51 protein-coding genes, 1 tRNA gene and 1 pseudogene (1 of these 53 cut by a window edge) are annotated in these 55,709 nt (G+C 69.8%); 21 read left to right on the forward strand and 32 right to left on the reverse strand.

From position 1 onward, the window contains the following. Positions 1-207: 207 nt before the first annotated feature. From K343_RS0118390 to K343_RS0118400, 3 genes are all read right to left on the reverse strand, one after another. Positions 208-2,088: an ABC transporter ATP-binding protein gene (locus K343_RS0118390; protein ID WP_028009301.1), complete on the reverse strand. Its 1,881-nt coding sequence runs from the start codon at positions 2,086-2,088 to the stop codon at positions 208-210. Then, complete coding sequence (locus K343_RS0118395; RefSeq protein ID WP_161628923.1) at positions 2,085-3,920, reverse strand: ABC transporter ATP-binding protein; 1,836 nt, start codon at positions 3,918-3,920, stop codon at positions 2,085-2,087. The genes K343_RS0118390 and K343_RS0118395 overlap by 4 nt, the downstream gene beginning before the upstream one ends. 210 nt (positions 3,921-4,130) lie before the next feature. Next, on the reverse strand, positions 4,131-5,465 hold the full coding sequence (locus K343_RS0118400) for a ferredoxin reductase family protein (RefSeq protein ID WP_028009303.1): 1,335 nt from the start codon (positions 5,463-5,465) through the stop codon (positions 4,131-4,133). A gap of 340 nt (positions 5,466-5,805) precedes the next feature. On the opposite strand from K343_RS0118400, the gene K343_RS0118405 reads away from it, so the two are divergent. Further along, on the forward strand, positions 5,806-8,043 hold the full coding sequence (locus K343_RS0118405; RefSeq protein ID WP_028009304.1) for an NADP-dependent isocitrate dehydrogenase: 2,238 nt from the start codon (positions 5,806-5,808) through the stop codon (positions 8,041-8,043). A 223-nt stretch (positions 8,044-8,266) separates the two neighbouring features. Here the strand turns inward: K343_RS0118405 and K343_RS22840 are convergent, their stop codons facing one another. Then, positions 8,267-10,042, reverse strand: a complete 1,776-nt coding sequence (locus tag K343_RS22840; RefSeq protein ID WP_084615991.1) for a cholesterol oxidase substrate-binding domain-containing protein — start codon at positions 10,040-10,042, stop codon at positions 8,267-8,269. 385 nt (positions 10,043-10,427) lie between these two features. On the opposite strand from K343_RS22840, the gene K343_RS0118415 reads away from it, so the two are divergent. Continuing rightward, positions 10,428-10,949 carry a Dps family protein gene (locus K343_RS0118415; RefSeq protein ID WP_020649591.1) on the forward strand — a complete coding sequence of 174 codons (522 nt, stop codon included), beginning with the start codon at positions 10,428-10,430 and terminating at the stop codon, positions 10,947-10,949. A 60-nt stretch (positions 10,950-11,009) separates the two neighbouring features. Here the strand turns inward: K343_RS0118415 and K343_RS0118420 are convergent, their stop codons facing one another. From K343_RS0118420 to K343_RS0118450, 7 genes are all read right to left on the reverse strand, one after another. Then, complete coding sequence (locus K343_RS0118420) at positions 11,010-11,651, reverse strand: tetratricopeptide repeat protein (RefSeq protein WP_028009305.1); 642 nt, start codon at positions 11,649-11,651, stop codon at positions 11,010-11,012. Between the two features lie 17 nt (positions 11,652-11,668). Then, complete coding sequence (locus K343_RS0118425; RefSeq protein WP_028009306.1) at positions 11,669-12,487, reverse strand: SDR family oxidoreductase; 819 nt, start codon at positions 12,485-12,487, stop codon at positions 11,669-11,671. Further along, the gene (locus K343_RS0118430) at positions 12,484-13,146 is read right to left on the reverse strand and encodes an iron-containing redox enzyme family protein (RefSeq protein WP_028009307.1); all 663 of its coding nucleotides are present in this window, start codon (positions 13,144-13,146) and stop codon (positions 12,484-12,486) included. The genes K343_RS0118425 and K343_RS0118430 overlap by 4 nt, the downstream gene beginning before the upstream one ends. After that, positions 13,143-14,639 (reverse strand): AMP-binding protein, encoded by a 1,497-nt coding sequence (locus K343_RS0118435; protein WP_028009308.1) that lies wholly within the window; start codon positions 14,637-14,639, stop codon positions 13,143-13,145. The genes K343_RS0118430 and K343_RS0118435 overlap by 4 nt, the downstream gene beginning before the upstream one ends. Continuing rightward, the gene (locus K343_RS0118440; RefSeq protein ID WP_028009309.1) at positions 14,636-15,292 is read right to left on the reverse strand and encodes a thermostable hemolysin; all 657 of its coding nucleotides are present in this window, start codon (positions 15,290-15,292) and stop codon (positions 14,636-14,638) included. The genes K343_RS0118435 and K343_RS0118440 overlap by 4 nt, the downstream gene beginning before the upstream one ends. Before the next feature lie 245 nt (positions 15,293-15,537). Further along, positions 15,538-16,023, reverse strand: coding sequence for a type 2 periplasmic-binding domain-containing protein (locus K343_RS0118445; RefSeq protein WP_028009310.1), 486 nt, complete (start codon positions 16,021-16,023; stop codon positions 15,538-15,540). Continuing rightward, positions 16,023-17,081, reverse strand: a complete 1,059-nt coding sequence (locus K343_RS0118450) for a putative porin (RefSeq protein ID WP_051278707.1) — start codon at positions 17,079-17,081, stop codon at positions 16,023-16,025. The genes K343_RS0118445 and K343_RS0118450 overlap by 1 nt, the downstream gene beginning before the upstream one ends. Before the next feature lie 67 nt (positions 17,082-17,148). On the opposite strand from K343_RS0118450, the gene K343_RS0118455 reads away from it, so the two are divergent. The 3 genes from K343_RS0118455 to K343_RS0118465 all read left to right on the forward strand — a co-directional run bounded on the left by K343_RS0118455 (position 17,149) and on the right by K343_RS0118465 (position 21,136). Continuing rightward, the gene (locus K343_RS0118455) at positions 17,149-18,906 is read left to right on the forward strand and encodes a sensor histidine kinase (RefSeq protein WP_028009312.1); all 1,758 of its coding nucleotides are present in this window, start codon (positions 17,149-17,151) and stop codon (positions 18,904-18,906) included. Beyond that, on the forward strand, positions 18,903-20,261 hold the full coding sequence (locus K343_RS0118460) for a sigma-54-dependent transcriptional regulator (RefSeq protein ID WP_028009313.1): 1,359 nt from the start codon (positions 18,903-18,905) through the stop codon (positions 20,259-20,261). Before K343_RS0118455 ends, K343_RS0118460 begins: the two co-directional genes overlap by 4 nt. Before the next feature lie 221 nt (positions 20,262-20,482). Then, positions 20,483-21,136: a thiol:disulfide interchange protein DsbA/DsbL gene (locus K343_RS0118465; RefSeq protein WP_028009314.1), complete on the forward strand. Its 654-nt coding sequence runs from the start codon at positions 20,483-20,485 to the stop codon at positions 21,134-21,136. Positions 21,137-21,472: 336 nt separating this feature from the next. Here K343_RS0118465 and K343_RS0118470 read toward each other — a convergent pair whose 3' ends face one another. From K343_RS0118470 to K343_RS22845, 5 genes are all read right to left on the reverse strand, one after another. After that, on the reverse strand, positions 21,473-22,003 hold the full coding sequence (locus tag K343_RS0118470; RefSeq protein ID WP_245585241.1) for a MaoC/PaaZ C-terminal domain-containing protein: 531 nt from the start codon (positions 22,001-22,003) through the stop codon (positions 21,473-21,475). Positions 22,004-22,047: 44 nt separating this feature from the next. Continuing rightward, positions 22,048-24,624, reverse strand: a complete 2,577-nt coding sequence (locus tag K343_RS0118475) for a CehA/McbA family metallohydrolase (RefSeq protein ID WP_028009316.1) — start codon at positions 24,622-24,624, stop codon at positions 22,048-22,050. A gap of 372 nt (positions 24,625-24,996) precedes the next feature. Then, complete coding sequence (locus K343_RS0118480) at positions 24,997-26,139, reverse strand: metallophosphoesterase (protein WP_028009317.1); 1,143 nt, start codon at positions 26,137-26,139, stop codon at positions 24,997-24,999. A gap of 82 nt (positions 26,140-26,221) precedes the next feature. Continuing rightward, positions 26,222-26,683 (reverse strand): tRNA adenosine(34) deaminase TadA, encoded by a 462-nt coding sequence (tadA, locus tag K343_RS0118485; RefSeq protein ID WP_043113205.1) that lies wholly within the window; start codon positions 26,681-26,683, stop codon positions 26,222-26,224. Between the two features lie 273 nt (positions 26,684-26,956). After that, positions 26,957-27,619 carry an ankyrin repeat domain-containing protein gene (locus K343_RS22845; RefSeq protein WP_051278709.1) on the reverse strand — a complete coding sequence of 221 codons (663 nt, stop codon included), beginning with the start codon at positions 27,617-27,619 and terminating at the stop codon, positions 26,957-26,959. Positions 27,620-27,771: 152 nt separating this feature from the next. Between K343_RS22845 and K343_RS0118495 the strand changes: the two genes are divergently transcribed. Further along, positions 27,772-27,846, forward strand: a tRNA-Val gene (locus K343_RS0118495). A 179-nt stretch (positions 27,847-28,025) separates the two neighbouring features. Here K343_RS0118495 and K343_RS0118500 read toward each other — a convergent pair. Continuing rightward, positions 28,026-28,331 (reverse strand): annotated as a pseudogene (locus K343_RS0118500) (transposase); the annotation flags it as partial. Positions 28,332-28,624: 293 nt separating this feature from the next. Beyond that, complete coding sequence (locus K343_RS22850; RefSeq protein ID WP_051278710.1) at positions 28,625-29,443, reverse strand: type I restriction enzyme HsdR N-terminal domain-containing protein; 819 nt, start codon at positions 29,441-29,443, stop codon at positions 28,625-28,627. 619 nt (positions 29,444-30,062) lie between these two features. On the opposite strand from K343_RS22850, the gene K343_RS0118510 reads away from it, so the two are divergent. After that, positions 30,063-31,352, forward strand: a complete 1,290-nt coding sequence (locus tag K343_RS0118510; protein ID WP_028009320.1) for an O-acetylhomoserine aminocarboxypropyltransferase/cysteine synthase family protein — start codon at positions 30,063-30,065, stop codon at positions 31,350-31,352. Positions 31,353-31,428: 76 nt separating this feature from the next. Here K343_RS0118510 and K343_RS0118515 read toward each other — a convergent pair whose 3' ends face one another. Continuing rightward, positions 31,429-31,638, reverse strand: coding sequence for a hypothetical protein (locus K343_RS0118515; RefSeq protein ID WP_028009321.1), 210 nt, complete (start codon positions 31,636-31,638; stop codon positions 31,429-31,431). Positions 31,639-31,942: 304 nt separating this feature from the next. Between K343_RS0118515 and K343_RS0118520 the strand changes: the two genes are divergently transcribed. Both K343_RS0118520 and K343_RS0118525 read left to right on the forward strand, forming a co-directional pair. Beyond that, complete coding sequence (locus K343_RS0118520) at positions 31,943-32,161, forward strand: hypothetical protein (RefSeq protein ID WP_028009322.1); 219 nt, start codon at positions 31,943-31,945, stop codon at positions 32,159-32,161. A gap of 96 nt (positions 32,162-32,257) precedes the next feature. Further along, positions 32,258-32,524, forward strand: a complete 267-nt coding sequence (locus K343_RS0118525; protein ID WP_028009323.1) for a hypothetical protein — start codon at positions 32,258-32,260, stop codon at positions 32,522-32,524. Between the two features lie 55 nt (positions 32,525-32,579). Here K343_RS0118525 and K343_RS0118530 read toward each other — a convergent pair whose 3' ends face one another. Then, positions 32,580-33,107 carry an AtaL-like protein gene (locus K343_RS0118530; protein ID WP_051278711.1) on the reverse strand — a complete coding sequence of 176 codons (528 nt, stop codon included), beginning with the start codon at positions 33,105-33,107 and terminating at the stop codon, positions 32,580-32,582. Beyond that, positions 33,098-33,523 carry a CoA-binding protein gene (locus K343_RS0118535; RefSeq protein WP_028009325.1) on the reverse strand — a complete coding sequence of 142 codons (426 nt, stop codon included), beginning with the start codon at positions 33,521-33,523 and terminating at the stop codon, positions 33,098-33,100. The genes K343_RS0118530 and K343_RS0118535 overlap by 10 nt, the downstream gene beginning before the upstream one ends. A gap of 163 nt (positions 33,524-33,686) precedes the next feature. On the opposite strand from K343_RS0118535, the gene K343_RS0118540 reads away from it, so the two are divergent. From K343_RS0118540 to K343_RS0118560, 5 genes are all read left to right on the forward strand, one after another. Then, on the forward strand, positions 33,687-35,126 hold the full coding sequence (locus K343_RS0118540) for a UbiA family prenyltransferase (protein WP_028009326.1): 1,440 nt from the start codon (positions 33,687-33,689) through the stop codon (positions 35,124-35,126). Beyond that, entirely contained in the window at positions 35,123-36,862 is a 1,740-nt protein-coding gene (locus K343_RS0118545; RefSeq protein WP_043113159.1) for a hypothetical protein, read from the forward strand. Before K343_RS0118540 ends, K343_RS0118545 begins: the two co-directional genes overlap by 4 nt. Continuing rightward, complete coding sequence (locus K343_RS0118550) at positions 36,859-37,863, forward strand: SUMF1/EgtB/PvdO family nonheme iron enzyme (RefSeq protein WP_028009328.1); 1,005 nt, start codon at positions 36,859-36,861, stop codon at positions 37,861-37,863. Before K343_RS0118545 ends, K343_RS0118550 begins: the two co-directional genes overlap by 4 nt. A 37-nt stretch (positions 37,864-37,900) precedes the next feature. Next, positions 37,901-38,425: a GNAT family N-acetyltransferase gene (locus K343_RS0118555; protein ID WP_028009329.1), complete on the forward strand. Its 525-nt coding sequence runs from the start codon at positions 37,901-37,903 to the stop codon at positions 38,423-38,425. A gap of 62 nt (positions 38,426-38,487) precedes the next feature. Then, entirely contained in the window at positions 38,488-39,027 is a 540-nt protein-coding gene (locus tag K343_RS0118560) for a cupin domain-containing protein (RefSeq protein WP_028009330.1), read from the forward strand. A gap of 116 nt (positions 39,028-39,143) precedes the next feature. On the opposite strand, the gene K343_RS22855 is transcribed toward K343_RS0118560, so the two are convergent. From K343_RS22855 to K343_RS0118575, 3 genes are all read right to left on the reverse strand, one after another. After that, entirely contained in the window at positions 39,144-40,091 is a 948-nt protein-coding gene (locus K343_RS22855) for a hypothetical protein (RefSeq protein ID WP_051278712.1), read from the reverse strand. Positions 40,092-40,245: 154 nt separating this feature from the next. After that, on the reverse strand, positions 40,246-41,289 hold the full coding sequence (locus K343_RS0118570; RefSeq protein WP_028009331.1) for an NAD-dependent epimerase/dehydratase family protein: 1,044 nt from the start codon (positions 41,287-41,289) through the stop codon (positions 40,246-40,248). After that, a complete protein-coding gene (locus tag K343_RS0118575; protein ID WP_028009332.1) occupies positions 41,286-42,263 on the reverse strand; it encodes a ribose-phosphate diphosphokinase in 978 nt (325 codons plus the stop codon). Before K343_RS0118575 ends, K343_RS0118570 begins: the two co-directional genes overlap by 4 nt. A gap of 106 nt (positions 42,264-42,369) precedes the next feature. On the opposite strand from K343_RS0118575, the gene K343_RS22860 reads away from it, so the two are divergent. From K343_RS22860 to hmuQ, 4 genes are all read left to right on the forward strand, one after another. Continuing rightward, positions 42,370-42,900, forward strand: coding sequence for a DUF2127 domain-containing protein (locus tag K343_RS22860; RefSeq protein ID WP_084615994.1), 531 nt, complete (start codon positions 42,370-42,372; stop codon positions 42,898-42,900). Between the two features lie 81 nt (positions 42,901-42,981). Continuing rightward, positions 42,982-43,212 (forward strand): hypothetical protein, encoded by a 231-nt coding sequence (locus K343_RS0118585; RefSeq protein ID WP_043113160.1) that lies wholly within the window; start codon positions 42,982-42,984, stop codon positions 43,210-43,212. A 174-nt stretch (positions 43,213-43,386) separates the two neighbouring features. Continuing rightward, on the forward strand, positions 43,387-45,270 hold the full coding sequence (locus K343_RS0118590) for an esterase/lipase family protein (protein ID WP_154662652.1): 1,884 nt from the start codon (positions 43,387-43,389) through the stop codon (positions 45,268-45,270). Positions 45,271-45,347: 77 nt separating this feature from the next. After that, on the forward strand, positions 45,348-45,650 hold the full coding sequence (gene hmuQ / locus K343_RS0118595) for a heme-degrading protein HmuQ (protein ID WP_028009335.1): 303 nt from the start codon (positions 45,348-45,350) through the stop codon (positions 45,648-45,650). Positions 45,651-45,889: 239 nt separating this feature from the next. Here hmuQ and K343_RS23705 read toward each other — a convergent pair whose 3' ends face one another. The 3 genes from K343_RS23705 to rpoZ form a co-directional block, all read right to left on the reverse strand. After that, complete coding sequence (locus K343_RS23705) at positions 45,890-46,294, reverse strand: hypothetical protein (RefSeq protein ID WP_083930917.1); 405 nt, start codon at positions 46,292-46,294, stop codon at positions 45,890-45,892. A gap of 180 nt (positions 46,295-46,474) precedes the next feature. After that, entirely contained in the window at positions 46,475-46,690 is a 216-nt protein-coding gene (locus K343_RS0118605; RefSeq protein WP_028009336.1) for a cold-shock protein, read from the reverse strand. Between the two features lie 295 nt (positions 46,691-46,985). After that, a complete protein-coding gene (gene rpoZ, locus K343_RS0118610; protein WP_028009337.1) occupies positions 46,986-47,237 on the reverse strand; it encodes a DNA-directed RNA polymerase subunit omega in 252 nt (83 codons plus the stop codon). A gap of 167 nt (positions 47,238-47,404) precedes the next feature. On the opposite strand from rpoZ, the gene K343_RS0118615 reads away from it, so the two are divergent. The 3 genes from K343_RS0118615 to K343_RS0118625 all read left to right on the forward strand — a co-directional run bounded on the left by K343_RS0118615 (position 47,405) and on the right by K343_RS0118625 (position 50,141). Then, positions 47,405-47,896: a hypothetical protein gene (locus K343_RS0118615; RefSeq protein ID WP_154662653.1), complete on the forward strand. Its 492-nt coding sequence runs from the start codon at positions 47,405-47,407 to the stop codon at positions 47,894-47,896. Between the two features lie 203 nt (positions 47,897-48,099). Next, a complete protein-coding gene (locus K343_RS0118620) occupies positions 48,100-49,707 on the forward strand; it encodes a flavin monoamine oxidase family protein (RefSeq protein WP_028009339.1) in 1,608 nt (535 codons plus the stop codon). Next, complete coding sequence (locus K343_RS0118625; RefSeq protein WP_028009340.1) at positions 49,704-50,141, forward strand: c-type cytochrome; 438 nt, start codon at positions 49,704-49,706, stop codon at positions 50,139-50,141. The genes K343_RS0118620 and K343_RS0118625 overlap by 4 nt, the downstream gene beginning before the upstream one ends. Positions 50,142-50,160: 19 nt before the next feature. Here the strand turns inward: K343_RS0118625 and K343_RS0118630 are convergent, their stop codons facing one another. The 5 genes from K343_RS0118630 to K343_RS0118650 form a co-directional block, all read right to left on the reverse strand. Next, complete coding sequence (locus K343_RS0118630; RefSeq protein ID WP_028009341.1) at positions 50,161-51,111, reverse strand: 2-oxoadipate dioxygenase/decarboxylase family protein; 951 nt, start codon at positions 51,109-51,111, stop codon at positions 50,161-50,163. After that, entirely contained in the window at positions 51,108-52,286 is a 1,179-nt protein-coding gene (locus K343_RS0118635; RefSeq protein WP_028009342.1) for an ABC transporter permease, read from the reverse strand. Before K343_RS0118635 ends, K343_RS0118630 begins: the two co-directional genes overlap by 4 nt. A 10-nt stretch (positions 52,287-52,296) precedes the next feature. Continuing rightward, complete coding sequence (locus tag K343_RS0118640) at positions 52,297-53,445, reverse strand: ABC transporter permease (protein ID WP_028009343.1); 1,149 nt, start codon at positions 53,443-53,445, stop codon at positions 52,297-52,299. Between the two features lie 151 nt (positions 53,446-53,596). After that, positions 53,597-54,286 (reverse strand): ABC transporter ATP-binding protein, encoded by a 690-nt coding sequence (locus tag K343_RS0118645; protein WP_028009344.1) that lies wholly within the window; start codon positions 54,284-54,286, stop codon positions 53,597-53,599. Between the two features lie 118 nt (positions 54,287-54,404). Further along, a protein-coding gene (locus K343_RS0118650; protein WP_084615995.1) for an alkaline phosphatase D family protein crosses the window boundary here: on the reverse strand, positions 54,405-55,709 show its 3' portion. The gene runs 495 nt beyond the window's last position; only the last 1,305 of its 1,800 coding nucleotides appear in the window; its start codon lies beyond the right edge, outside the window — the gene reads right to left on this strand; its stop codon occupies positions 54,405-54,407.

Below are 55,709 nucleotides of genomic sequence, written 5' to 3' on the forward strand. Positions count from 1 at the left end.
GGTGAGGCGGCAAGCATTTTCCACCGCGCCGATTGTCTGGCCGTCAGCGTGCAGGGGCCCCGGCGAAGCCGGGGATGCTAGCGTTGCGAGGGCTGCGATCAGGTCGTGAAGTTCGGGTCGCGAATGCGCGTCGACTGATGCGCCCAGTGTCCCGATCTCGGCATGCGCGGGCGCCGCCGTCGGGAATGCCGGGGTCGTGAAGCAGGCTCAGGCGGCGGCGTGGTCCGGCGCCGCGCCGGCGAATTGCGACTGGTAGAGCTGCCAGTAGCGGCCCTGCTTCGCCATCAGTTCGATGTGGCTGCCGCGCTCCAGCACATTGCCGTTTTCCATGTAGATGATGGTGTCGGCGTCGTGGATCGTCGACAGGCGGTGGGCGATGACGAAGCTGGTGCGGCCGGCGCGCAGCTTCGCCATCGCGCGCTGCACGAGCAGCTCGGTGCGGGTGTCGACCGAGCTGGTCGCTTCGTCGAGGATCAGCACGGTGGGACGGGCGATGAAGGCGCGCGCGATCGTCAGCAGCTGCTTCTGTCCGGTGCTCAGGCCGCTGCCGTTCTCGTCGATCGGCGTGTCGTAGCCGCGCGGCAGCGTGCGCACGAAGTCGTCGACATGGCAGGCGCGGGCGGCGGCGACGATCTCGTCTTCGGTGGCGCCGTCCTTGCCGTAGGCGATGTTGTCGCGGATCGTGCCGCTGAACAGCCAGGCGTCCTGCAGCACCATCCCGAAATGACGGCGCAGCGCCTCGCGCGCGAAGCGGCGCGTGTCGATGCCGTCGAGGCGGATCGCGCCGCCGCCGATCTCGTAGAAGCGCATCAGCAGATTGACGAGCGTGGTCTTGCCGGCGCCGGTGGGCCCGACGATGGCGACCGTCTGGCCCGGCAGCGCTTCGAGGCTGACGTCCTCGAACAGCGGCCGCGCCGGGTCGTAGCGGAACGTCACGTGTTCGAAGACGACGTGGCCGCGCGGGGCCGCGACGTCGGCCGGCGCCTCGGGGTCCGGCGCCAGTTCCGGCGCATCGAGCAGCTCGAACACGCGCTCGGCGGACGCCGAGGCGGATTGCAGCACCGACGCCGCGCCGGCGATCTGTCCGATCGGCTGGTTGATCTGGCGGATGTACTGCACGAAGGACTGCAGCGCGCCGATCGTCATCGCCCCCGCCAGCACGCGCAGCGCGCCGCCGCCGACGACGCCGATGAAGCCGAGCTGCCCGACGAACATCATCGCCGGCTGGATCGCGCCGGACACGAACTGCGCGTCGAACGCACTGTCGCGCAGCCCCACGTTGTCGGCCTCGAAGCGTTCGCGGGCGCGGCGCTGGTGGCCGAACACCTTCATCAGCGTCTGGCCGGTGTAGTTTTCCTCGACATTGCCGTTGAGGATGCCGGTCCAGCGCCACTGGTCGACGAAGTGCGGTCGCGAGCGCTGCGCCAGCACGCGTGACACCAGCAGCGAGGCGAGCAGGCCGAGCAGTGCGATGCCGGCGAGCAGCGGCGACAGCCACAGCATCATCGCCAGCACGGCGAGCAGCTGCAGGATCGACATCAGCAGCTGGCTCAGCAGCTGCTGCAGGCTCTGGCTGACGTTGTCGATGTCGTTGCTGATGCGGCTCAGCACCTCGCCGTGCGGCTGGCGGTCGAACCAGACCAGCGGCAGGCGACCGAGCTTTTCCTCCGCCTGCCGGCGCAGGGTGCGGCTCAGGTCCTGCACCAGCGCCGCGCTCAGCCAGGCCTGCGCCGCGTGCAGCAGCACGGCCAGACCCTGCAGCACCGCGGCGACGACGAGCCCCCGCGCGAGCCCGGTGAAATCGACCGGCCGGGTCGCGCGCACGGCGGTGACGACGAGATCGGTGGCGCGGCCGAGCTGCCAGGGCACGAGGCTGCCGAGCAGGACGCTGCCGACGGTGCAGGCCAGCACCACCGCCGCGGTCGGCCATTGCGCGCCGACGCGTCGCGCCAGGCGCCGCAGCGTGCCGCCGGGATCGCGGGCGCGGACGATGGTGCCGAGTCCCGGCGGCCCCATGCGCGGCCCATGCATCGGCATCGACGTGCCGGCGGCGTGCGCCGGTGCGCTCGACAGGTCGCGCTCGCTCACGGGACGTCCTCGCCGGCGTGCTGCGAGGCGACGATCTCGCGGTAGACCGGGCTTTGTGCCATCAGGGTGTCGTGCGGGCCGGCGGCGACGATCGTGCCGCGTTCGAGCACGAGGATGGTGTCGGCGCCGCGCACCGAGCTGACGCGCTGGCCGACGATCAGCGTGGCGGCGTCGCGGGCGCGCACCGCGAGCGCGGCGCGCAGGCGGGCGTCGGTCGCGTAGTCGAGCGCCGAGAAGCTGTCGTCGAGCAGGTAGACGGCCGGGCGCCGCACGAGTGCGCGGGCGATCGCCAGACGCTGGCGCTGTCCGCCGGAGAAATTGCCGCCGCCCTGCGCCACCGGCGCGTCGAGCTGTCCGGGCAGCGCCGCGACGAAGTCGCGGGCCTGGGCGATCTCGAGCGCCTCCCACAGGTCGGCCTCGCTGGCGTCGGCCTTGCCGTAGCGCAGGGTGTCGGCGACCGAGCCGGAGAACAGATAGCTCTCCTGCGGCACGAGTCCGAGCTGCGACCACAGCGTTTCGAGGGCGAGTTCGCGGACGTCGACGCCGTTGACGAGGATGCAGCCGGCGCTGACGTCGAACAGCCGGGCGACGAGATGGACGATCGTGCTCTTGCCGGAGCCGGTCGCGCCGATGATCGCGACGGTCTGTCCGGGCGCGAGGCGGAAACTGATGCCGTGCAGGATCGGCCGCTCGGCGCCCGGGTAGGCGAAGGACACATCGCGGAACTCGATCTCGACGCCGCTCCGTGGCCGCGCCGGCAGCGGCACCGGCGCGCCGGGTTCGGCGACCGACGGCTGCGTCTGCAGCACTTCGCGAATGCGTCGCGCGCTGACCAGCGCGCGCGGCGCCATGACGAACAGCATCGAGGCGATCATCACCGAGATCAGGATCTGCATGATGTAGGCGAGGAAAGCGACCAGCGCGCCGACGCCGAGCGTGCCGGCGGCGATGCGGTGCGCGGCGACCCAGACCATCGCGATCGCCGACAGCTGCATGATCAGGTGGGCGAGCGGCATGTTGAGCGACATGATCCGGCCGACCTTCAGGGCGGTCGCGGTCATCGCCTCGTTGGCGGCGCCGAAGCGGCGACGTTCGTCGGCGTCGCGCACGAAGGCGCGGATCACGCGCAGGCCGTTGATCTGCTCGCGCAGGATCTGGTTGAGGCGGTCGATCTGCTCCTGCATGCGCGAGAACTGCGGCAGCGCCAGGCCGACCAGGACGCCGACCAGCACGGCCAGCAGCGGCACGCTGACGGCGAGCAGTGCCGACAAGCCGGCGTCCTGGCGGATCGCCATTGCCACGCCGCCGAGCCCCATGATCGGCGCTGCGACGATCATCGTCAGCACCATCACCAGGAAGGTCTGTACCTGCAGGACATCGTTGGTGCTGCGCGTGATCAGCGACGGCGCGCCGAAGCGGCGCATCTCGTGCAGCGAGAAATCCTGCACGCGCGCGAACACCGCGGCGCGCAGGTCGCGGCCGATGCCCATCGCGACGCGCGCGCCGAGCCAGGCGACGGCGATCGAGAACAGCAATTGGCCGAGCGCGGCGACGAGCATGGCGGCGCCGGTGCGCGCGATCGCGCCCGGATCGTTGCGCAGGATGCCGGCATCGACGATCTCCGCGCTCAGCGCCGGCAGCAGGAGCGCCGACAGCGACTGCGCGCCCTGGCACAGCAGCAGCAGGGCGATCGCGCCACGGTACGGCCGCCAGATGCGCCGCCAGATCGTCCAGCGGCCCGGCGTGGCGGCGGCCGCTGCGCGCGTACCGTCGACGGTCGGGGTCGGGGTCGGGGTCGCGGGCGCGGCGGCGGCGGCCGGGCTCGTGCTCATCGCGTCATCCCGACGGCGAGCGCGGCCGATCCCGGTACGGGCTGAACCTCGTCGCCGCAGGCGCGGACGGTGATCGGCAGCGCCGAACGTGCGACGGCGCGCCGGCAGCGGGCCACGGACATGAAGGTCTCCCGAAGTACGCCGCCATTGTTGCCAGCGGAGCCGCCGCGCGACAACGGCGTGCCAGCCGGGCGCCGGGCCGGCGCGCCGCTAGCGCATCTCGAACAGTTCCTGATGGAAGTTCGCGGCCGGCAGGCCGCGCGCCGTCAGGGCGCGGCGCAGACCGCGGCCGAAGCCGGACGGGCCGCAGAACCAGAGGTTCGCGTCCTTCCAGTCGGGGATCAGCGCGGCAAGGCGTTCGGCGTCGAGCACGCCGTCCTTCGGCGTTTCGAGCAGGTGCAGGCGCGCGCCGCCGGCGTCGGCGAGGCGGTGCAGACGCTCGAGCAGCGCGGCGTTGGCGGCGCGCGTCGAATAGACGAGGTCGACCGTGGCCTTGCCGCCGCCGGCGGCGAGCGCTTCGAGGCCGGCGATGAACGGCGTGATGCCGATGCCGCCGGCGACCCAGATCTGGCGGCCCTGCAGGGCGTGGAAGTCGAAGCGGCCGTACGGTCCCTCGACGTTGACGGTCTGGCCGACGAACAGCTGGCCGGGCAGGGCGCGCGTGTAGTCGCCGAGCGCCTTGATGCCGAACGTCAGACGGCCGTCCGCCTGCCAGGCCGAGGCGATCGTGAACGGATGCGCGCCTTCGGCGCCGCCGAAGTCGATGAACGCGAACTGGCCGGCGCGATGGCCGGGCCAGGCGGTACTGAGGCGCAGCACGACTTCGAGCACGCCGCTTTCGGCATGGTGGGTCAGCGATTCGATCGTGCCGACCGCGCGGTGCGCCTTGCCGATGCGGCGGAACAGCGACAGCAGCGCGGCGATGCTGCCGGCCGCCATCAGCACGCCGAGCAGCGGCCCGATCGGCTGCGACCAGTAGATCGGCCCCATCAGGATCGCCGAATGGAAGACCAGCACCAGATACAGTGCCGCGAGCAAGCGGTGCGCCTGGAAGAAGCGGCGGTACGGAAAGCGCTTCCACAGCGCGATCGCGACCAGCGCCAGCAGCAGATACAGCGACCACTCGCCGACGCCGGCGGCGAGTTCATGCAGATCGCGGAACGGATCGAAGCCGGTGGCGACCTCGGCGGCGCGCGGCGCGCGTACCGGCGCCTCGACCCAGCCGCGCCGCACCATCGAACGCGGCGTGATCTCGATCAGCCAGTGGCAGACGCCGAACAGCGTGGCGGTGATCGCCAGCCACTTGTGCAGGCGGTAGAACTTGTCGAGACCGCCGAGCGCGCGCTCGATCTGCACCGGGCGCGCGGCGAGCGTCACGGCGACCGACATCAGGCCGATCGCCATCAGGCCGCTGTAGTACAGCAGCCCCCGGCGGATCGCCCAGAAGCCCTGGCCCCAGGTGTCCGACGGCACGCCGGCCCACCAGACGAGCGTGAGGCCCAGCACGACCGCGAGATAAACCAGTTTCAGCCGCCGAGTATCCATGCGTGCAGCTTAAGGCACGGTGCCCGCCCCGCCGTTGATGGCCGTCAAGCCGGCTTCGTCCCGGCGCCGCGGGCTGGCTCCGGCAACACGCCGCTACTGTCCGGCCGGCGATTGTGCGCTGCAGCGTGATTTCCGTCGGGGCGGCGAAGCGCGTAGCATAGCGGCCGGCTTCCCATGGCTGCGGCGTGTCGAAAGCGCCATCCGCCGCCGTGGCTTCGTGACGGCAAGCCATCAATAGAATTCTGCCTGCCCCCGCCCTGACGGAAGCACTCGCTGGCCAGATCCGGCGAGATCTCTTTCCGCGACGCGGGCCGCCGCATGTTCAGGAGACCTCCCCAATATGAGCAGTTCGCAGCCGACCATCATCTACACGTGGACCGATGAGGCACCCCTGCTGGCCACCGCGTCCTTTCTGCCGATCATCCGCACGTTCACCAAGCCGGCCGGCATCAATGTCGAAACCAGCGACATCTCGGTCGCCGCCCGCATCCTCGCCGAGTTTTCCGACTACCTGAGCGAAGAGCAGCGCGTGCCGGACAACCTGGCCACGCTCGGCAAGCTGACGCAGCAGCCGGACGCCAACATCATCAAGCTGCCGAACATCAGCGCCTCGGTGAACCAGCTGATCCGTGCCGTCAAGGAACTGCAGGCCAAGGGCTACAAGATTCCGGACTATCCGGAGAATCCGGAAGGCGAGCAGGAGCAGGAGATCAACCGGCGCTACTCCAAGATCCTCGGCAGCGCCGTGAATCCGGTGCTGCGCGAAGGCAACTCAGACCGCCGCGCGCCGGCCGCCGTCAAGAACTACGCGCGCAAGCATCCGCACTCGATGGCGGAATGGAAGCAGTGGTCGAAGTCGCACGTCTCGCACATGGAGCACGGCGACTTCTACCACGGCGAGAAGTCGATGACGCTCGACCGCGCGCGCGACGTCAAGATGGAGCTGATCACCAAGCGCGGCAAGACCGTGGTGCTCAAGCCGAAGGTTGCGCTGCTGGCCGGCGAAGTCATCGACTCGATGTTCATGAGCAAGAAGGCCCTGCTCGAGTTCTACGAGCAGCAGCTCAAGGACTGCCGCGAGGCCGGCATCCTGTTCTCGCTGCACGTCAAGGCGACGATGATGAAGGTCTCGCACCCGATCGTCTTCGGCCACTGCGTCAAGATCTACTACAAGGACGCATTCGAGAAGCACGGCAAGCTGTTCGACGAGCTCGGCATCAACGTCAACAACGGCATGGCCGACCTCTACGAGAAGATCAAGACGCTGCCGGAGTCGCAGTACGAAGAGATCGTCCGCGACCTGCATGCCTGCCACGAGCACCGCCCGGCGCTGGCGATGGTCGATTCGGCCAAGGGCATCACCAATTTCCATTCGCCGAACGACGTCATCGTCGACGCCTCGATGCCGGCGATGATCCGCAACGGCGGCAAGATGTGGGGCGCCGACGGCCAGCTCAAGGACGTCAAGGCAGTGATGCCGGAGAGCACCTTCGCCCGCATCTATCAGGAGATGATCAACTTCTGCAAATGGCACGGCGCCTTCGACCCGAAGACCATGGGCACGGTGCCGAACGTCGGCCTGATGGCGCAGAAGGCCGAGGAGTACGGCTCGCACGACAAGACCTTCGAGATTCCGGAGGCCGGCGTCGCCAACATCACCGACCTGGCGACCGGCGAAGTGCTGATGACGCAGAACGTCGAGGCCGGCGACATCTGGCGCATGTGCCAGGTCAAGGACGCGCCGATCCGCGACTGGGTCAAGCTCGCCGTCACGCGCGCGCGCGCCTCCGGCATGCCGGCGGTGTTCTGGCTCGATTCCTACCGTCCGCACGAGGCCGAGCTGATCAAGAAGGTCAAGACCTACCTTAAGGAACACGACACCAGCGGCCTCGACATCCACATCATGTCGCAGGTCCGCGCCATGCGTTACACGCTGGAGCGCGTGATCCGCGGCCTCGACACGATCTCGGTGACCGGCAACATCCTGCGCGACTACCTCACCGACCTGTTCCCGATCATGGAGCTGGGCACCAGCGCCAAGATGCTGTCGATCGTGCCGCTGATGGCCGGCGGCGGCATGTACGAGACCGGTGCCGGCGGCTCGGCGCCGAAGCACGTCAAGCAGCTGGTCGAGGAGAATCACCTGCGCTGGGATTCGCTCGGCGAATTCCTGGCGCTTGCCGTCAGCCTCGAAGACCTCGGCCTGAAGACCGGCAACGAGCAGGCGAAGATCCTGTCGCGCACGCTCGACGCGGCGACCGGCAAGCTGCTCGAGAACAACAAGAGCCCGTCGCCGAAGACCGGCCAGCTCGACAACCGCGGCAGCCAGTTCTACCTGGCGCTGTACTGGGCGCAGGAGCTGGCGGCGCAGACCGACGACCCGGTGCTGGCGAGCCATTTCACGACGCTGGCGAAGACGCTCGCCGACAACGAGAAGACCATCGTCGGCGAGTTCGCCGACGTGCAGGGCAAGGCGGCCGACATCGGCGGCTACTACCTGCCGGACGCCGCCAAGCTCGAAGCGGTGATGCGGCCGAGCAAGACCTTCAACACGGCGCTGGCGGCGGCGCAGACCTGAGATCCGGACGCGGCACCCTCAAAACCGCCCCGGCGTGAGCCGGGGCGGTTTTTTCTTGGGGCAGCGCTGAAGAAGGTGCATACCCCGTCATGGCGCGGCGCCGCTGGCGACGCAGCCGGCCGGCGACGCACGACGCCGGCGGCGTCTCCGGATCGTCACGGCCGCTGCGCGGCCGCGCGACGACGAAGTGGTTCAGACCTTCCTTTGCGGCCGACGCCCGGTATTACGGCAGCACCGTGTCGAGCAAGGGCGAAGCGAACAGCCGTGACGGATCGAGCGCGTTGAGCGTGGCGCGTGCGCTGTCGAAATCGTCTCCGGCCGTCTGCCCGGCGCGCAGGCTGTTCGGTACCGTGGTGCCGAGCACGGTGGCATCGCTCCACGCCGCCGTCGTGCTGTAGCCCCAGCCCTTCGACCACTCGACGCGTACCGCCGCGTAGCTCGCGTAGTTGGCGTACATCCACTGTTCGACCTCGCGGTAGAACTCGTTCGCGTACTGCGTGCCGGGAATGGTCAGGATGTCGAACCACACCGCCGTGTCCCATTCCGGGTGATCCGGCCGCGGTCGCAGCGCCGAGAGCTGCGGCGTCGGCGCGCTGAGGCCGACGAGGTCGCTGGCACGATCGAGCCCGGTGATGCGGATCTCGACCGGCCCGTTCATCGGGAACTTGCCGGCGGCCTGGTAGGCGGCGAGCTTGGCCGAGTACATGGTGTAGAACTCGTTGATCGCGCGCTGCACGTTGGCGCGCGACAGGATCACGGCGTAGCCGTTGGCGGTGACGCGCAGCGTCGTCGGGCGGATGTAGAGCAGCGTGTTCTTCGACCAGCCCCAGAGGTCCCAGGTGTTGGTCAGCACCAGACCGGCGGCGACCACGTTGTACTGGTTGAGGCCGAAGTCCGGCGTCGACGACGGATCGTTCAGCACCGCCTGCGCCTGCGCATCGACGATCGACTGGGCGATGCCGTCGCTGAACGAGTAGTTGTACGGCGACGTCACCTCGCGCGAGAACCACGGCTTGCTCGGCGCCACGCTCCAGACCTTGATCCACGGCTTGGGCGTGAACGGAAACCAGATCGCCTCGAAGCGGCCGGCGCTGTTGAGATAGCTCTGCACCGTGTTGCCGGACGAGCCGGCCGGCGCGAACAGCTCGGCGGCGGTCTTGTCGAACCAGCTCTGGCAACGCAGGCGCTGGTTGGTGCCGACCTGCAGCGTGACCTCGACGACGAACGCGCGGCCGACGTGCGTCAGCAGCGCCGCGCAGCCCGGATCGGTGCGCTGGAAGCTGCGCAGCGCGTACTGGTTGCTGGCCGCATCCCAGACCACCGCGGTCAGCGCGCGGATCAGGTTCGACAGCGAGCCGTAGGTATTGCCGGAGACCAGCGTCTCGCCGGTCTTCGGCACGCCGGTGCCGTGGCCGTCGATCGCCAGCGCGCCGCCGAGCGTGAGGTCGCCCGGTGCCGGACAGGCGTTGACGCCGAGCGTGTAGCTCTCCAGCGTCGCCAGCAGGTTCTCCATCAGCACGCCGGTCTGCGCGGTGACGGTCTTCGGCGTCGTCGCCGTGTTGACCGACACCGCCGTCAGATGCGACTTGGTGTCGACCAGGATCACGCTCGGGCAGCTCGCGCCCTGCGGCACCGTCAGCGGCGACCAGTTGTGCATCGCGCCGAGCGGACGAACCTTGAAGCCGGCGGTGCGCGCCCAGTTGCAGACCGCGACGACCTCGGCCGGCGTCGCCGGCGCGCAGGTCCACATCGGGTCGACGGCGATGTCGCGCGCCCAGTTCACGTAGGCCTGCTGGTACAGCGCGATGCCGCTCGGGAATCCGGCCGGCGCCGCACAGGCGGCCTCGGCCGGGCTGATGCGGAAGGCCGGCAGCCAGGCCGTCAGCGCGCCGGCGGCGGCGAGCTTGCCGGCGCCATCGAGAAACCGTCGCCGCGACCAGCTGCCGCCGGTCTCGCTCGGGGTGGGAATGTCGGCCTTGTCCTGCGTCGTTCGTGCCATGGACCTCTCCAGTGAGTTGATGAAGGTGCTGACGCACCGCAATCACGCTTGCACTCGCGGGACTGCCTGCGACGGCAGTCCGACCGGCGACACCGGGTGCGACCCTCTGGCGGGGTGCTGACGGGGGAAACGGAGCAGGAGGTGGGGCCGGGTACCTCTACCAGGAACTTGCGGCGGGGACGCTAAGCCCGCTGACCTGCGCCGGACTCATATGAACGGACGAGGGCGCGTCCGCACGGCGCGCGTGGGACCAGCGTGCTATGCGGCGCTGCCACGGCGGCACGCACTTGCGCCGCCCGTCGCGCGGCGATTAAAAGAGGGGATCGGCGCAGCCGCCGGCTTGCGCCCGAGGTTCCCACCAACGTGACCGTGCAGGAGACGTGATATGGCGAAGAAGGATGCGAAGGCGCTGCGCAAGGCGCCGCTGGCGACCCCGACCGGGCTTGGCGAGAAGGCGACGCGCGATCTTGCCGGCGCGCTCAACGCGCTGCTGGCCGACACCTTTGCGCTGTACCTGAAGACGAAGAACTTCCACTGGCACGTCTCGGGGCCGAACTTCCGCGACTACCACCTGCTGCTCGACGAGGAAGCGACGCAGATCTTCGCGATGACCGATCCGATCGCCGAGCGTGTGCGCAAGCTCGGCGGCACCACGCTGCGCTCGATCGGCCATATCGCGCGGCTGCAGCGCATTCCGGACAACGACGCCGACTACGTCACGCCGCGCGACATGCTGTCGGAACTGCGCGAGGACAACGCGGCGCTGCTCGCGAGCCTGCGCGCCGTTCATGACCTGTGCGACGAGTACCGCGATGTCGCCACCGCGAGCGTGGTCGAGAACTGGATCGAGGAAGCCGAGCAGCGCGTGTGGTTCCTGTTCGAGTCGACGCGCAGCGCCGAGTCGTGATGCGCAGACGCCCGCCGGCCGTGACGGCCGGCGGGCGTCTGCTGGTCATCCGCGCGGGGCTTACGGCGCGAGCTTGGCGAGCGCGGCGTTGATCTCGGCGCGGCGGCCGGCGTCGGCGTCCTCGCGGCCCGGACGCGGCGGCGCGGCGAGCGCTTTCTCGTAGTAGCCGCGGGCGGCGGCGGCGTCGCCGCGCGTGGCGAGCAGTTCACCGTAGAAGAAGTTCGGATCGATGCCGGTCGGGTTGATCGCCAGCGCCTTCTTCAGATAGGCCTCGGCCTGCTTCTTGTCGCCGAACGCGAGCGGCCAGCCCGGCACGTTCGCGTAAAGGCTGCCGAGCGAGGTGTAGACCGAGCCGTTGAGCGCGCGCGGGTCGATCTGCTCGGCCTTCAGCAGATCCTCGCGCGCCTGCTTGACCTGCTTGAGGGCGCCGAGGCCGCCGCCGAACTTGGCGGCGCTCGACAGCACGATCGCGTGCCAGGTCAGGGCTTCGGCGCGGTCCGGGTAGGTCTGCACCATTGCGTCGGCTTCGCCGATCAGCTTCTCGAAGGCGGCGTCCTTCTGGCTCTTCGGCGCCTGGTAGTAGGCCTGCGCCCAGCCGTGCTGGACCGCGAGCACCGAATCGTCGAGCGTCGCCGCGAAGCTCGCGGTGCTGCCGAGCAGGAGTGCCAGCGCAAGGCCGGCGCGGTTCAGGAACTTTCTCATCAATTGTCTCCGGGGATTCAGGCCTGACGGGGCAGGCCGGCGGCGGCCGGTTCGAGCTCGCGCATGCGCTGCGTCTGTGCGCGCAGACCGCGGTCGACCAGCCACGGGAACCAGGCATTGAGCTTCACGAAAATGCGTTCGGCGAAGCCGAAGTAGACCTCGCGGCGGTCGCGCTCGATGGCGTCGGCGATGCGCGCCGCGACGGCGGCCGGCTCGTCCTGGTGCATCGCCAGCGCCTGCGCGATGCGCGCCGGCGCGCCGTCGTTCAGCGCCGTGCGCGTGTAGCGCGGTGCGACGTAGGTGACGCCGATGCCGCTGCCGTCGAGTTCGCGGCGCAGCGCCTCGGCGAAGCCGCGCAGCGCGAACTTGGTCGCCGAATAGCTGGCGTACATCGGGAACGCCAGCGAGCCGAAGATCGAGCCGACGAACACCAGGCGGCCGCGGGCCTGCTTGCGCAGTGCCGGCAGCAGCGCGCGCGTCAGCAGGCTCGGCGCGATGACGTTGGTCTGCCACAGGCGCGTGATCGCCTCGGCCGGCACCGCGTCGAGGCGGCCGAAGCTCATGCCGCCGGCGCAGTGCACGACCAGATCGGGCACGCCGCCGGACAGTGCGGCGTGGGCCAGGCGCTCGGCGCCCTCGGCGGTCGACAGATCGGCCGGCAGGACGCTGACTTCGGCGCCGCGGCTGCGCAGCTCGGCGCTCAGCGTCGCCAGCTTGGCGGTGTCGCGGCCGCTGATCAGCAGGCGCGCGCCGCGGGCCGCGAACTCGCGGGCCAGGGCATTGCCGATGCCGCCGCTGGCGCCGGTCAGCAGGACCGTACTCGATTGCAGTTTCATGCCGCTTTCCTCATCGGTTCGATCGAACGGAACACATCGCCGTACAGGCGGAAGAACATGCGCGCGGCGTGCAGCACGGCCTCGCGGTCCTCGTCGCGGCGCAGCTGCTCGACCAGCTCGCGGAAGAAGTCGACGTGGCCGACGTCGACCGCGCCGTGCGTGGTCAGATAGGTGAACGCCTTCTTCGGCAGGCCGAGTGCGCCCTGCAGGGTCGAGGCGGCGCCGGTGGCCAGCTCGGTGCTGGTGCTTTCGAGCACGAAGACCATGCCGAAGAAGCCGACCGGATTGCCGCGCATGATGGTGTCGTAGGCGTAGGCCACCATCAGCTCGGTGGCCGGATGCGGGCGCGCCTGGCGCACTGCCTCGGCGTCGCCGCCGGCCTCGCGGATGTCGTCGAGAATCCACTCCTGATGGCCGATCTCCTCCTCGATGTAGTGCGCGATCTTCTCGCGCAGCCATTCATCCTCGGCGCCGAGGCGCGCGCCGCAGGCCATCATCAGCGGCACGGTGTGGCGCACGTGGTGATAGGCCTGGCTCAGGAAGGCGATGTAGTCGTCGCGGCCGACCTGGCCGGCGAACGCGGCGCGGATCAGCGGCGCGCCGTAGAGGTGCTGGCGGTCTGCCGCGGTTTCGCGTTGCAGGCGCTCGAAGAAGCTCATGTCGAAGTCTCCAGGTAAAGGGTGTCGAGCCGCTCGCCGTAGCGTGCGGCGACCGCGGCGCGGCGCACGCGGCCGTTGCTGGTGAGCAGACCGTTGTCGGGCGTGAACGCCTCGCCGGCGATCAGCCAGCGCTGCACGCGCGCGTAGTCCGGCAGCTCGCGGTTGGCGGCGGCGACCGCCGCGGCCACGGCGGTCTGGGCGTCGACGCCGGGCAGCGGGCGCGGCACGATCACGGCGACGTTCCACGGCCTGCCTTCGCCGAACACCGCGGCATTGGCGATCGCCAGGTGCTGCGTCAGCTCGCGCTCGACCCACTCGGGCGCGACGTTGCGGCCGAAGGCGGTGATGAAGATGCTTTTCTTGCGGCCGTCGAGATGCAGGTAGCCGTCGTCGTCGAGGTGGCCGAGATCGCCGGTCGCGATCCAGCCGTCGTCCTGCGCCGGCGCCGGCTGGCCGCAGTAGCCGAGGAAGCCGCTGCCGCGGACCAGGATCTCGCCGTCGTCGGCGAAACGCAGCGACAGGTGCGGCAAGGGCTTGCCGACGCTGCCCGCGCGCATCGCGTCCGGCGTGTTGAGCGCGACCACCGAAGCCGATTCGGACAGGCCATAGCCCTCGTAGACCGGCAGGCCGAGACGCTGCGCGCGTTCGAGCAGGCGCTGCGAGACCGGTGCGCCGCCGACCGCGACGAAGCGCAGTTGCGGCGGCCGCGGCGCGCCCATCTCGCCGGCCGCGACCAGCGCCAGCAGCAGCTGCGGGACGAGGATCGCGCTGCTCGCGCGCGTCGCATGCAGCGCGCCGAGCAGGCGCTGCACGTCGAGCTGCGCGGCGCCGCCCATGCCGACCTCGGCCTGGCGCGGCACGCAGATCGTCGCGCCGGCGAGCAGCGGCGCGTAGACGCCGCCGATGTTCTCGAGCAGCGTCGACAGCGGCAGCACGCACAGATGGCGGTCGTCGGCGCGCGCGCCGCTGGCCTGCGCCAGCGACGCGGCGACCGCGAGCTGGCTCGCCGCGCTCAGGCAGACGCCCTTGGGCTCGCCGGTCGTGCCCGAGGTGTAGGTGATCTTCTGCGTGCCGCGCGGCAACTGCACGCTGCTCGCCTCCTGGCGCCGCGACAGGCGCCAGCCGCAGCCGCAGACGGCCTGCGGCTCGCGCTGCCAGCCGGGCAGCTCGGCGAGGCGGTCGTCGTCGGCGAGCAGAGTGTCGGCGCCGCTGTCGCGCAGCACGTGGCGCAGCTGGGCGTCCGAGAAGAAGCGTGGTAGTGGCACGCAACGGACGCCGGCGGACATCGCCGCCAGGTCGGTGATGATCCAGCCGATGCCGTTGTCGGCATACAGCGCCAGCGTATCGACGCAGAGGAATTCGAGCTGCGCGGCGAGCTTGTCGACCTCGGCGGCCAGGTCGCCGTAGCGCAGCTGGCGGTTGCCGTCGTCGAGCGCGACGCGCTGCGGGTTCTCGCGCGCGTGACGCTGCAGGGCTTCGAACAGCGCGTTCATGGCGCGTCTCCGGTCACGGTCGGCGGCAGCGTCCGGCGCAGCAGTTCCGGGTGCGCGCTCAGGTGCGAGCGGCCGGCGACGATGTCGCCGCAGACCACGATCGGGCCGGCCTCGTAATAGCGGCCCCAGTCGGCGCGGGCGGCTTCGGGCAGGCGCTCGATCTGCGCCGGCGCCAGCGCGACGAGGTCGATGCCGAGCCGCGAGAAGCCGTTGATGAGCTGGGCGTTGCCGGTGAAGCAGAGCCAGCGGTAACCCATCGTCTGCAGCAGCATGCCGAGCTGCACGATCAGCACGCGCAGCGCGCCCGGATGGCGGCCGGCGAGATTGCCGACCTCGACGATCTGATGCCGCGCGATCTCGACCTCGCGGCGCTCGCCGATCGCCTGCTCGATCGGCTGGTCGAGATAGGTTTCGAGGAACAGCGGGCCGCTCGCCGCGTCGCGCAGGCCGAACGCGGCGAGCGGCCGCTCGTCGTGTCCGAGCAGCGCGTACAGGCGCGGCAGGAAGCTGCGGATGCGGGCGCCGTAGGCGCTGGCGTAGCGCTCGGCGATGAAGGCTTCGAGCGTCCGCCGCGTATCGGCGGCCTCGGCCTCGATCAGGCGGTACGGGGCGGTGGCGGACGCGTCGGGGCGGCGCGCGGGCAGGGCTGGCATGTCGGCAGGGGGCTGTAGGGCGAGGCGAGCAGTCATCCGGGACTCCCTTGGCCCCTCGGTGAAGGGCCTACGCCTGATCGCTGTGCAGCCGTGATGCCAAGCCGTGCCCGGCTCGTTATATGGCCATCAAGATATTGATTTAAATAACATTTAAGAGGCGGCGACGGCCGCGGAGGGCGCCGCGGCGCGGCTGCAGCCGGTTGCAGGCCTGCAGCTTCTGTCTGCAAGAACTTGCAGGGTTGGCGTCAGCAGGGTGGCAGGCTGCGGCCGTGATGCCAGCGGCCGGCGTCGTCGAGCCAGCCGATCACGGCGACGCTCGCGCCGGCCAGGCAGGCGTCGACATAGCCGATCGAGCCGGGCGTCTCGGCGACGAAGCGCAGCATCGCCTCGCTGGACGCGACCACGTACGGCGGCCGCACGCCGCGGAAGTACTGCTCGTTCCAGTAGCTTTCCAGCGCCGCCGGATCCATGCCGAGCACGGCGCGCGAGAACGCCAGGCGCAGCGGATGGTCGGCCGCGAGGTTGACCGGCTGGATGCGCGAGCCGTCCGGCCAGTACTGGCGCTTGCGCTGGTAGATCAGCGCCAGCGTGCCCGGGTCCAGGTGCGCTTCGGCGTGCGCCGGGGCGACGATCACGGCGATCGCGCCTTCGGCCCGGGCCGCCGTCCACGGCAGCGCCGCGAGCAGCAGCGCGAGCAGCGCGCGACGCAGGCCCTCGCGCAGCACCGGCATCAGAACAGCACCGCCAGCGAGCCGAGCCAGCCTTCCGGCTCGCCGACGCCGTTGTCGGTGGCGAAGCGGTACTCGAGCTTGGCCACCCAGCCGGGCTGGAAGCGCCAGGCGAGGCCGCCGATGTAGAGGTTCAGCCCCTCGCCGGTGCCGGCCGGATTGAACGATTCGTAGCGCGCCACGCCATACAGTTTCTGCACGATCGGCGCGACCGCCTGCAGGTAGGCGCCGCGCTCGTCGGCGCTGGAATCGCCGCGCACGCGCACGCGATAGGCCCATTCGCCGCTGAACTCCCAGCCGTCGCGCTGCCAGAGGAAGTCGACCGCGTACAGCGTGCGGTGCTCGCCGTCCTCGTGCTTCTGCTCGAACTCGACCAGCGAGGCGCCGAGCTGCAGGCCGTGGCCGAGGTCGTAGTCGAGGCGCAGGCCGTAGGCTTCCTTGAACGGGTCGCTGTCGTCCTCCGGCGCCAGCTCTTCGCCGGGCGAGGCATACAGCGCCCATTCCAGCGCGCGGCCGCCGACCGGCAGCACGCCGTGCAGCATCGCCCCGGTGGCGTTGGTCGGAAAGGTGCTTTCGGTGATCAGCGGCCGCGACGTCGTCCAGGTCAGCGGCGCGGCGTGGATCACGTTCCAGCGCCCGATCGGCGTCAGGAACTTGCCGACGCGCAGCTGCACGGCGTCGGACCAGGCGTAGTCGACGTGCAGGCGTTCCAGTACCAGCTCGGTGTCGTAGTCGGGACCGAAGGCGTCGGCGTTGGTCGTCAGCAGGTTCTCGACCTCCAGCTCGCTGAAGAAACTCCAGCGCCGGCCGTTCTCCCAGGACAGCAGCAGGCTCAGGTTGCGCAGGCTGGCGGCAGCGTCCTCGCCGAGGTAGTCCGCGGCCTCGGCGTTGGCATAGCCGCCGAGCGTGACACCACTGTCGCCGAGCGTGTAGCCGTGGCGGTCGGCGACCGGCGCGATCGAACTGTCGGCCCCGGTCGGCGCCTGCGCGCGCGCCACGCCGGCGGCCGCCAGCGCCACGGCGAGCAGCAGGCCGCGCGCGATGCGTAGATGCGATGTCATGCCGGCAGATTTCCCCGAACGCGGCAAATGCGAATAATGGCGCGCATTCTTGCATCGAATCCGCCGCGTGACGATCCGCAGCATCCTGCTTTCCGCTTTCCTCGCCGTCGGCCTGCTGCCGGCGGTCGTGCTGACGGCCCTGTCATTCACGCGCACGCAGGCGGCGATGCGCGCCGAGATCGAGCAGAGCCTGTCGACGCAGGCCGCCGCCGCCGCGTCCGACCTCGACAAGCAGGTCTTCGAGCGTCTGCAGAACGCGGTGACCTGGGCGCACCTGGAAGTGATGCAGGATCTGCACGTCGGCGACATCGACAAGCGCCTGTCGGCGTTCCTGTCCGAGATGAAGCTGCGCTACGGCGGCGTCTACGTCGACCTCTACGCGATCGACGCGCAGCACCGCATCGTCGCCAGCAGCCGCGCCGCGGCGATCGGCGGCACGCTGGCGCTGGCGCCGGCCTGGCAGCTCGCCGAACTGCCGGGCGACCTCGTCACCGTCGAAGCGCCGCGGCGCCTCGACGACGGCACCGAGGTGCTGACGATGCGCCTGCCGATCGTCTCGCAGTTCACCGACGGCGATCTCGGCCAGCTGGTGCTGGTCATCGACTGGGCGCAGGCCGCGCACGAGCTCGACGCCGGCGCGCGCGAACAGCGCGCGGTCGCCGTCGTCGACCGCGACGGCCGCATCGTCGCGGTTTCGCAGAACCTGCGCGCGCGCGTCGCCGCCGGCGTCACCCGTGTCGGCCATGACTGGCTGGCGGCGCGACGCAGCGTCGCCACCGAACGCGACGGCGCGCCGCTGGGTGCCGGCAAGGTCATCGTCAGCGCCGTCGCCGCGCCCGGCCACGGCCCGTTCGGCGGCTTCGGCTGGACCACGCTGGTGCTGGAGTCGAGCGACGCGGCGCTGGCGCCGGTGCGGCGCATGGCGCTGAGCTTCCTCGGCCTGCTGGCGTTCGCCGCGGCCGGCATCGTCGTGCTCGCCTTCGCGGTGTCCGGCCGCATCGCGCGGCCGATCGTCGCGCTGACCGACTACGTGCGCAGCTTCATGCGCAAGCAGCAGCCGGTGCAGCCGCCGCCGGCGTCCGGCGAGGTCGGCGAGCTGACGCGCGCGTTCACGCAGATGGTCGACGATCTCGACGCCTCGCGGCAGACGCTGGTGCGCGCCTCGCAGCTCGCCGCGATCGGCGAGTTCGCGGCGATGATGGCGCACGAGATCCGCACGCCGCTCGGCATCCTGCGCTCGTCGGCGCAGATGCTGGAGCGCGATGCCGGCGTCAGCGGCGAATCGCGCGAGCTGATCGGCTTCATCGACACCGAGACGCAACGCCTCAACCGCCTGGTCACCAATCTGCTCGACCGTGCCCGCGTGCGCGAGCCGCAGCGCTCGCCGGAGAATCTGGACGCGCTGGTCAGCCGCTGTCTGGCGATGCTCGGCGCACAGGCGGCGCGGCAGGGCGTGACGATCGAACAGGTTCCGGCGCTCGATCCGGTCGCCGACGTCGACGCCGAGCAGATGACGCAGGTGCTGCTGAACCTGCTGCTCAACGCACTGCACATCCTGCCGCACGGCGGACGCATCCGCGTCACCGTCGGCGGCGACGCCGACACGGCGACGATCGAGGTCGCCGATAATGGTCCGGGCATCGCCGCCGCCGACCGGCAGCGCCTGTTCGAGCCGTTCGTCTACCGCCGCGAGGGAGGATTGGGATTGGGTCTGGCCATCGTCAAGCAGATCGTCAACGCACACGGCGGCGAGATCGTCGTCGATGCCGCCGACCTCGGCGGCGCGAGCTTCCGCATCCGCCTGCCGCGCCGGGCCGCGCCGTGAACGCGCGCAACGTCCTGATCGTCGACGACGAGGCCAGCATGCGCCGCGTGCTGGAGATCATGCTCGCGCGCATGAACTTCAAGACCGCGGCCGCGGCCGACGGCGTCGAGGCCTTCCGCCTGCTGCAGGAGCAGGCCTTCGATCTCGTCGTCACCGATCTGCGCATGCCGGGCATGGACGGCATCGAGCTGTTGCGCAGGCTGCGCGAGGCCGGCCTGACGCTGCCGGTCATCATGATGACCGCGCACGGCAGCATCGAATCGGCGATCGAGGCGATGCGGCTCGGCGCCTGCGACTATCTGCTGCGGCCGTTCGACGTCGAGACGCTGGAGCTGGCGATCCGCCGCGTGTTCGCGCAGAGCGATCTGCTGCGCCGCAACGCCTTCCTCGCCGAGCAGGCCGACGGCGAGGGCTTCGTCGGCGACAGCGCCGCGACGCGCGCGGTGCGCCAGCAGATCGCCCAGGTCGCGCCGACGCAGGCCACCGTGCTGATCACCGGCGAGACCGGCACCGGCAAGGAAGTCGTCGCCCGCGCCATCCATCGCGCCTCGCCGCGCCGCGACGCGCTGTTCGTGCCGATCAACTGTGCGGCGATTCCGGCCGACATCCTCGAGAGCGAGCTGTTCGGCCACGAGAAGGGTGCGTTCACCGGGGCGCTGCGCGAGCGCGTCGGCAAGTTCGAACTGGCCGACGGCGGCACCATCTTCCTCGACGAGATCACCGAGATGCCGGCGCCGCTGCAGGCCAAGCTGCTGCGCGTGCTGCAGGAGGGCACGGTCGAGCGCGTCGGCTCCAATCGCACGATCGAGCTCGACCTGCGCGTGATCGCCGCGACCAACCGCCGGCCGGGCGAGGCGATCCGCGAGCAGCGCCTGCGCGAGGACCTCTACTACCGCCTCAACGTCTTCGCGATCGAGCTGCCGCCGCTGCGCGAGCGGCGCGACGACATCGAGCTGCTGGTGCGGCACTTCATCGCCGAGATCGCCGGCAGCGCGCGGCCGGTGCCGGTCACGCCGGCCGCGCTCGCACGTCTGCGCGCCTACGACTGGCCCGGCAACGTGCGCGAGCTGCGCAACCTCGTCGAGCGCGCGCTGGTGCTGTCCGGCGGCGCGGCGCTCGACGTCGGCCATTTTCCGCTCGCCGCGGCCGGCGAACGGCCGGCCGCGCCGGCCGCCGCCGCCGACAGCGAGCTCGCCGATCTCGATCTCGACCGCGCCGTCGGCGCCGTCGAGGCGCGCTACATCCGCGAGGCGCTGCGCCGCAGCGGCAACAACAAGACGCGCGCCGCGGCGCTGCTCAACGTCAGCGAGCGGACCATCTGGAACAAGATCAAGCGCTACGGCATCGACGACTGACGCGGCGCCTCGCCGCCCGGCGCGGTCGCCGCGGCTGCGGCCGAACGTTCGCGCGCGCGGGCGGTCCAAGCCCCGGTGAGCGCGGCGCGGCGGGCTGCCGGCGCGGACCGGCGCCGCGTAAGCTAGCCGGGCGGGACCGGGACGCATCCGGTCTCGATCGCGTTCCCGAATCCGTTTCCCTAACGAACTTCTCCTTCGCGAGAAAAACTGGAGTGTTTCGCATGAAGCTGCGCGCGTTCTGGGCCGCTGGCGCCCTGCTGTCCTCCCTGCTGCTCGGCGTGCAGGCGCCGGCCATCGCCGCGCCGGCCGGCCTCAAGGCCGGCGAGGACTACGTGCTGATCGCCAATGGCGCGCCGCTCGATCCGCAGCCCGGCAAGGTCGAGGTCGTCGAGGCCTTCAACTACGCCTGCCCGGCCTGCGCCGCGTTCAACGCGCAGTTCCAGGAATGGAAGAAGAAGCTGCCGGCCGATGTGAACGTGGTCTACGCGCCGCTCGATTTCCGCGCCGACTTCGTGCAGTACGCGCGCGCCTATTACGCGGCGGCGACGCTGGGCCTGGTCGACAAGACGCACGACGCCGTCTACGCGGCGATTCATGAAAAGCACACGCTGCCCGGCGAGGGCCAGAAGCCGGACGAAGCCAGGATCGCGGCGTTCTACGCCGGCTACGGCGCCGATCCGGCGGTGTTCCGCGCGACGATGGACAGCTTCACCGTCAACGCGCGCATCACCAAGGCGCGCCAGTTCGCGCAGCAGAGCCAGGTGCGGTCGACGCCGTCGCTGATCATCAACGGCCGCTACCTCGTCAAGGGCAAGACCTGGGAAGACCTGCTGCGCCACGCCGACCAGCTGATCGCCGAGGAACGCCGCCGCTGAGACCGCGGCGCGCCGTCGCCGCCGACGTGTCTAAAGAAGATCTGAATAAGCGCTGTTCCGTCATCGCGAGGAGCCGCAGGCGACGAAGCCATCCGGCGATGCATGAAACCCGTGGTGTCCCTGCATCGCAGCGGCCGCTGCGCGGCCTCGCGATGACGGGGCTTTCAGACCTTTCCTAGTGTCCTGTCTCCGAAATTCGCATGCGAATTCGCCGGTTCTTTTCGTGCCTGGCGGCGTTGCTCCTCCTCGCCATAGCGGTGCTATGCCTCGTCGTTGCGCCTTGCCGGCCGCGAAAAGCCCTCGGCGACTTCATCAAGGAACTTCTGAGACAGGACACTAGCGGAACACCAGCACGAACAGATCGGCGGTGACGGCGACGGCATCGGTCGCACCGGCGTCGTCGGCGACTTCGAGCGCGACGCTGGTCGTCACCAGATTGCGGCCGTCGCCGAGCGGCGCGACGCCGGCCAGCCGCGCGCGGACGCGCACGCGGCTGCCGGCCCGCACCGGGGCGCGGAAGCGCACGTTGTTGAGGCCGGTGTTGATGACGCCGGCGGCGTCTTCCGGCACGCCGGCCAGCTCGTCGAGCAGGCGCGCCAGCAGCGCCAGCAGCAGGAAGCCGTGCGCGACCGTGCCGCCGTAGGGGCTCTCGCGGCGGCTGCGCTCGACGTCGATATGCATCCACTGGCGGTCGCCGGTGCAGCCGGCGAAGGCGTCGATCTGTTCCTGCGTGACCGCGACCGGCGCGCCGACGCCGAGCTCGCGGCCGACCAGCTGCGTCAGCTGCGCGCACGACAGCGTGCTCAGCACGCCGAGCGAAGGTGTCGCCGGCGTTGACGTCGTGTCTGGAGTGCGTTCGAGCAGCATGGACGGCTTTGTCCTGTCGGTGGCCGGGCGGGTATCGCCCGGCTTCAGTGGGTCGTGCCCAGCACGTACACCTGCTGGGTGCGGTCACGCTGCAGACGCGCGGCATTGCGCGTGCTGGCGAAGACGATAGCGCCGCCGGCGGTCGCCGGCCAGGTGTTGATGCCGCGCGCGAGCAGCAGGCTGCCACCGTCCCAGCCGGTGTCGCCGTAGACCGAGGTCATCACGCGCCAGCGCCAGTCGGCGGCGCGCGAGTCGGTCCACACGGCGCGCACGCGGCCGTCGCCGTCGCGGCCGAGGCGCGGGTACTGGCTCATCGCCGCGGCGTTCCCGGCGAGCGTGACCGCGGTTTTGAAATTCGCGCCGCCGTCGCCCGAGCGCGCCGCCTGCACCGCGAGGTTGGCGCCGGACGAGGACAGCGCCTTGCGGTCCCAGGCGACGAACAGTGCGCCGTCGCCCGCATAGGCGAGCGCCGGATGGCGCTCCGCCTGCTGCGGGTCGCCGAGCGCCTGCAGCGCGCTCCAGTCGGTGTCGCTGGCGCCGCGCGTGCGCACCGCGATCTGCCAGTCGTCGGGATTGGTGCCGTTGCCGCTGCCGGTCGTGCCGGTCCACAGCGGATCGGCATCGTTGCGGTTGTCCTGCCAGGCGATGGCGATGCGGCCGTCGTCGCGTACCGCGAGCGCCGGCCACACCGATGCCGGCCAGCGCGCGGCGCGCGCGTCGAAGACGTTGCCGGCGTCGAGCGTCTTGCCGTCGCCCGAGAGGTTCTGCGGCGCGGCGTCGCGGCCGAGCACCTGCAGCATCACATCGAACGGCTTGCCGGGCGCGATCTCCTGCCAGGCGACGACCGGCGGGCCGTCCGGCAGCACGGCGACGACCGGCCGCTCGGCGCGGCCGTCGAGCGCGCGCACGGTTTCGATCGCGTTCCAGCTGGCGCCGCCGTCCAGCGAGCGGCGCAGGCGGATCTGCGGGCGGCGCGGCAGCTGTCCATCGGCTTCGTCCTGCCAGACCACGAACACGGCATCGCCGCGCGCGGCGATGCGCGGGAAGCGCGCGGTCTTCGAATCGTCGCTGAGCACGCGCGGCGCATCGCGCCACTCGCCGTCGGCGCCACGCGCACGGTAGACGATGCGCGTCGCGCCCGGCTCGTGCGTCTCCAGGACCAGATGCGCGGTGCCGTCGGCGCTGCGCGCGAGATCCGGGAAGCCGGCGTAGCGGCCGCGTGCGCCGGCGACGCGGCGCGCGCCGTCGTCGCTGCCGAGATCGGCCGGCACCGCGATCTCGGCCTGCGCTTCGACCGGGCCCGGCGCGACGAACACCGGCGAGGCGATCGCGCGCAGCTGGTCGAACAGCTTCAGCGACGCGGTCAGCGCCGCCGGATCGGTCAGATTGCTGGTGTCGATGCCGGCCGACAGGCCGAAGCCGCGGACCTCGGCGCGATACCACTGCGGCGCGTCGCCGGCCTGCACGTCGAAGGTCCAGCTCTGGTCGTTCTGCGTCGCCTTCAGCGACTGCAGCGCGCCGGCGCTGCGGCCCGGGTTGGCGTACAGCAGCACGGTGTTGCCGAGGCCGTTCTGCACGCGCACGCGCAGGCGGATCGTGGTACCGCTCGCGGCGCTGATCTCGTCGCCGGCGATCGCCTCGTAGACGCCGTCGCCATCGGCGTCGGCTTCGAGCGTGACGATCGGCGCGAGCGCGTCCGGGGTGATGCGCACGCGGCCGTCGCGCAGCGCGTCGAGCACGCCGCGCTCGCTGGCGGCGGCGACGAAGGCCTGCGTGCGCGGACTGCCGGGGCCGGCGATCAGCCACAGCTCGACGAAATGGTTGTCGCTGGCGCCGGCGACGCCGAAGCGGAAGCCGGCGTTCCAGCGATTCTCGCAGTAGTCGAGCTCGGCGTCGGGGTTGCTGGCGCGGTTCCAGGCCTCGACCAGATCGACGCCCTGGGCATTGGCGCGCACGTTCGGCGTGCCGTCGTCGTTGGTCTCGCCGTCGTCGGGATGCGCGGTGACCCAGGCTGCGTCCTGGCTGTGCGCGTCCCAGATCGACTGCTGCAGGTTGACGAAGTCCGGCGTGTCCGGCGGGTTGGCGCCCTGCACGATGGTGTCGACGGCGCCGTGCACGGTCGCGTGCGGGCTGCCGTTGGCTTCTTCGCCGGGGATCAGCAGCAGCGCGTCCGAGCGCCACAGCGGGTCGTAGTGCTGATCGTAGGTGCGGTGGTCGGTCAGCATCAGGAAATCGAGGCCGACGCGTTCGGCCTGGCCGATCTGCGCGCTGACCGGATTGTTGCCGGGCAGGCTCTGGCTGATCTGCCGCGGCAGGCTGCCGTCCGATGAATGATCGTCGTGCACGTGAAGATCACCCTGCAGCCAGCTGCCGGCCGGCGCCGCGGCTTCGGCGGCGACGAAGCGGGCGACGACCGAGCGCGCCCGGTCCATCGTCAGCGTGCATGCGTCGTTGCCGCTGCAGTCGCCGCTCCAGCCGGCGAAGCGTTGGCTGCCGGCTGGCGTCGCCAGCAGCGTGACGACGCGGCCGGCGGCGTAGACCGCCGAACAGGTGTCGCGGCAGTCGGCGATGCCGGACGGCATCGACTCGACGTCGCCGTCGCCCTGTACGGCGAGGCTCAAGCGCGCCTCCGTCGCCGATGGCGGATGGCTGTCGTCATCATGACCGCCGCCTGACCCTCCGCAGGCGGCGAGCAGCAGCAGGAAGAGGGAAGTGAGCGGCCGTGCCCACGTATGAGCGGGCCGCAGCGTGGCGGCCGTGTTGGAACTGCGCATGATGCCCGGACCCCGGAGTGCGGCGAACGCGTGCGTCCGCGGCGCGGCAGCGCAGCGGCGGACGGTCGGGCGACGCTAGCGGCGATCGAAGTCACTTTTGTGACGAGGCAGGCATGCGCCGGGGCGGCGCGGGGCATGAGGCTCGCAAAGCCTGCGCCGACGGGCTTCGCGCGGCGTATGGGAAATTTGGCCCAAGGGTTTTCCTCGGGCCGCGCCGCGTCAGTCCGGCGCGACGACGAGCCGCAGCCGCGTGATCTCGGACGGCGCGCCGAGCCGCTTCGGCGGCCCCCAGTAGCCGGTGCCGCGGCTGGTATAGACCCACAGCGCCTGCAGTCGGTGCAGGCCGGCGGTGTACGGCTGCTGCAGGCGCACGAAGTGATTCCACGGCCAGAACTGGCCGCCGTGCGTGTGGCCGGACAGCTGCAGATCGAAGCCGGCCGCGGCGGCGGCCGGCGCGCTGCGCGGCTGGTGGGCGAGCAGGATGCGCGGGCCGTCGACCGGCGGTGCGCCGGCCAGCGCCGCGGCCGGATCGCTGCGCTGCGCCGGGTCGAAGTGGTGCGCGCTGTAGTCGGTGACGCCGGCGAGCAGCAGCGAGGCGCCGTCGTGTTCGAGCACGACATGCTCGTTGGCGAGCACGCGCAGGCCGAGCCGCGCGACCTCGGCGCTCCAGGCGGGCGCGCCCGAGTAGTACTCGTGGTTGCCGGTGACGAAGTAGCTGCCGTGGCGCGCCTGCAGCCGCGCCAGCGGCGCGGTGTGGGGGGCCAGTTGCGCAACGCTGCCGTCGACGAGGTCGCCGGTGACGGCGACCAGATCGGCCTGCAGCGCGTTGACGGCGTCGACGATGGCGTCGAGGTAGCCGCGCTTGATGGTCGGACCGACGTGGATGTCGCTGATCTGCGCGATGGTGAAGCCGTGCAGCGCCGGATCGAGGCCGGCGATCGGCACCTCGACGTCGACGACGCGCGCGCGGCGCCGGGCGTTGACGTAACCGACGCCGGTCGCCAGCAAGGCCAGCGCCACGACTGCGATCGCCGAGTCGCGCGCCAGCGTCGCGCCGCCGAGCGTCGTCAGCGTCGCGAGCTCCAGCGCCACGTCGCGCAGCAGCGTGAACACGAACAGCGACGAGAACAGGCCCATCGCGATCAGGCCGGCGGCGGCGAGGCGGTCGCCGAGCCACGGCCGGCGCAGGCGCGGCGCGGCGAGGCTCAGCGGCATCAGCACGCAGGACAGCGCCAGCAGCAGCGCACCGGCGACCTGGCCGGCAACGCCGAGCGGCAGCGCCGGCAGCAGGCGCAGGCCGATGTAGGCATGCAGCAGCGCCAGCAGGCCGAGCACGACGAGGATCAAGAGGCGAGAGGGCATCGGCGGCTGTCCTGGGGAAAGCGCGGCCGTCAGCGCGGCGCGGCGTGGGAATCCAGCTCTCTGGTGGGCGCCGCCGCCGTTTTCAAGGGCCGCCGGCCGGCCGTCGCGCCTGCGCCGCGCGGCGTTCGCGGAAGAAGCTGCGCAGCAGTTCGGCGCAGGGCGCTTCGAGCACGCCGCCCTGCCAGTCGAGGCGGTGATTGAGGCGCGGCGTCGCGATCACATCGTAGACCGACGAGACGGCGCCGGCCTTCGGGTCCCAGGCGCCGAACACCAGGCGGCCGATGCGCGCATGGACGATCGCGCCGGCGCACATCACGCAGGGTTCGAGCGTCACGTACAGCGTGGTGCCGCCGAGCCGGTAGTTGCCGAGGCGCCGCGCGGCGTCGCGCATCGCCACCATCTCGGCGTGCGCGCTCGGATCGTGCGTGCCGATCGGCCGGTTCCAGCCTTCGCCGACGATGCGTCCGTCGCGGACCACGACGGCGCCGACCGGCACCTCGCCGGCCAGCTTCGCGCGCCGCGCCAGCAGCAGCGCGTGGCGCATGAAGACTTCGTCGTGCGCGGCGAGCGGCGCCGGCGCGGCGGGCGCCGATTCGCTTTCTTTGCCGATGCGCGGAGGATTCATGGTGCTTGCCCCGTGCGGTGCCGATCCCGCTCGCGCAGCATGAGCCGATCGCCCAGGCGAAGGTCGACGCTCGTCAGGCCCGCGCCGGGGCGGGCGTCCGGAGTGATCGGAGCGAAACGCCGCGCAAGCGCCGGCGCCGTCATGCGCAACGCGGTCAGCACGGGCAGTGCACGCCGGCGGCGCATCGCCGGCTCAGTTCGACGCCAGCTCGATCAGCGCCGCGGTGCCGAGATGGCCGCGCTCGCGCGCGATCTCGGCGGCGGTCTTGCCGTCCTCGGTCTGCGCCGCGCGGTCGACGCCGCGCGCCAGCAGCAGCTTGACGAGGCCGTCGAAGCCGCGCGAGGCGGCCAGGTGCAGGGCGTTGACCTGGCTGCCGCCGACGTGATGCACGTCGGCGCCGAGCGCGATCAGCAGCGGCGCCAGGCTTTCGCCGGCGGCGCCGGCGATCGCCGCGTGCATCGGCGTGTTCTGCATCGGGTTGGTCGACGATGCGTCGAGCGGCGCGCCGAGGCCGATCAGCGTCAGCGTCGTCTGGCGCGCGCCCATGAACGCGGCGAGGTGCAGTGGCGTCCAGCCGTCGACGCTGTGCGCGGCGAGCTGCTCCGGCGCCGCCAGCGTCAGCTCGGCGACACGGCGGGCGTCGTCGTAGGCGGCGGCCTCGTGCAGGTCCAGCGGCCGGAAGCCGGCGAGCAGCGCAGCGATGTCGCGAGCGCCGTTGTAGAGCGCGAACATCAGCGGCGACAGGCCGCCGGGCAGCGGATCGGTCGCCTGCGTGGCGTCGCGTTCGAGCGCGGCGCGGGCGGCGTCGAGATCGCGGTTCTGAATGGCCAGCATCAGCGGGCGCACGGTGCTCATCGGGGGAATCCTGCGCGAAAGCGGTTCGAATCGGGACGCGCAGCCTAGCGGCGCGGCGCCGATCGCTCAATGCCGGCCCGCCCCGACCGGGTGCCGCGCCGGCTTCAACGGTTTGACGCTGCAGGGCCGCCCCTCTATCATCCCGCCCCCTTGGACGGTTAGCTCAGCGGTAGAGCATCGCCTTCACACGGCGGGGGTCGGGGGTTCGAAACCCTCACCGTCCACCATAGATTCAATTCAAAGAGTTACGAAGCCCGGCCTTGCGCCGGGTTTTTTCGTAACAGCTCAGTAACAGCGCCCGGTGCGCGACGTATGGCACTTAAGCGTGAAATGGAGAGCGGCAGGCTGCTGAGGAGCCGCACGGTTGTAAGAGCGTGTCCGGATTTTCGTGTAAACGGCGATTGGGTTAACGGATCGGCATCCGGTCTTCAAACTGGATGGTAAATCGGGTCAGCGCAGCCTTCCAATCACGGATCGGCATGGTCCATCGCTGGCAGATGTTTCGCAGGGCCAGGCAGAAGAGCTTGATCAGCGCTTCGTCGCTGGGAAACGATCCGCGGTTCTTGGTCAGCTCGCGCAAACTCATGTTTACCGATTCGATCGCGTTGGTGGTGTAGATCACTTTGCGAATCTCCGGCGGATAGCCGAAGAACGGCGTGATGCGCGACCAGTTGCGCCGCCAGCTCTGGCCGATCGGCGGATAGGCGTGATCTCTTCTTTTCTACGGGGCATCGCTGCTCCTCGTAGCGAGGCAGTTTCCTTGCCTCAGGACCGTTTACACAAAATCTAGGACACGCCCGCGAAAGGATAGGGACTAGCACTAGTCCTAGTCCGGTCCCTTCGCACGCATCGCCGCGAAGTCGACGACGGCGTGGTCGGTGATCTGCTGGCTCCGCGGCGCGCGCCGAGGATTGCGGCGCCATTCCCGGGCCGACGACGTCGACGTCGTCGGCGACGTGCGCCGCCGCGAGCGCTGTCGAGCCGCTTCAGCGCGAGGGGTGATATTCAGCGAGGCGGCGGCACCTGAGAGGCTTCGGCGACCGTTGTCTCCGAAACAACGATTTCAACTTCAGCGGCCTTCTTCGCGGCCAGTTTCTTCTGGACCCTGACGATCGTCCGCCGAGCTTCGGTTGCCTTTTCGCCGTCAAGTGTTTCCCTCTTCAGTACTTCGGCTTGCAGCGCGTCGGCAATTTGCTCATTCGTTAATTTGATCCCATCGTGCAGCCTGCGTAGCTCGCGCCTGAGCGAGTCGAGAATCGATTCGCTGAGAATCAGGGCGGCCAGGGTGTAGCGGTTCACTGCTTGGCGCTGGGCGTGAAATTCTCCGATGCGCGCCTTTTGCCATCCCTCCTTGGCCAAGAGCCAGAGGAGCTCCAGATGGTCGGCATTCCGATGCGTCAGCTCGAGCAGCCGGATTTCGACGACCAGGTCGAACTGGATAGGCTGAGCGAATACCACTCGGTAGACGCGCCAGATCGCTCCGTTTGTAAGAAGGACCCATTCGACGCCTTGGTGAGCCGCGTAGTCGACAGCTTGCTTGACGTGCTGATCCTTCAGCTCAAGGCCGATCGCCTTTACCTCGATGAGGAACGACACCTGTCCTTCGAGCTTGATCGCAAGATCGCAGTACGTCCCGCGGATGGCATGCTCGGACGTGACCTCCGTGTACTTGTCGTAGCCAAACAGGTCCGCGAGCAGATCCTTGACGATAGTGACCGTGTCGGCTTCGTTGACGTCCCGAGCTCGCGCCTGCTCCAGGATGGGCTGGAAGCGCTTGAGGCCCGCAACGAGTCGAGTTTCTACCTTGCTGGGTATCCCCGCCATGGTTATTCCCCTTTGTCCCCACTGAACTTTAAACGGTAGCGCCGGGGCAGGCTACCGGATCGCGGAACTTGCGGGCGATTCGTCGTACAGCTTCGAAGGGGCAACGATGAATTGGCGTCCAAGCATGCCATCGGTACTCAAGCGGAGCCCGGAGCAAAACTGGCGACTGAGCTACACGAGGGGGCGTTCGTCAGCCAGTTCAGGGAAGAATGTTCAGCGCTGATGGAGAGTCCGTCGCGGAGATCGCCTGCTATTAGGGCCAGCGCTTCGCGCGGAACGTATAGCTTTGCGGTAACATGATGTCTCATGGATTTATTTACAATGTAATCAATTAATTGTGTGATTTATCGGGTGGTCTCACCGCCTCCATGATTTGCACGAGAGCCCCGGATGTCGGCCGACATCCGGGGCTTTTTGCTGCGCGCAGCGCCGAGGAGCGAGGGACTTAGGCCCGCCGGGACTGCCGATATAGCCCGTAGGCCTTCGACCCGGCACCGGCGGTCTGAGTAATATCCCGCGGCTGGCATTCCGGCAGAAGAAGCCCCGGCGGCGCCCCGCAGGCCCCGCACGGTGCCGATCGATCCCACCGACACAAGCAGAACGACATCGAGGAAGACGCATGTCCGAAGAACTCTGGAAGTTCGAAACCCGCGCGGTTCATTCCGGTTATCAGCCCGACCCCGTGACGCGCGCCGTCGCCGTGCCGATCTACCAGACGGTCGCCTACGCGTTCGACAACACGCAGCATGGCGCCGATCTGTTCGACCTGAAGGTTGCGGGCAACATCTATTCGCGCATCATGAACCCGACCAATGCCGTCCTCGAAGCGCGCCTGGCCGCGCTCGAAGGCGGCATCGGCGCGCTGGCGCTGGCGTCCGGGCAGGCCGCGATCACCTACGCGGTGCAGACGATCGCCGGCATGGGCGACAACATCGTGTCGGCGAGCACGCTCTACGGCGGCACCTACAACCTGTTTGCGCATACCCTGCCGCAGTTCGGCATCGAGACGCGCTTCGCCGATCCGCGCAAGCCGGAGACCTTCGCGGCGCTGATCGATGAACGCACCAAGGCGTTGTACTGCGAGACGATCGGCAATCCGCTCGGCAACGTTACCGACATCGCGGCGCTGGCCCGCATCGCGCACGATGCCGGCGTGCCGCTGATCGTCGACAACACGGTCGCGACGCCGTATCTGGTGCGGCCGTTCGAGCACGGCGCCGACATCGTCGTGCACTCGCTGACCAAGTATCTCGGCGGCCACGGCACGACGATCGGCGGCGCCATCGTCGATTCGGGCAAGTTCCCCTGGGCCGAGCACAAGCAGCGCTTCCCGCGCCTCAACGAGCCGGACGTCAGCTATCACGGCGTCGTCTATACCGAGGCGCTTGGCGCCGCGGCGTACATCGGCCGCGCGCGCGTGGTGCCGCTGCGCAACATGGGCGCCGCGCTGTCGCCGTTCAACGCCTTCCTGATCCTGCAGGGCATCGAGACGCTGGCGCTGCGCATGGATCGCATCAACGCCAACACGCTGGCGGTCGCCCGTTACCTGAAGGCGCAGCCGCAGGTGCTGTGGGTCAACTACGCCGGCCTCGAAGATCATCCGGATCACGCGCTCGCCAAACGCTACATGGGCGGCGCGGCGTCCGGCGTGCTGACCTTCGGGCTCAAGGGCGGACGCGAGGCGGGCGCCAAGTTCCAGGACGCGCTGCAGCTGTTCACGCGCCTGGTGAACATCGGCGACGCCAAGTCCCTGGCCACGCATCCGGCGACGACCACGCATCGCCAGCTGTCGCCGGAAGAACTCGCCAAGGCCGGCGTCACCGAGGACACCGTGCGCCTGTGCGTCGGCATCGAGCACATCGACGATCTGATCCGCGATCTCGAACAGGCGCTGAAAGCGGCCGCCTGATCGACGCCGGCGGTTCCGTGATGATCGGATGAGGGCCGCTCGCGCGGCCCTTTTTCATAGCCGGCGGGGCCGGGCTTCAGTCCGCGCCCGGCTCGCGCCGGTGGCCGAGATAGGCGAGCAGATCGGCGAGGCCGTGCATCAGCGACGAGGCCAGTTCCGGCGTCAGCATGTAGGCCATGGATTCGCCGGCGTCGGTCTTCAGACTGATGAGCACGGTGCCCCAGGCGGTCGCCGTCTCGACAGCTTCGACGCGCGACAGGGGTTGTTCGCCGACATCCGCATCCATGGACCATGCCTCCCGGGTGATGCTGCGATCCTAGACAAATGCCTTCGCGCTCGGCTCGATCTGCGTCACGAAAGCGGATGCGTTCTGTCGTATGCGAGCCGCTGCGGCTGAGGTGCGGATGCGGCGGCCGCGACCATGACAGTCCGGTGAAGGCTCGTTCAGGAGCGGTGCAGCTTGGCGCTCCAGAATCCGGGGGCGCGCTTCGGCGCGGAATCCGCAGACCAAGGAGCCGACCGTGGCCTTTCCGCAAGGATGTGGCGACCATCACTTTCTGTTTCTGAAGAAACTGGCCCGAGGCGAGGCCGTGAACCCGCTGTTCCGCGAGGATGAGCTGGAGCTGATGCGCGCCGGCTGGCTGCGCCGCAACGACGAGGGCATGCTCGAAGTGACCGACGAAGTCGGCGCGTACTTCGTCGCCGCGCGCCGTCCGCCCGACGAAGGCGGCTGCCGGCGGCCGGGCGGCAGCCTGCTGCCGGCGCCGCGCGCGGCCAAGCCGGCGCGCCGCCAGCGCTCGTACGCTTAGGCTGAGGCTCGATCCCGGGACCACCCGGCGCAGTCCGGCTTGATCGTCGCTGCGGCCTCGCTCAGCATGGCGTCAGCGTCCGGAGGAGAGAGCCTGATGAGCGGATTCGACGCAGAGGTCGAGGCGGCGCAGCAGCTGCTCGCGCAGCGTCACGAGCGGGCCAGCGATTTTTCGTTTCGCAAGAAGGACCGCCCGGCGGTGCTGTGTGCGGACGGCCACTGCATCAGCGGTTACGACGTCGAGGTGACGACGCGCCGGCGCGGCGTGAAGCTGGCGGCCTACGCCGGCGGCAGCGGGCGCAGCTGGGTCGAGCAGTTCGGCGCCGATCTGGCGGCGCGACGCTTCAGTCCCGAGGGCGACTGAGGACGACGATCCCGCGCCGTCCGCGCCGCCGCCGGCGACCTGTGCCGCGCGGCGCTCAGTGCTCGTCGAGCACGCCGCTGGCGGCGAGCTGGCGGATGCGGAACACGGTGTCTTCGTCGGCCATGCGGTAGGCGCCCTTGACCATGTCCCCGAGCGGGCTTTGCGCGTGGTGGTCGACCGACAGCGCCTCATAGGTGAAGCGCACGAACAGCATGCCGGGCGACGGTTCCTCGATGCGCATCGTCAGCGAAAAGCGGCTGTCGGACTGCGGCCCGACGATCTCGTAGTGCACCGCCGGCTCGGCGAACGAGACGCGATCGCGGACTTCGTAGTCGCCGAAACGCAGCGTGCGCGTCAGCGTGCCGTCGTCGTCGCTGTCGATCGCGGCGCTGTCGAGCCACGGAATGAACAGCTGCGGCGTCTGTGCGCGCAGCAGCAGGCCGCGCCACAGCTGCAGGCGGCTCAGCGCTTCGAGCCGTTCGTCGCGAGGATCGTTGATCTGCACCAGATGCTCGAAGCGCAGCGGCGTGTCGCCGGCGTCGACGGCGATGGCTTCCGGCAGGCGCTGTGTCGTCACGCCCATGCCGCGTAGCGCCGGTGCTCGACCATCAGGCAGCGGTCCTGGACGACGTCGATGCCGGCCGCGCGCAGCTGTGCCGCAACCGCGTCGTGACGGATGCCGAGCTGGAACCAGACGGCTCTGGGCCGGGCCGCGAGCAGGTCGTCGAGATGCTGCGGAATGTCGTCGGCGCGGCGGAAGACATCGACCAGATCGATCCGGCCCGGCACGTCGGCGAGCCGCCGGTAGACCGGCCGGCCGAGAATGCTGCGGACCTCCGGGTAATAGACCGGCACCGGAATGACGTCGAAGCCGGCCTCGACGAGGTACTGCGGGACATAGAACGCCGGTTGTCCGGCCTGCGCTTCGGTCTTGATGCCGAGCACGGCGATGCGCTGCGTCTGCGCCAGGATCCGGCGGATATCGTCTTCTTCGCTCATGCCCAAACCTTCCTCTTTTGTCGCGACCTCGGCAAGGGCCGGCGCCGCGACCGCCCGTCGCAGCACCGCGCTTGACCTGGGTCAGCGCGTGCGACGGACCGCTGCGGCACGCTACGCTCTCTCCACTTCAAGGTCGGCCGCCGGCGGCGGCACGGGATGCGCGGTGACGGAATCCGGATCGGACAAGCACGAAGTCGCCGAGGCGCCACCGCTGGTGGTCGATCTCGACGGCACACTGCTGCGCAGCGACCTGCTGTACGAATCGCTGTTCCTGCTCGCGCGCCAGCGGCCGCTCGATCTGCTGCGCCTGCCGTTCTGGCTGCTGCGCGGACGCGCACACTTCAAGCGCGAGATCGCGCGCCGCGTGATGCCGGACGCCGCCTCGCTGCCGTATCGCCAGGACCTGCTCGACGATCTGCGCGCGCAGCATGCCGCCGGCCGGCGCCTGGTGCTGGCGACGGCCGCCGACGCCGCGCCGGCGCAGGCCGTCGCCGACGCGCTCGGGCTGTTCGAGACGGTTTACGCCAGCGACGGCCGCTGCAATCTGTCGGGCGAACGCAAGCGCGAGCGTCTGGTCGCCGCGTACGGCGTCGGCGGTTACGACTACGCCGGCAATGCGCACCGCGATCTGCCGGTGTGGGCCGCGGCGCGCCGCGCTGTCGTCGCCGGCGCCTCGTCGCGGCTGGCGGCGCGGGTCGCCGAGCGGGTGCCGGTCGAGCGCCGCTTCGATGACGGCAGCGCCGTCGGCGCCTACGTCGAGGCGATGCGGCCGCTGCACTGGAGCAAGAACGCGCTGCTGCTGGTGCCGCTGCTGCTGGCCGGACCGGACCATTTCGCCGCGTCCCTGCCGGCGGCGCTGCTCGGCTTTCTCGCCTTCGGCCTGTGCGCGTCGAGCGTCTACCTGCTCAACGACCTGTTCGATCTGCCCTACGACCGCCGCCATCCGCAGAAGAAGACGCGGGCGCTGGCCTCGGGTCGCGTCGGCATCGGCGGCGCGGTGCTGGCGCTGCTGCTGCTGCTCGGCGCCGCCTTCGGCATCGGCAGTCTGCTGTCGGCGGGTTTTGCCGCCGTGCTCGCGCTGTACTACGTCAACACGCTGGCGTACTCGCTGCGCGGCAAGGAATGGCCGATCGTCGATGTGGCGATGCTCGCCGCCGGCTACATGCTGCGCGTGATGGCGGGCGCGGTCGCGATCGGCATGGCGCCGCCGCCGTGGCTGCTGGCGCTGTGCCTGCTGCTGTTCTTCAGTCTGGCGCTGATCAAGCGCTATGCGGAAATGGTGATCATGGCCTCGGTGTCGCGGACCAAGGTGCACGGCTATCTCGTGCAGGACCGCGATCTGCTGATGGTGCTCGGCATCACCGGCGGCTACCTCGCCGTGCTGGTGCTGGCGCTCTACCTCAACAGCAACGCCCTGCATCCGGGCGCGCCGGCGCCGGCCGGCTGGGCGATCTGCGCGCTGCTGCTCGGCTGGGTCAGCTATCTGTGGCTGGTCACGCACCGCGGCCGCATGAATCACGACCCGGTGGTCTTCGCGCTGCGCGATCCGGCCAGTCTCGTGCTGCTGCTGGCGATGGCGGGCTGCGCGGTGTTCGGCCTGTGAGCGCGCAACGGCGGCGGCTCTGCGTGCTCGCGGCTTGCGGGCTGTCGGCGCTCGGCATCGGCAGCGCCGCGGCCGACGACGACGCGGCGCGGCTGGCGGCGCAGTGGCAGCAGTACGAGGCCGAGCGGCCGAAGACGCTCGTCGAGCTGCAACCGTTCCGCAGCGTGACGAGCACGCCGGCGGCGACGCTGACACAGCTGAATCCGGGCGTGAACGCCTGGTGGGTCTTCGAGACCGGTGCGGACGGTGCGCGGCGCCGCTACCACCTCGAGAATCCGGCGCCGGCGACGCAGATGCCGATGCTCGCGGACGACGGCCTGCATCTGCGCAGCGCCGAGCGCGACACGCTCTGCCTGCCGGCGCGCGACGCGCTCGCACCGCTCGAACAGGCGCGCGCCTCGAAGCTGCCGTACGCGCCGCTGTGCGGCGGCCGCATCTATCTGCGCAACGTCGTGCCCGGCACCTACACGCAGATCGAGCGCATGACCAATCTGCTGCGCGATCACGTCTGGGGCGGCGACCGCATCGTCGGTTTCGTGCGCGACCAGTTTTTCCGCGACGCCTTCATCGAGAAGGAAGGCGCCGTGCTGCAGGCCGCCGACGGCAAGGCGCCGGCCGGCGCGCCGGCGGCGGCGCGGCTGGGTGCCGCCTTCGCCGGCCAGGCCGTGGTGCCGGAGCATCTGGGCCTCGATGCCGGCGAGCCGCGCCGCGGTCTCGCGCTCGGCCGCTGGTACGCGGTCAACGGCGCGCCCGACGTGTTCGTCAGCGCGATGCAGCCGCAGGCTGCGGCGAGCGATCTGCCGGCGCTCGCGCGGCGCCGCATTCCCGCGCCGGACGCCGTCGAGGGCGCGGCGCTCGACTACCTGATCGCCTTCGATCTGGCCGCCTTCGATCTCGGCTTCGCGCTCGGCACCGATCATCCGCGCGTCGGCTGGTCCGAGCGCGCGCTCGACAGCGTGCGCGATCCGAGCCTGCCGGGCCCCGACGGCATCGACAGCATCGCGCCGCTGGCGAGCACCGGCATGCTCAGCCCGGCGCAGGCCGCGCGCGCGGTCGCGACCTTCACCGGCGGCTTCAAGCGCGAGCACGGCGCGTTCCGCTGGGGCGCGCTCGCGCAGATCGATCACGGCAGCCATTACGGTTTCATCGAGCAGGGCGTGATCTTCAGCAAGCTGCAGCCGGGCTTGTCGACGCTCTATGTGCTCGACGACGGCAGCGTCGGCATGAAGACCTGGACGCGCGCCGACGACGCCCTGTTGCCGCGCCTGCGCCACGCGCGTCAGAACGGCGTGCCGCTGGTCGAATACGACGCCGCGAGGAACGAATCCGCGCCCGGCGCGCTGGTCACCGCCTGGGGCGCCGGCAACTGGTCCGGCTCGGCCGACGAGAAGCTGCGCACCTTGCGCGCCGGCGCCTGCCTGGTCGACGACGGCGCGCGCCACTATCTGCTCTACGGCTACTTCTCGACGGCGACGCCGGCAGCGATGGCGCGTGTGTTCCTCGCCTACGGTTGCCGCTACGCGATGCACCTCGACATGAACGCGCTGGAGCACACGTATCTGGCGGTCTACAGCCAGCGCGACGGCCAGCGCCTCGTGCAGCACCTGGTCGAGGGCATGGAGGAGGTCGATCGCAAGGGCGGCGCGGACCAGATCGCGCCGCGCTTCCTCGGCTTTCCCGACGACCGCGACTTCTTCTATCTGCTGCGCCGACCGCCGGGCGGGAGTTCGCCATGAAACGTCTGCTGACTGTGCTGTTATGCCTGCTCGCCGCGCCGGCGTTCGCGCGCGACGCCGGGCAGGCCGCGCTCGCCGAACAGAACGAGGCGATGTTCCGGCAGCTGCAGGACGTGCACGGCCTGTCCGACCGGCAGATGCAGGACATCCGCGGCATCTTCGCGCGCTCCGGCTACGCCGGGCAGGGCAATCCGCTGATCACCAAGCACCCGGACACGCCGCTGCAGTGCAGCCAGAAGCTCGCGCAGCAGCATGTCGACTACGCCAATCCGCAGTTCGAGAAGATCTGCGGCGGCAAGTACATGGCGCCGCTCTACGATCCGAAGACCGGCCGCATCGAGGACGCCAAGGTCTGCATCGACCAGTTCGAGTTTCCGGACATTCCCTGCGCGTATCCGGTGGTCTGGGTGCGCGCCCGCGAGGCGGCCGAGATCTGCGCCGCCGAGGGCAAGCGCATGTGTGACGCGCACGAGTGGGAGGGCGCCTGCCAGGGCGAGCTCGACGCGCCGGACTATCGCTTTGACCTCGCCCAGGGCGTGAGCCCGGACGCCGCGGTGTCGCGCATGCGCGCCGCGCACAACCGCGCGCACGCCGGCGACAAGCGCTGGAGCTATGGCCCCGAGTACGAGCGCGGCGTCTGCGCGACCGGCAGCTTCAAGACGCCGGGCTGTCCGGGCGGCGGCTGGAACCTGTGCGGCTCCAACACCTATCCGGCCGGCGACTTTCCCGCCTGCCGCAGCCCGCTCGGCGTCTACGATCTCAACGGCAACGCCGCCGAGCACATGAACCTGCCGCTCGCGCCCGCGCAGATGGCGAGCCGCGGCAGCAGCGAACTCGGCTACACGGAAATGAAGGGCAGCTGGTTCATCTTCGACACCTATCGCGCGCACGAGGACTGGTGCCGCTGGCGCGCGCCATACTGGCACGGCTCGCGCGTGATGGACGCGCACAGCCACGAGAACTATCACCTCGGGTTTCGCTGCTGCAAGGATCTCGACTGATGGCGCCTGGCACGCGGCAGGAGTCATGCGCGGCATGATGCTCGACCCGAAACTCATCATCCGCGACGAGACGGCGGCCGACATTCCGGCGATCGCCGCAGTGACGATCGCGGCCTTCAAGCCGGTGGCGGTCAGCCGGCAGACGGAACACTACGTCGTCGATGCGCTGCGCGCGGCCGGCGCCCTGGCAGTGTCGCTGGTGGCCGAACGTGATGGCCGCGTGGTCGGACACATCGCCCTGTCGCCGGTGACGATTTCCGACGGCACGCCGCAGTGGTATGGGCTGGGCCCGGTGTCGGTCCTGCCGGAATGCCAGCGCCAGGGCATCGGCACGGCGCTCATCCGGGAAGCGTTGCGGCGTCTGCGGCGACTGCATGCGCGTGGCTGTTGCCTCGTCGGGCATCCGGCGTACTACCCGCGCTTCGGTTTCGAAAATGCGCCCGCGCTGCGCGTCGAGGGCGTTCCGGCCGAGGTGTTTTTCGTGCTGCCCTTCGATGGCCATGTGCCGCGCGGCACGGTGAGCTTCCATGAGGGCTTCCAGGCGGACGCCCCGCCGCGCTAGGTTTGCGATTCCGGCCCGCGCGCCCGTCGCGCGGCGGCCGGGATTCCGGTCTGCCTTCGTCGATCCGAAAAACGGGAGCACACACGCACAAGCCGATCCTCAATCTCGCGGATGTCGAACTGCTTGAGCGGCCGTCAGCTCTGGCGCCGACCGGGCCCGCGGCCGAGCGCTACGCGGCGCGCATGGGCATGATCGGGGCGAAGCTCGGGGCGCAGAAGCTCGGTTACAACCTCACCGAGATTCCGCCGGGCAGGCGGGCGTTTCCTTTCCACAACCATCGCGTCAACGAGGAAATGTTCCTGATCCTCGAAGGCACAGGCGAGGTGCGGATCGGCAGCCAGACCCACGCCGTGCGCGCCGGCGATGTCATCGCGTGTCCAGCCGGCGGCCGCGAGGCGGCGCACCAGATCATTAATACCGGCACGTCGCCGCTGCGCTATCTCGGCGTCAGCACGAAGCTGTCGCCGGAGATCGCCGAATATCCGGACTCGGGGAAGTTCGGCGTGCTCGCCGAGTTTCCGCCGGGTGCGGATGGTCAGGCACAGGGCTTTCGCTTCGTCGGCCGCTCCGGAAACGAAGTCGCTTACTGGGAAGGTGAGTGAACCGGCGTGCCCCGGGGCCTGCGGCTGCGCGCCGTGCGTGCCCGCGTTGCCGGATCGACGTCATGGGCGCTTGAGCGCCCGGGCCGGCGATGGCCGCCGGCCCGGCGGCGAGGGCGTCAGGGCACCGTCGCCGAGAGCCTGAAGCCGGGCAGCGTGACGCGCGACGCGAGCCGCGGCGCTGCGCCGCGTGCTTCGAGCTGCGCGATCAGCTCGCTGAGGCGCGGAATCACGCCCTCGTCGCTGAGCGACGCCGCGAGGCGCGGGTCGCCGAGCAGGGCGGTGATCGGGCGCGGCTCGCCGTCGACCCAGGCGAGCCGGCCGACCAGGCGCACGCCGTGGCTGTAGTCGGCGTAGCGCTCGCCGTGCACGGTACTGAGCGGCTGGATCGCGCGGCCGTCGGTGCGGTGCCAGCCGTAGATCGCGACGCGATCGGGGTTGCGCCAGAGGCGGTTCGTCAGCACCAGATCCTTCTTGTCGCCGGCGGTCAGGGCTGCGGGCACGGCGCCGAATGCGCTGCGCTGCCGCTGGACGAGTTCGTTGTGGTGCCAGTAGTAGGCGGTCGAGCGCATGGTGTCGCCGGCCGGCAGCGGCTGCGGCGCGAGCCGGATCGACGACTGCGCGTAAATCGCGTCGACCATCTTGCGCGTCGGCAGCACGAAGCCGTAGCGATCGGCGACGTCGAGCGCCGTGGCGAGGCGCATCGGCACCAGCAGGTAGTCGCTGTCGCTGCCGATCGCCAGATAGTCCGGCGCCACGCACAGCGTCACGTCGGCATTGGCGCCCTGTACGTGCACCGGCACGAGCCGGCGCAGGAACGAGGGCACGTTGCCGGCCATCAGCTGCGCGCGGATCGCCGCTTCGCGGGCGTCATCGTCGAGGCCGGCGATGTCGTGTACGAAGCGCGTCGCGTCGGGCGCGCCGGCCGGGCGTGCCGGCAGCGCCGCGCTGGCGGCGTCGCAGACGCCGGCGGCTTGCGCGTGCGCCGGCACGAGCGGCGCACGCGTCGCGAGGGCCAGCGTGAAAAGGGCGGTGAGGGCGCGGACGCGCGGGCTAAGGCGGCGCATCCGACACGGCCTCTGGTCTGGGGCGGGCAAACAGCGTCCCGTCAGGGGTTCGTGTCAAGGCTCTGGGCTCCGGGAGGAACGGGGCAACGCAGGAATAGACCGCGAGCGGCGGACAAAGTTCCGCAGCCGCGCGCGCCCGACCGGAAAACTACTCTCAAAACACCCACTTGGCGAGCGCGAGAAATCCCTTTTTCCACGGCACGCGATGCGAGACGCCGGTCTGCCGGCCGATTTCGCCGCGGTGCGCGACGTACCAGTCGTAGTTGCGCACCAGGGCGTCGCGGTTGGAGTGCTGCGGCGCATAGCCGAGCTTTTCCTCCATGTGCGCGATCGACACGAAGCTCTCCTGCGCGGCGGTTTCGTAGATCCACTGGTACAGCGGCGACAGGTGCAGGCGTTCCATCAGCTTCAAGATCGCGATCGCCGGGGCGATCGGAATGCCGATCACGCGGCCGCCGTGGCCGGCGCGGTCGAGCACCGACTGGAAGTTGTCGCGCATGCTGCCGAACACTTTGGCGCCGACGTTGAAGGTGTCGTTGACCGTCGCCGCGTCGAGCGTCGCGCAGCGGTGGATCACTTCGCAGAGGTCTTCGACGTCGAGCAGCTGATAGCGGTTGTCGCCGCGCCCGAGCACCGGGAAATTGCGGCCCTCCCAGGCCCAGTCGTAGAGCAGCTCGAAGGCGCCGAGGCGCTCCGGTCCGACGAAGCTCTTCGGGCGCAGGATCGGCACGCAGCGGTTCTGCGCGCGCGCCGCCAGACACAGTTTCTCGGCCTCGATCTTCGATTCGCCGTACGGGCCGACGCCATGCAGGCCGTCGCCTTCGGTGATCGGGTGATGATCGGGAATGCCGTAGACGGCCGTCGACGAGATGTAAATGAAGCGCGCGATGCCGTGCCGCTGTGCGCCGTCCAGCAGCAGCTGCGTGCCCTTGATCTCGGTCGAGAAGATTTCCTCGCGGCTGCACAGCGGCAGTGCCGCGGCGCAGTGCACGACGATGTCGATGTCCTGCATCGCGCGTTCGACGGCGGCCGGATCGCGAATGTCGCCGAGCTGGGCGTCGACGCGGTCGCGCTCCGGATAATCGAACGGGGCGATGTCGAGCGAGCGCACCGCATAACCGCGCGCGAGCAGGTAGCGGCACAGATTGATGCCGAGGAAGCCGGAGCCACCGGTGACGAGGAAGCGAAGTTGATTCATGAAGCGCTCTGGTGGGACAGGCCCGGATGCAGCGCGGCGATGGCGACGGCGATCGGCATGCTCGAATCGAGAACCGTGACGCGCGCCGCGTGCGGCGCGTCGAGCCGGAACGGCGGCACGCTGTCGCACAGCACGAACTGGCCGACGCGCGCGTCGTCGAGCAGCGTGGCCGCGCTTTCGGTGAACAGGCCGTGCGCGACGGCGACGTGGATGGCTGCGGCACCGGCCGCGGCGCAGGCGTCGATCGCCCGGCGCAGCGTCGCGCCGGTGCTGAGCAGGTCGTCGACGATGATCGCGGTGCGGCCCTGTACCGGACCGGTCAGCGTCTGGCCGCTGAGCGCGCCGCGATCGCGGAATTTTTCCATGTAGCCGCTGGCGACTGTCCCTCCGCTGCGGCGCTCCAGCGCGCGCCGGAAGCGCTCGGCGCGCTTGATGCCGCCGGCGTCCGGTGAAACGGCGATCAGCTCCTGCCCGCCGAGCGTGTCGGCGAAGTGGGCGGCGAGCAGTTCCGCCGTCTCAAGGTTGCGCACCGGGATGCGGAACGCGTTCTCGAATGCGGCGAGGTCGTGGACGTCGAGCGTCAGCAGCGCGTCGATCCGCGCCGCTTCGCACAGCGCAGCGACGTAGCGCAGCGTCAGCGGATCGTTCGGCTCGGCGCGGCGATCCTCACGCGCGTAGCAGAGATACGGCGTCACCGCGGTCACGCGGCGCGCGCCGGCGTCCTTCAGCGAGGCGCAGAAGAACAGCAGCCGGCAAAGCTTGTCGTTGACGCTGTCGCCCGGCTCGCCGTAGAGGGAATGGATGACGACGGCGTCGCGGCCCTGCACCGTTTCGAGCGCGCGCAGCTTGTTCTCGCCGTCGGCGAAGTGCAGGTGCTCATACGCCGCCAGCGGCAGGCCGAGCCGCGACGCGACACGCAGGGCGGCGCCGCGATCGCGGTCCAGGGCGTACAATTGCAGGGCGTTATCGAACATTCCGTTCTTCCGGGCGCTTGCGGCGCCCCAGCACCATGATCATGCCCCCGCTGCCTTCCTCCGCTCTTGATCCGCATCAAGGAGCCGGCGTCCTGCGTCCATCACGATGGCATCTCCCGAGACGGAGCAGCGGCAGGCCGGCATGAGCGGCGACACGCAAGCAGCAGCCGAAGGGCTGCCGGCGGCCGCCGTGCTGGCCAGCGTGTCGCTGCGCGGCATCGCGCTCTACAAGATCGCCAAGGCCGTGGTCGCGATGCTGGTCGCCAGCGCCGTGCTGGCGCTGGTGCGGCCGGAGGTACGGCCGGTCGTGCAGGGCTGGATCGCGGCCCTGCCGATGCAGGCCGAGCAGGACCTCGCGCAGGGCGTGCTGACCTGGCTGGTCGCTAACGGCCCGACGCGCATCCATCTGCTGAGCTTCGCCGGCTTCGTCTACGCCGGCCTGTTCGTACTCGAAGGCGTCGGTCTGTGGTACCGCAGCCGCTGGGCCGAATGGCTGACCGCGGTCGAGACCTCGCTGCTGCTGCCGTTCGAGCTCTGGGAGCTGTTCTGGCGCCCGTCGTCGATCAAGGCCGTGGTGCTCGCCGCCAACGTGGCGATCGTTCTCTATCTGTTCCGCGGTCTGCGGCGACGCGCCTGAAGGGCGGGGTGGCCTGCTGCGTTTGCAGCAGTTCCGCCTGCGGGCGCCGCGCTAGGCTCGCGCCATGGCAGGGAGATCGCAATGAACGAAGCGCAATGTCCTTTCGAGTTCAATTTCGAGCCGGCAACGTTCAAGCGCGGCGACACCGTGAGCTATCGCGATCCGCGCTTCATGGGCTTTCCGTTCGTGGCGACGATTCGTGCGGTGTACGAGGACTGCATCGAAATCGTCGATGCGTCCGAACCGGACAAGGTGTTGCGCGCGACCCGCGAGAGCCGCCCGCGGGTGATCGGCGAGGCGGCGTCCGCTTGAGCGATCGGCCGGGCGGCGCGGCGCACGCGTCGCGATCCGGCGCCCGGGCCGCGCCGGCGCATGCGGGTCCAAGCCGGTGGCGGACCGGGCATGGCATGATCGAAACGCGGCAGTTCGCCGCATCCGCGGGGGATTGAGCCGCAGGTCGTGCTGCACCGCGACTGCGGTCCAGGCATGCGTCGGGCGCTTCCGTTCATCGTCATGGCGGTCATCGTCGCCGGCTGCGTGGCGCGGCCCGACCTCGACCTGCGCCGCGTCGAACTGCGCGACGCCTACCGCGGCTATATCGACAACGTACTGCTCGACGGCCGCTACAGCCGCGCGACGCAGCAGGCGCAGGCGCTGGAGCCGGCGGCACAGGGCGACATCGCGCCGGAGGTGCGTATCGACGCGCTGTGGCAGAGTCGGCGGCTCGACGAGACGACGCGCCTGTTCGCGACCGCCGAACTCGCGCTCGAACGCGCACAGCAGACCGAGCGCAAGGATCCGGCCGCGGCGCGCGGCTGGTATCTGCTCGCCGCCTGGCGGGCCTACCAGCTGCTCTACACGCCGCAGGGCGCGCGGCTGCTGCCGCTGGATCTGCGCATGCATCTGGCGCAGGCCTTCCTGGCCGCCGCCACCGGCGGCTACGTGATGCTGCGCACCGGGCCCGCCGGTCAGCGCTTCGCGCCGACCCTCGAACGAACCGGCGCGACGCGGTTCGCGGTGTCTGTCGACGCCTATCAGCTCTACGAAGCCGGCAATTACGACGAATACCAGCTGGCGTGGTCGATGGCGGCGCCGGAACTGCGCACGCGCTACACGCGCGACGGCGTCGGCGTGCCGATGGTCGGCATCCGCAACAATGCGCACGAATACCCGATCGATCGCTACTACCCGCCGGAGGGCATCGGGGCGCCCGTCACCGGCGTGCTGCGCTTTCGTGCGCCCGATGCGGCGGACGCGCCGGTCGCCACCGATCTCGCGCTCTACGATGCGCGCCGCCATGCGCAGATCTGCGTCGCGCAGCGCGCGTATCCGCTGGCCGCCGATTTCACGATGCCGTACGCCGCGCTGCTGAATCGCGCGCATCTGTCGCAGTGGAGCCTCGACGCGCTGCTCGACTTCCGTCACGGCGAGTCGCATCGCGGCGTTTTCATGCTGGAGCCGTACCGGCCGGACAAGATCGTGGTGCTGATGGTGCACGGCTTCTGGTCGAGTCCGGTGATCTGGCGCGAGCTGAGCAACGACGTGCTCGGCGATCCGGCGCTGCGCGAGCGCTACCAGGTCTGGCACTACCTGTATCCGACCGGCGTGCCGTTCTGGGAAGCGGCGCGGCGTTTTCGCGCCGATCTCGACGGCGCTGTCGCCGAGGTCGCACCTGGCGGCGTCATTCATCCGCTGATCCTGGTCGCGCACAGCATGGGCGGCCTGCTCGCCAAGAGTGCCGCCGTCGATACCGGCACGCAGCTCTGGGACGCCGCGTTCCGCGTGCCGCCGGATCAGCTGGATCTCGACAAGCGCGAGCGCGACGAACTGCGCGACACCCTGATCTTCAGCCATCGGCCGTACATCGGCCGCATCGTCTTCCTCGGCGTGCCGCAGCACGGCGCGTCCGAGGCCGACTCCACGCTCGCCAGCTTCGGCAAGCGCCTGATCTCGCTGCCGACCACCGCCGTGCAGACGCTGATGCACCGGCTCAGGCAGGGCGACGTCGTCAGCGACTTCTCCGCGTGGCTGTCGGCGCGCGGTACGCCGAGCGCCGTCGATTCGCTGTCGCCGAAGTCGCCGGTGACGCGCGCATTCGCGGCGCTGCCGGTCGACGCGTCGATCCCGTTCCATTCGATCATCGGCGTCAAGGAGAACGGCCGCGAAGGGCCCGGTGACGGCTGGGTCAGCTATGCCAGCGCCCACCTCGACGGCGCCGCCTCCGAGCTGACGCTGCCGGTCGGTCATTCGCAGTTCGACCGGCCTGCGCCGCTCGCCGAGGTCTATCGCATCCTGCGCCTGCACGCCGATGCCGAGCTGGGCGCGGACGGCTCGCCGCCACGCCCGGCTTGCGATATCGCGCCGCGCTGAGCGCCGCGCGGCCGCTGCCAGGGTTTGTCGGCGCGAATCGGCCCTAGAATCCGGCTGACCACGAGCCGGAGCCGCACATGTTCATCGCCATGAACCGCTTCAAGATCGCCAGGGGCCGCGAGGAGGACTTCGTCGAGATCTGGCGGCAGCGCGACAGTCATCTCGACGGCGTGCCGGGCTTTCGCCAGTTCAAGCTGCTGCGGGGCGCGAGCGCCGACGACCACACGCTGTTCGCCTCGCATTCCGTATGGGACTCGCGCGAGGCTTTCGAAGAATGGACGCGCTCCGAGGCTTTTCGTCTCGCGCATCGCAATGCCGGCGATACCCGCGGCATCTACCTGGGCCATCCGCAGCTGGAGATGTTCGAGGCGGTGCTGTGAGCGTGACCGCACATCGACAGAGGCGCCGGCATCGGTCGGCACGCGCCGGCGCGTGGTGACGCAAGGTGCGCCGCCGCGGCGCCGGGCTCCGGCCCGGATCGTCGATCGGCGGCGACGTGCTGCCGCGGAGACAGGGATGTGATGTTCCCGCGCCGCGTGAAACTTTATCGCCCGCTTCCGGCGCCACCGGCTTCTGCCGCACGCATCGAGGATGCGGCAGTGCCGATGGACGTGTGCGCTTAGACCGCGGCCTCGACCGGCGCGGCATCTGCCTCGGGGGCGAGGATCACCGGTGCAGCCGCCACGGCGGCGACAGGCTGGACGACCACGGGCGCGGCCGGCGCGTACTGGTCGAAGAATGCCTTCACCTGACGGTCGGCTTCCTGCCGGCTCACCTGGTAATGCATCTGCACGAGGCCGGCGAGCACGTGGACGTTGCCCTCGGTGCGGCCGAGGTCAGCTGCATGGAGCTTGTTCCAGGTGGCGTTGGCGGTCGGGATCAGCGTCTTCCATTTCGCGACATGCGCGCGCGCTTCGGCGAGCGCGATGGTGCGCAGCTGGTTCTTGGTGGGAGTGCCGGGCGCGCGGCGCACCTTGGGAGGGGCGGCGTCGTACTGCGGCTTGCGGGAATGCTTGGGTCTCATGTGATTTCCTGGTTGGAGGGGCTGCGGCGATGCCGCCGTGCGATCGGCAACCGGGGCGACTCGGGCGTACGAGCCTGGGCCGTACTGCGCTGGCGACAACGCCAATCCCGGAAGGGCCGCCGAAAACAAACCGCGGCTCTGGGGCGAGCCGCGGTCTTGAAGCTACTGCTGCTGCCGCGATCAGCCGATCGGGCGGATCTTCGTCGCCTGCATGCCCTTCGGGCCGCGGGCTTCGACGTATTCGACTCGCTGACCTTCGGCCAGCGACTTGAAGCCGCTGCCGTCGATTTCCTTGAAGTGGGCGAAGAGGTCTTCACCGCCATGCGAAGGCGTGATGAAGCCGAAGCCCTTGGCGTCGTTGAACCACTTGACGGTGCCGCTGGAGATATTGCTCATGGATACATTCCTTTGAAGAAAACGGGCTACCCGCCCGCGAAGGCGCAAATGGTCAAGGAACGCATCTGGGAATTTCGTGCTGCGAAAGAACGGCGGCACTAACTAGCTGAATACACTGCTTGATACTTACCTGACCAACATACGCGCATTCGTTCGCATTGTCGAATCAGCTCATATCGATGCGCGCCGGTTCGCGGCGCGCCTGCCTTCGCGAAATGGGCCGCGGCAGCGATGAAATCGCGCGGGCCTGGTGCGCGTGCCGACCGGGATGCCGGCGCGCCGCCCGCTGCGCGGCTCAGGGATCGAGCGGCATGAACTCGATGGTTTCCTGACGCACCGCCGGCAGATCGGGTTCGTCGAGAACGGCAGCCGTGACCAGCCCCGCGGCAATCTCCTGCAGCGCCAGGACCGTTGACTTGTGGTCGCCCCACGAAAGTTTCGAGTCGGCGCCGCGGGCGAGCTGACGCGCACGCTTGGCCGCGATCAAGGTCAGCGAAAAGGAATCGGGAACGCGGACGAGACAATCCTGAATGGTGACGCGTGCCATACAGTTATCCATGAGGACTCACCGCAAGAGCACGGTCCGAGCATTGTACGCGCATTCGGCGGGCGCCATTTGGTCACTGCCTGCGCAGGCGAGGAAGCGGCCGCCGTGCGCGCGAAGGTGTGCGATAGTGATCGATCCCGAGGCGCAGCCTCCCGAGTGGAACAGACATGGCCCGGATTCACCGCGTGCGTGGCATCGACGGCAATCACTATCCGGCGGGATCGTTCCGCGGCGACGATGGCCAGTACTACCCGCGCGGATACTTCAAGGGCACCGACTCCCGATATCACCCGGCCGATTCGTTCATCGGCGTCGATGGTCGATACCATCCGAAAGGGCACGTCCTTTTCGCCGACGGTGTCTACCGGCCCGAGGGTCATTTTCGCGGCATCGACGGCGCCTACCATCCGGCGCATTCATTCATCGGCGATGACGGGCGCTATCACCCGCCGGGGGCCTTTCTGGGCCAGGACGGCAAGTACCATCCGCGCGGCTGCTTTCGCGGTCGGGACGGGCGCTATCACTACGCCGCGTCCTTTCTCGGCGCCGATGGCAAGTACCATCTCGAAGGCGCGAAGCTGCTCGCAAACGGCGAATACCAGGTTCCCCCCGACCGTCTGCAGGACGAGTTGCGCACCCAGCAGGGCGTGGACTGCTGAGCGCGGGAATGCGCCGCAGGCGCCGTGTCGCTGGGCGCACGGCGGAAGTGGAGACGTGTCCGTGCCGGCCCTGCGCCGCGCGGCTGATGCTGCGGCCCGCCATTTCCGCATCGCCGGGCTGAATCGTTCTGCCTTGGAGGGTCGCTATCCTGCCGAGCCGTCCGGGCGCGGCGGCGTGGCGCACGAGAACGGAATCAGAACACATGAACACGACAGGGCCCGACTCGCCGAGTCGACGCGAGCTGTTCCGCATGATCGGCAGCGTCGCCGGCGGCGCGGCGATGTATCAGGCGATGAGCACGCTCGGCTTCGCGGCGGAATCGACGTATCGGGGGCCGGTCGATCTGTCCGGTGCGCCGCGGGGCGCTTCGGTGCTGATCCTCGGCGCCGGCATCGCCGGCATGACCGCGGCCTACGAGCTGCGCAACGCCGGCTACAAGGTGCAGGTGCTCGAATACAACCACCGCGCCGGCGGCCGCAACTGGTCGCTGCGCGGCGGTGATACCTACACCGAGCTCGGCGGCTTCACGCAGCAGTGCGAGTTCGACGAGGGCCTTTATCTCAATCCCGGCCCGTGGCGCATTCCATATCACCATCGCGGCCTGCTGAGCTACTGCAAGAAGCTCGGCGTGCCGCTCGAAGCTTTCGTGCAGGTCAACTACAACGCCTATCTGCATAGCAGCAAGGCCTTCGGCGGCAAGCCGCAGCGCTACCGCGAGATCAAGGCCGACTACCAGGGGCACGTCGCCGAGCTGCTCGCCAAGGCCACGCGGCAGAGCGCGCTCGACGCCGCCGTCAGCCGCGAGGACCGCGAGAAGCTGCTCGAATCGCTGCGCGACTGGGGCGCGCTCGATGCGGATTTCCGCTACGGCGCCAATCTGCTCGCCAGCGAGCGGCGCGGCTACGCCAAGGAGCCGGGCGGCGGCCTGACGGCGCGGCCGCTGCCATCGCAACCGATCGGCCTGACGGATGTGCTCGATTCGGGACTCTGGCAGGGCATTCCGAGCGGCGACCGCTACGACATGCAGACCGCGCTGTTCCAGCCGGTCGGCGGCATGGGCCGCATCGGCGAAGCGTTCGCGCGCGAGCTGGGGCCGCTGATCCGCTACAACGCCAAGGTCGTCGACATCCGCCAGGACGTGCACGGCGTCACCGCCACCTACGAGGATCTCGCCGCGCCGGGGACAAAGCTGCAGGCGCGCGCCGACTGGTGCCTGTGCACGATTCCGCTGACGGTGCTCGCGCAGATCCCGATGAACGTCGGCGCCGCGCTGCACGCGGCGATCTCGGCGGTGCCGTACTCCTCGGCGGTGAAGGTCGGCCTGCAGTTCAAGCGCCGCTTCTGGGAGGAGGACGAGCACATCTACGGCGGCATCAGCTACACCGACCTGCCGATCACCAATATCGCCTATCCGAACACCGGCTATCACAGTGCCGGCAAGGGCGTGCTGCTCGGCGCCTACATCTGGGGCCAGAACGCGATGGAGTTCACCGCGATGCCGCCGGCGCTGCGCGTGCGCAAGGCGGTCGAGTACGGCAGCCGGATCCACCCGCAATATCCGGCGGAGTTCGACAACGGCATCGCCGTCGCCTGGCACCGCTCGCCGTTCACGCTCGGCTGCTACGGCATGTGGAGCGAAGCGGCGCGCGCCCAGCACTACGACAATCTGTGCCAGGTCGACGGCCGCATCGCGCTGGCCGGCGAGCACGCCTCGTTCATCGGCGGCTGGCAGGAGGGCGCGGTGACGTCGGCGCTCGATGCGATCGGCCGTCTTCATCAACGCGCGATCGCCAGGGGGAAGAAGGCATGAGCATCCGCCACGTCACGATCCGCCTCGCGCTGGCGGTGCTCGGGCTGTCCGCCGCCGCGGCGCAGGCCGACGATGCGTCGTTCATGCCGATCGCCGACCTCGGCCAGGCGAACGGCGAACAGATCTATCAGCACATCTGCCAGGGTTGCCACATGCCGGGCGGCGAGGGCGCGAGCGGCGCCGGGTTCTATCCGAAGCTCGCCGGCGATCCGCGCCTCGCGTCCTGGCAATACGCCGCCGTCACCGTGCTCAACGGCCGCAACGCGATGCCGCCGTTCGGCTTGCCCGAAGACCGGATCTCGGAGACGCGCACCGTGCATCTGAGCGACGCGCAGGTCGCCGAAGTCGTCAACTACATCCGCAGCCACTTCGGTAACACCTATGCGGACACGCTGACGGCGGCCGACATCGCGCCGCTGCCGCATCCGCGCTAGGACAGTCCTCGCCGCGCGTTCAGCAGTGCGGCACCCGGGTCGAGGCCGCGTCGAAGATCTTCTCGGCGTTGGCGGCGAGGAAGTTGCGGAAGATCAGCGGCGTGCCGTCCTGCGCCCACAGCGGCGCGCCGTCGGCGTCGCGGGCCTGGCTGCGCTCGATGATCTCGACGAACTGCTTCTCGGTCGGGGCGACGCCGAGCGTGCCGTCGGCTTCGAGCACCGGCGTATCCATCGTCGCCGCCATCGTCGCGGTCTGGCGCAGCGCCGTGCCGGGCGCACCCTGGATTGCCGGCAGCAGGCGCAAGCCGGCGCCGCGCATGGCCTCGGCCATCGCATCGATGCCGGGGAAGTTGGCGGCGCGCACATCGATCGTCACGTGATTGAAGTCGGGACCGAGCGCCAGCGCGCTCGCCGCCTCGCCGGAGACACCGGCTACGGCGTCGAGCGTCGCGCGCTTCAGCGGCGGACCGTTGCGCTGCATCAGGCGCTCGACGACGTGCGCGATCAGCGCGTCGGCGTCGGCCTCGACGAGATAGCCGTGGCCCTCGAAGCGTTCGAGCAGCGCCAGCAGCGGGCCGTGGTCGACGGCCTGCGCCTGGGTCTGGCAATCCGCGCGGATCAGCGCGGCGACGTCGTCGGGAAACGCTTCGAGATCGACTTCCGAGACGAAGATCTTGAACTGGCTGGCGTCGTCGCCGATCACCTGCAGATCGAAGGACTTCAGCTTCTTGGCCGGGAAGAAATAGCTGCGCTCGCGCTGCAGGCCGAAGGCGCGCGCGGCGCGTACGAACAGCGCGCGCACGGCGGGATCGGCGCTGCGGATCGCGCCGTGGTCGTTGCGGAACGTGCCGCCGTTGGCGGCGACCAGCTGCTGTAGCGCGACGAAGTCCGGCACGTTGCGCGCGAACTTGGCGGTCGCGGCGGCGACGAAGCGCGCGCGCAGCGCCGCCGGCGTCAGCCGCGCGCTCATTGCGCCCTCAGCGCATCGACGACCGGCAGGCGCGCGGCGCGCACGGCCGGGAACAGGCCGCCGAGCAGACCGATGAACAGCGCCAGCCAGAGCCCGGAGACGACGATGCCGGGCGTCACCGTCAGCCGGAAGACAACCTGGCTGAAGTTGGCGCCGAGTGTGCTGACCGCGTTGCCGTTGAAGAACAACCAGGCCAGCGCCGCGCCGAGCGCGCCGCCGAGCAGCGCCAGCAGCAGCGCCTCGGCGAACACCGAGATCACGACCGGCACCGCGCCGAAGCCGATCGCGCGCAGCGTGGCGATTTCGCGCGCGCGGCTGGAGACGGCCGAGTACATGGTATTGAGCGCGCCGAACATCGCGCCGATCGCCATGATGCCGCCGACGAAGTAGGCGATGAAGTTGAGCAGCTTGGTCAGCTGTTTCGACTGCTCGGCGTAGTACTCCGGCTCGCGCTTGACGTCGACGGTCAGCGTCGGATTCGTCGTCAGCGCGTCCTTGAAGGCATCGAACGAGGACGGTGCGTCGAGCAGGGCGGTGACCGACTGGTAGAGGCTGCGGCGGAACGCCGACTGCACGGTATCGACGTCGGCGATCAGCTCGGAGTCGTGCGCGTCGCCGCCGCTGCTGAAGATGCCGACCACGGTCCAGTCCGAGTCGCGGAAGCTGATGCGGCTGCCGAGCGTGACGCCGCGGAACTGCTGGGCGGCGCCGGCGCCGACGATCAGCTCGCGCACCGCCGGCTCGAACAGCCGGCCCTCGATCAGCTTCAGCTCCGGACGCAATGCCGCGAGCTGACCGCAACTGCCGCGCAGCGTGACGTTCGACAGATTGCCGTCGTCGATCGTCGGCAGGTTGACGATCGTGACGATCTCGCCGCAGCCGATCGGCCGGCCGGCGGCGTCCTTGCGCACGCCGGGCGCGTCGAGGATCGTCAGCAGGTTGTCGCGCGCGATCGAGCTGTTGACCTCCGCCTGCGAGCCGCCGCGCAGCACGATCGCGCGATCGGCGCGGCCGCTGTTGGCGACGGTCTGGTGAAAGCCGGTCGCCATCGCCAGCACCGAGACCAGCACGGCGACGACGCCGGCGATGCCGATGACGATCACCGACGAGGTGCCGAGCCGCTGCGGAATCGCGCGCAGGTTCATCAGCGTCACGGCCAGGGTCTGCTTGAGCATGGCGTCTCCTTCAGCGTCCGGCGAGGGCGTCGACGATGACCAGGCGCTTGGCGCGCCAGGCCGGCAGGCCGCCGGTGGCCAGCGCCAGCAGCACGGCGATGCCGGCGCCGGAGACCAGTACCGAGGTCGGCAGTTTCACTGCGCCGATGTAGTCCTTGAGCATCGGGAACAGCAGCGACGCCAGCAGCAGGCCGAGCGCCGCGGCGATCAGGCACAGCAGCAGCGACTCGGCGAGCACGAGGACCGTCACCTTGGTGTCGCTGAAGCCCAGCGTCTTGAGCACGGCGAGTTCCGGGATGCGCTCGCGCACCGCCTGCATCATGGTGTTGCCGGTCAGGAACAGCAGCGTGAAGAACACCGCGCCGAGGATGGCCTGGACGATGAAATTGATGTCACCGAACTGCTTGAGGAAGGACTGCGCGAACTCCTTCTCGCTCTGCGATTTGGTTTCGTCCGGCGAGTTCTCGAACAGCTTGTCGATCGCCGCTGCGATCTGCGCCGACTGGTTCGGGTCGCGGACCGAGACGATCCACCAGCCGATCGTGCCGGCACCGAAGGTGCGCGCCTCGTCGAAGTAGCTGTAGTTGAACAGCGCGCCGTTGTTCTGCGAGCGGTCGGTGGTGAAGTCGTAGGTGCCGACGATATCGAACGGCCAGTCGGAGTTGCCGTCGTCCTTCTTGACCCAGATCGTCGAATGCAGCGGGATGCGGTCGCCGACTTTCCAGCCGTACTTCTGCAGCAGGTCGAGGCCGACGATGAGGCCGGTGCGCGTGCGCTTCAGGGCCTCGACCTGATCCGGTGCGATCTTCAGCTCGGGCACGACCTTCAGGTAGTCGTCGATGTCGACCGGCGTCGCGAACACGAAGTTCTTCTGCTCCTGGTAGTAGGCGCCGAACCAGCTCGCGTAGGCGATGCCGGCGACGCCGGGCACCGCCTCGATCAGCGGCTTCTGCGCGATCGGCAGCGGCTCGGTCAGCGAGATGCGGCTGGTGACGATCAGGCGGTTGACGTTGGCGTTGTTGACGCCCTGCTGGAACGCGGCATTGACGCCCTGCAGCATGCCGAACAGCAGGAAGGCGACGACGATCGACAGCAGCGTGAAGATCGTGCGCGTCTTCTTGCGCCACAGCGTCGCCCAGAGCAGCGGGAAGTACTTCATCGCCGGCTCCTCGGGGCGAGGCCATCGCTGGCAGGACTGCGGCACCGGATCGAGCGCCGGGCCGGCATGCGCCGAACCCGGCACGCCCGTGCGTCATGCCGCGCCGGCGCGAATGCCCCCCGGCCGGGCGCGCGCTGCGGACACGCGCCGTTCATGACACCTGCTGCCCGTCGACCAGCGCGCCCTTGTCCATATGCAGCTGCCGTCGCGCGTACTCGGCGGCCTTCGGATCGTGCGTGACCATGATGATGGTCTTGCCGTGCTCGCGGTTGAGCACCTGCAGCAGGCCGAGGATTTCGTCGGCCGTCCTGCGGTCGAGGTCGCCGGTCGGCTCGTCGCAGACCAGCAGCGTCGGATCGGCGACCAGCGCGCGGGCGATGGCGACGCGCTGTTGCTGGCCGCCCGACAGCTCGCTCGGCTTGTGCCGGGCGCGGTCGGCGAGGCCGACGATGGTCAGCGCGGTCAACGCGTTGGCGCGCCGCTGCGCCGCGGACAGATGCGTCAGCAGCAGCGGCAGTTCGACGTTGGCCTGCGCCGAGAGCATCGGCATCAGGTTGTAGAACTGGAAGACGAAGCCGACGTGCCGCGCACGCCAGCGCGCCAGCGCGGCGCCGGACAGACGGTCGATATGCTCGCCGGCGACGATCACCTCGCCTTCGGTGGGCCGGTCGAGGCCGCCGATCAGGTTCAGCAGTGTGGTCTTGCCGGACCCGGACGGTCCCATCAGGGCGACGAAGTCGCCTTCGGCGATGTCGAGATCGAGGCTGTGCAGGACCTCGACGACTTCCTTGCCGCGCGTGTAGCGCTTGGCGACCTTGCGCAGCGAAACGATGTTGCCCATGCCTGCCGTCCTTCGCGTAGACCGCGCCGGCGGCGCCGGCGTGGTAATCCCGTGTCGCGGCAATCTAGCCGGTTGTCGATCGCCGCGCAGCAGGTGATTCCCTCAGCGGCGCCGTGCGTCAGGGCGCCGGTGCGGGCGCATCGGGGCGCGCCGCCGTGGCGGCGCCGCTGCGCCGCAGATGATCGGTGCCGGCGACGCCGGCCGCGCCGTGCGCGACCACGTGCGCGACATCGAGCGTGGCCTCGTCGTCGTCGCCGTACGGCGCCAGCACGGTGCTGACGTTCCAGTGCTCGCCGCTGACCTGCTCGCGGGTGATGTCGAGCAGCACGAAGCCGTGCGCGGCGGCGTTGTGGAAGCGCACGTTCGGGTTGGCGAGTTCGACCGCGGCGTTGTAAAGCGGCGCCAGCGCGACCGTCGCCGCGCCCTGGTCGGCGAGATTGCTGGAGCTCACGCTCATGCAGGTGAACTCGACGGCGACCGCGCCCTGGCCGGTCAGCGCGTTGTAGCCGGGCACGCCGGTGATGGCGGGCGACAGCGGGTTGTACGGCGTGTACGCGTCCTCGACGACGTCGCAGGCCCAGGAGGTATGGATGTCGCCGGACAGCACGACGTTGTTGACGATGCCGTGGTCGCGCCAGTGGCCCATCAGCCGGTCGCGCTCGTAGGCATAGGCGCCCCAGTTGTCGCCGCCTTCGTTGCCGCCGCCCTGGCGCAGGCCGAGTTCCGCGGCGATGTCCGGCGGCAGGTACGGCAGCGGCGAGTAGCGCGGGTCCGGATTGTTGCGATGCGGCGCCATCATCGTCTGCTGGCCCAGCACGCGCCAGCGTACGCCGGCGTCCGCCGAGGCCTGCATGCCGTCGAGCAGCCAGTCGCGCTGCTCCAGGCCGAGCATGGTGCGCGACGGATCGTCACTGTCGGTGCCGCTGATCGAGGTGTCGGTGGCCGGCGCGTTGCGCTGCAGGCGCGTGTCGAGCATGAACAGGTCGACGAGATCGCCGAACGGCAGACGGCGCCAGATGCGCGAGGGATCGGCCGGGTCGGGCAGGCGGATCGGCAGCCACTCGTCGTAGGCGCGCATGGCCGCGGCCTTGCGCGTGTTCCAGTCGCCCTCGGTGTCGGGCTGGTGGTTGTCGGCACCACCGCTCCACGAGTCGTTCGCCGACTCGTGGTCGTCCCAGACCGCGATCAGCGGATGCTGGCGCGTCAGCGCCTGCAGATCGGCATCGCCGCGATACTGCGCGTGGCGGCGGCGGTAGTCGTCGAGCGTGAGGATCTCGTACGGCGGATCGGCCGGGCGGCCGATGCTGCCGGCGTTGCCGCTTTCGTAGAAATAGTCGCCGACGTGCACCACGGCATCGACGTCGCGGCGCGCCAGCACCTTGTAGGCGTTGAAATAGCCGGCCGGGTAATTGGAACAGGACAC

Source organism: Solimonas flava DSM 18980 (assembly GCF_000426685.1).
GTDB lineage: Bacteria > Pseudomonadota > Gammaproteobacteria > Nevskiales > Nevskiaceae > Solimonas > Solimonas flava.

What these genes read in the sequence shown, in the direction of transcription:
- K343_RS0118635 (WP_028009342.1), bottom strand. Translation starts at nt 52,286, where the DNA reads ATGCTCAAGCAGACCCTGGCCGTGACGCTGATGAACCTGCGCGCGATT.
- tadA (WP_043113205.1), bottom strand. Translation starts at nt 26,683, where the DNA reads ATGCGCCACGCGCTGCTGCTGGCGCGGCGCGCGAAGCTGGCCGGCGAG.
- K343_RS0118625 (WP_028009340.1), top strand. Translation starts at nt 49,704, where the DNA reads ATGAGCATCCGCCACGTCACGATCCGCCTCGCGCTGGCGGTGCTCGGG.
- K343_RS0118480 (WP_028009317.1), bottom strand. Translation starts at nt 26,139, where the DNA reads ATGCCCTCTCGCCTCTTGATCCTCGTCGTGCTCGGCCTGCTGGCGCTG.
- K343_RS0118405 (WP_028009304.1), top strand. Translation starts at nt 5,806, where the DNA reads ATGAGCAGTTCGCAGCCGACCATCATCTACACGTGGACCGATGAGGCA.
- K343_RS0118425 (WP_028009306.1), bottom strand. Translation starts at nt 12,487, where the DNA reads ATGAAACTGCAATCGAGTACGGTCCTGCTGACCGGCGCCAGCGGCGGC.
- K343_RS22840 (WP_084615991.1), bottom strand. Translation starts at nt 10,042, where the DNA reads ATGGCACGAACGACGCAGGACAAGGCCGACATTCCCACCCCGAGCGAG.
- K343_RS0118430 (WP_028009307.1), bottom strand. Translation starts at nt 13,146, where the DNA reads ATGAGCTTCTTCGAGCGCCTGCAACGCGAAACCGCGGCAGACCGCCAG.
- K343_RS0118575 (WP_028009332.1), bottom strand. Translation starts at nt 42,263, where the DNA reads ATGTTCGATAACGCCCTGCAATTGTACGCCCTGGACCGCGATCGCGGC.
- K343_RS0118515 (WP_028009321.1), bottom strand. Translation starts at nt 31,638, where the DNA reads ATGGATGCGGATGTCGGCGAACAACCCCTGTCGCGCGTCGAAGCTGTC.
- K343_RS0118450 (WP_051278707.1), bottom strand. Translation starts at nt 17,081, where the DNA reads ATGACATCGCATCTACGCATCGCGCGCGGCCTGCTGCTCGCCGTGGCG.
- K343_RS0118435 (WP_028009308.1), bottom strand. Translation starts at nt 14,639, where the DNA reads ATGAACGCGCTGTTCGAAGCCCTGCAGCGTCACGCGCGCGAGAACCCG.
- K343_RS22855 (WP_051278712.1), bottom strand. Translation starts at nt 40,091, where the DNA reads ATGCGCCGCCTTAGCCCGCGCGTCCGCGCCCTCACCGCCCTTTTCACG.
- K343_RS0118510 (WP_028009320.1), top strand. Translation starts at nt 30,063, where the DNA reads ATGTCCGAAGAACTCTGGAAGTTCGAAACCCGCGCGGTTCATTCCGGT.
- K343_RS0118585 (WP_043113160.1), top strand. Translation starts at nt 42,982, where the DNA reads ATGAACGAAGCGCAATGTCCTTTCGAGTTCAATTTCGAGCCGGCAACG.
- K343_RS23705 (WP_083930917.1), bottom strand. Translation starts at nt 46,294, where the DNA reads ATGAGACCCAAGCATTCCCGCAAGCCGCAGTACGACGCCGCCCCTCCC.
- K343_RS0118590 (WP_154662652.1), top strand. Translation starts at nt 43,387, where the DNA reads ATGCGTCGGGCGCTTCCGTTCATCGTCATGGCGGTCATCGTCGCCGGC.
- K343_RS0118395 (WP_161628923.1), bottom strand. Translation starts at nt 3,920, where the DNA reads ATGAGCACGAGCCCGGCCGCCGCCGCCGCGCCCGCGACCCCGACCCCG.
- K343_RS0118420 (WP_028009305.1), bottom strand. Translation starts at nt 11,651, where the DNA reads ATGAGAAAGTTCCTGAACCGCGCCGGCCTTGCGCTGGCACTCCTGCTC.
- K343_RS0118620 (WP_028009339.1), top strand. Translation starts at nt 48,100, where the DNA reads ATGAACACGACAGGGCCCGACTCGCCGAGTCGACGCGAGCTGTTCCGC.
- K343_RS0118630 (WP_028009341.1), bottom strand. Translation starts at nt 51,111, where the DNA reads ATGAGCGCGCGGCTGACGCCGGCGGCGCTGCGCGCGCGCTTCGTCGCC.
- K343_RS0118415 (WP_020649591.1), top strand. Translation starts at nt 10,428, where the DNA reads ATGGCGAAGAAGGATGCGAAGGCGCTGCGCAAGGCGCCGCTGGCGACC.
- K343_RS0118535 (WP_028009325.1), bottom strand. Translation starts at nt 33,523, where the DNA reads ATGAGCGAAGAAGACGATATCCGCCGGATCCTGGCGCAGACGCAGCGC.
- K343_RS0118645 (WP_028009344.1), bottom strand. Translation starts at nt 54,286, where the DNA reads ATGGGCAACATCGTTTCGCTGCGCAAGGTCGCCAAGCGCTACACGCGC.
- K343_RS22860 (WP_084615994.1), top strand. Translation starts at nt 42,370, where the DNA reads ATGGCATCTCCCGAGACGGAGCAGCGGCAGGCCGGCATGAGCGGCGAC.
- K343_RS0118470 (WP_245585241.1), bottom strand. Translation starts at nt 22,003, where the DNA reads ATGCTGCTCGAACGCACTCCAGACACGACGTCAACGCCGGCGACACCT.
- K343_RS0118640 (WP_028009343.1), bottom strand. Translation starts at nt 53,445, where the DNA reads ATGAAGTACTTCCCGCTGCTCTGGGCGACGCTGTGGCGCAAGAAGACG.
- K343_RS22845 (WP_051278709.1), bottom strand. Translation starts at nt 27,619, where the DNA reads ATGAGCACCGTGCGCCCGCTGATGCTGGCCATTCAGAACCGCGATCTC.
- K343_RS0118525 (WP_028009323.1), top strand. Translation starts at nt 32,258, where the DNA reads ATGAGCGGATTCGACGCAGAGGTCGAGGCGGCGCAGCAGCTGCTCGCG.
- K343_RS0118555 (WP_028009329.1), top strand. Translation starts at nt 37,901, where the DNA reads ATGCTCGACCCGAAACTCATCATCCGCGACGAGACGGCGGCCGACATT.
- K343_RS0118615 (WP_154662653.1), top strand. Translation starts at nt 47,405, where the DNA reads ATGGCCCGGATTCACCGCGTGCGTGGCATCGACGGCAATCACTATCCG.
- rpoZ (WP_028009337.1), bottom strand. Translation starts at nt 47,237, where the DNA reads ATGGCACGCGTCACCATTCAGGATTGTCTCGTCCGCGTTCCCGATTCC.
- K343_RS0118550 (WP_028009328.1), top strand. Translation starts at nt 36,859, where the DNA reads ATGAAACGTCTGCTGACTGTGCTGTTATGCCTGCTCGCCGCGCCGGCG.
- K343_RS0118465 (WP_028009314.1), top strand. Translation starts at nt 20,483, where the DNA reads ATGAAGCTGCGCGCGTTCTGGGCCGCTGGCGCCCTGCTGTCCTCCCTG.
- K343_RS0118605 (WP_028009336.1), bottom strand. Translation starts at nt 46,690, where the DNA reads ATGAGCAATATCTCCAGCGGCACCGTCAAGTGGTTCAACGACGCCAAG.
- K343_RS0118530 (WP_051278711.1), bottom strand. Translation starts at nt 33,107, where the DNA reads ATGGGCGTGACGACACAGCGCCTGCCGGAAGCCATCGCCGTCGACGCC.
- K343_RS22850 (WP_051278710.1), bottom strand. Translation starts at nt 29,443, where the DNA reads ATGGCGGGGATACCCAGCAAGGTAGAAACTCGACTCGTTGCGGGCCTC.
- K343_RS0118400 (WP_028009303.1), bottom strand. Translation starts at nt 5,465, where the DNA reads ATGGATACTCGGCGGCTGAAACTGGTTTATCTCGCGGTCGTGCTGGGC.
- K343_RS0118445 (WP_028009310.1), bottom strand. Translation starts at nt 16,023, where the DNA reads ATGCCGGTGCTGCGCGAGGGCCTGCGTCGCGCGCTGCTCGCGCTGCTG.
- hmuQ (WP_028009335.1), top strand. Translation starts at nt 45,348, where the DNA reads ATGTTCATCGCCATGAACCGCTTCAAGATCGCCAGGGGCCGCGAGGAG.
- K343_RS0118440 (WP_028009309.1), bottom strand. Translation starts at nt 15,292, where the DNA reads ATGCCAGCCCTGCCCGCGCGCCGCCCCGACGCGTCCGCCACCGCCCCG.
- K343_RS0118570 (WP_028009331.1), bottom strand. Translation starts at nt 41,289, where the DNA reads ATGAATCAACTTCGCTTCCTCGTCACCGGTGGCTCCGGCTTCCTCGGC.